This window comes from Blastomonas sp. (genome assembly GCF_030373265.1).
In the GTDB taxonomy this organism is placed as follows: domain Bacteria; phylum Pseudomonadota; class Alphaproteobacteria; order Sphingomonadales; family Sphingomonadaceae; genus Blastomonas.
The window spans coordinates 1-57671 of the sequence record NZ_JAUCZC010000006.1; the positions used below are offsets into that span (position 1 = coordinate 1).

At 64.3% G+C, this 57671-nt stretch carries 47 protein-coding genes and 1 pseudogene (1 of these 48 running past the window's edge); 22 read left to right on the forward strand and 26 right to left on the reverse strand.

Annotation, left to right across the window (positions count from 1 at the left end; translation table 11 throughout):
- The 3 genes and pseudogenes from QUV11_RS04980 to QUV11_RS04990 all read right to left on the reverse strand — a co-directional run.
- Window positions 1–605: pseudogene (locus QUV11_RS04980) on the reverse strand (glycosyltransferase); the annotation flags it as partial.
- A complete protein-coding gene (locus tag QUV11_RS04985; protein WP_300880867.1) occupies window positions 602–1537 on the reverse strand; it encodes a glycosyltransferase in 936 nt (311 codons plus the stop codon). The pseudogene QUV11_RS04980 and the gene QUV11_RS04985, both read right to left, overlap by 4 nt.
- Complete coding sequence (locus tag QUV11_RS04990; RefSeq protein WP_300880868.1) at window positions 1530–2687, reverse strand: glycosyltransferase; 1158 nt, start codon at window positions 2685–2687, stop codon at window positions 1530–1532. Before QUV11_RS04990 ends, QUV11_RS04985 begins: the two co-directional genes overlap by 8 nt.
- A 512-nt stretch (window positions 2688–3199) precedes the next feature.
- Here QUV11_RS04990 and QUV11_RS04995 point away from each other — a divergent pair.
- From QUV11_RS04995 to QUV11_RS05005, 3 genes are read left to right on the forward strand one after another with little or no spacing between them, the layout of a single operon-like run.
- Window positions 3200–3790 carry a hypothetical protein gene (locus QUV11_RS04995; RefSeq protein ID WP_300880869.1) on the forward strand — a complete coding sequence of 197 codons (591 nt, stop codon included), beginning with the start codon at window positions 3200–3202 and terminating at the stop codon, window positions 3788–3790.
- Window positions 3787–4227 carry a phage holin family protein gene (locus QUV11_RS05000; protein WP_300880870.1) on the forward strand — a complete coding sequence of 147 codons (441 nt, stop codon included), beginning with the start codon at window positions 3787–3789 and terminating at the stop codon, window positions 4225–4227. The genes QUV11_RS04995 and QUV11_RS05000 overlap by 4 nt, the downstream gene beginning before the upstream one ends.
- The gene (locus QUV11_RS05005; protein ID WP_300880871.1) at window positions 4224–5048 is read left to right on the forward strand and encodes a DUF3618 domain-containing protein; all 825 of its coding nucleotides are present in this window, start codon (window positions 4224–4226) and stop codon (window positions 5046–5048) included. Before QUV11_RS05000 ends, QUV11_RS05005 begins: the two co-directional genes overlap by 4 nt.
- 361 nt (window positions 5049–5409) lie before the next feature.
- On the opposite strand, the gene QUV11_RS05010 is transcribed toward QUV11_RS05005, so the two are convergent.
- The 3 genes from QUV11_RS05010 to QUV11_RS05020 form a co-directional block, all read right to left on the reverse strand.
- Window positions 5410–5790: a hypothetical protein gene (locus QUV11_RS05010; protein ID WP_300880872.1), complete on the reverse strand. Its 381-nt coding sequence runs from the start codon at window positions 5788–5790 to the stop codon at window positions 5410–5412.
- 132 nt (window positions 5791–5922) lie between these two features.
- Window positions 5923–6645, reverse strand: coding sequence for a Crp/Fnr family transcriptional regulator (locus QUV11_RS05015; RefSeq protein ID WP_300880873.1), 723 nt, complete (start codon window positions 6643–6645; stop codon window positions 5923–5925).
- A gap of 112 nt (window positions 6646–6757) precedes the next feature.
- On the reverse strand, window positions 6758–7930 hold the full coding sequence (locus QUV11_RS05020) for an aminotransferase (RefSeq protein ID WP_300880874.1): 1173 nt from the start codon (window positions 7928–7930) through the stop codon (window positions 6758–6760).
- Between the two features lie 258 nt (window positions 7931–8188).
- Between QUV11_RS05020 and QUV11_RS05025 the strand changes: the two genes are divergently transcribed.
- Window positions 8189–8845, forward strand: a complete 657-nt coding sequence (locus QUV11_RS05025; protein ID WP_300880875.1) for an alpha/beta hydrolase — start codon at window positions 8189–8191, stop codon at window positions 8843–8845.
- A gap of 237 nt (window positions 8846–9082) precedes the next feature.
- Window positions 9083–10147, forward strand: a complete 1065-nt coding sequence (locus QUV11_RS05030; RefSeq protein WP_300880876.1) for a L,D-transpeptidase family protein — start codon at window positions 9083–9085, stop codon at window positions 10145–10147.
- A gap of 33 nt (window positions 10148–10180) precedes the next feature.
- Here QUV11_RS05030 and QUV11_RS05035 read toward each other — a convergent pair whose 3' ends face one another.
- On the reverse strand, window positions 10181–10852 hold the full coding sequence (locus QUV11_RS05035; RefSeq protein WP_300880877.1) for a hypothetical protein: 672 nt from the start codon (window positions 10850–10852) through the stop codon (window positions 10181–10183).
- Window positions 10853–11149: 297 nt separating this feature from the next.
- Here QUV11_RS05035 and QUV11_RS05040 point away from each other — a divergent pair, with 297 nt between their 5' ends.
- From QUV11_RS05040 to QUV11_RS05065, 6 genes are all read left to right on the forward strand, one after another.
- Window positions 11150–12244, forward strand: a complete 1095-nt coding sequence (locus tag QUV11_RS05040; protein ID WP_300880878.1) for a phytanoyl-CoA dioxygenase family protein — start codon at window positions 11150–11152, stop codon at window positions 12242–12244.
- A 157-nt stretch (window positions 12245–12401) separates the two neighbouring features.
- Window positions 12402–12764, forward strand: coding sequence for a helix-turn-helix transcriptional regulator (locus tag QUV11_RS05045; protein ID WP_300880880.1), 363 nt, complete (start codon window positions 12402–12404; stop codon window positions 12762–12764).
- An 8-nt stretch (window positions 12765–12772) separates the two neighbouring features.
- Window positions 12773–13288 carry an arsenate reductase ArsC gene (locus QUV11_RS05050; protein WP_300880881.1) on the forward strand — a complete coding sequence of 172 codons (516 nt, stop codon included), beginning with the start codon at window positions 12773–12775 and terminating at the stop codon, window positions 13286–13288.
- Complete coding sequence (gene arsB, locus QUV11_RS05055; protein WP_300880882.1) at window positions 13285–14370, forward strand: ACR3 family arsenite efflux transporter; 1086 nt, start codon at window positions 13285–13287, stop codon at window positions 14368–14370. The genes QUV11_RS05050 and arsB overlap by 4 nt, the downstream gene beginning before the upstream one ends.
- A complete protein-coding gene (arsH, locus tag QUV11_RS05060) occupies window positions 14367–15128 on the forward strand; it encodes an arsenical resistance protein ArsH (protein WP_300880883.1) in 762 nt (253 codons plus the stop codon). Before arsB ends, arsH begins: the two co-directional genes overlap by 4 nt.
- A gap of 200 nt (window positions 15129–15328) precedes the next feature.
- Entirely contained in the window at window positions 15329–16633 is a 1305-nt protein-coding gene (locus QUV11_RS05065) for an Hsp70 family protein (RefSeq protein ID WP_300880884.1), read from the forward strand.
- A 32-nt stretch (window positions 16634–16665) separates the two neighbouring features.
- Here QUV11_RS05065 and QUV11_RS05070 read toward each other — a convergent pair whose 3' ends face one another.
- The 11 genes from QUV11_RS05070 to QUV11_RS05120 form a co-directional block, all read right to left on the reverse strand.
- Window positions 16666–16929, reverse strand: a complete 264-nt coding sequence (locus tag QUV11_RS05070; protein ID WP_300880885.1) for a DksA/TraR family C4-type zinc finger protein — start codon at window positions 16927–16929, stop codon at window positions 16666–16668.
- A 274-nt stretch (window positions 16930–17203) separates the two neighbouring features.
- Window positions 17204–17794 (reverse strand): carboxymuconolactone decarboxylase family protein, encoded by a 591-nt coding sequence (locus QUV11_RS05075; RefSeq protein ID WP_300880886.1) that lies wholly within the window; start codon window positions 17792–17794, stop codon window positions 17204–17206.
- A gap of 3 nt (window positions 17795–17797) precedes the next feature.
- Window positions 17798–18565 carry an SDR family oxidoreductase gene (locus QUV11_RS05080; protein ID WP_300880887.1) on the reverse strand — a complete coding sequence of 256 codons (768 nt, stop codon included), beginning with the start codon at window positions 18563–18565 and terminating at the stop codon, window positions 17798–17800.
- Entirely contained in the window at window positions 18562–20325 is a 1764-nt protein-coding gene (locus QUV11_RS05085; RefSeq protein ID WP_300880888.1) for a hydantoinase B/oxoprolinase family protein, read from the reverse strand. Before QUV11_RS05085 ends, QUV11_RS05080 begins: the two co-directional genes overlap by 4 nt.
- Window positions 20322–22388, reverse strand: a complete 2067-nt coding sequence (locus QUV11_RS05090; protein WP_300880889.1) for a hydantoinase/oxoprolinase family protein — start codon at window positions 22386–22388, stop codon at window positions 20322–20324. Before QUV11_RS05090 ends, QUV11_RS05085 begins: the two co-directional genes overlap by 4 nt.
- A complete protein-coding gene (locus QUV11_RS05095) occupies window positions 22388–23320 on the reverse strand; it encodes a 3-keto-5-aminohexanoate cleavage protein (protein WP_300880890.1) in 933 nt (310 codons plus the stop codon). The genes QUV11_RS05090 and QUV11_RS05095 overlap by 1 nt, the downstream gene beginning before the upstream one ends.
- Before the next feature lie 56 nt (window positions 23321–23376).
- Window positions 23377–24627, reverse strand: a complete 1251-nt coding sequence (locus tag QUV11_RS05100) for an MFS transporter (protein WP_300880891.1) — start codon at window positions 24625–24627, stop codon at window positions 23377–23379.
- An 83-nt stretch (window positions 24628–24710) separates the two neighbouring features.
- Complete coding sequence (locus QUV11_RS05105) at window positions 24711–25478, reverse strand: SDR family NAD(P)-dependent oxidoreductase (protein WP_300880892.1); 768 nt, start codon at window positions 25476–25478, stop codon at window positions 24711–24713.
- Window positions 25475–26617 (reverse strand): serine hydrolase, encoded by a 1143-nt coding sequence (locus QUV11_RS05110; RefSeq protein WP_300880893.1) that lies wholly within the window; start codon window positions 26615–26617, stop codon window positions 25475–25477. Before QUV11_RS05110 ends, QUV11_RS05105 begins: the two co-directional genes overlap by 4 nt.
- Window positions 26618–26658: 41 nt before the next feature.
- Entirely contained in the window at window positions 26659–28827 is a 2169-nt protein-coding gene (locus QUV11_RS05115) for a TonB-dependent receptor (RefSeq protein WP_300880894.1), read from the reverse strand.
- Between the two features lie 161 nt (window positions 28828–28988).
- Complete coding sequence (locus QUV11_RS05120) at window positions 28989–29774, reverse strand: GntR family transcriptional regulator (protein WP_300880895.1); 786 nt, start codon at window positions 29772–29774, stop codon at window positions 28989–28991.
- Window positions 29775–30038: 264 nt separating this feature from the next.
- Between QUV11_RS05120 and QUV11_RS05125 the strand changes: the two genes are divergently transcribed.
- From QUV11_RS05125 to QUV11_RS05135, 3 genes are read left to right on the forward strand one after another with little or no spacing between them, the layout of a single operon-like run.
- Window positions 30039–31538, forward strand: a complete 1500-nt coding sequence (locus tag QUV11_RS05125) for an AMP-binding protein (protein WP_300880896.1) — start codon at window positions 30039–30041, stop codon at window positions 31536–31538.
- Between the two features lie 29 nt (window positions 31539–31567).
- A complete protein-coding gene (locus QUV11_RS05130) occupies window positions 31568–32818 on the forward strand; it encodes a malonyl-CoA decarboxylase family protein (RefSeq protein ID WP_300880897.1) in 1251 nt (416 codons plus the stop codon).
- On the forward strand, window positions 32809–33222 hold the full coding sequence (locus tag QUV11_RS05135) for a thioesterase family protein (protein ID WP_300880898.1): 414 nt from the start codon (window positions 32809–32811) through the stop codon (window positions 33220–33222). The genes QUV11_RS05130 and QUV11_RS05135 overlap by 10 nt, the downstream gene beginning before the upstream one ends.
- 423 nt (window positions 33223–33645) lie before the next feature.
- Here QUV11_RS05135 and QUV11_RS05140 read toward each other — a convergent pair whose 3' ends face one another.
- The 6 genes from QUV11_RS05140 to QUV11_RS05165 form a co-directional block, all read right to left on the reverse strand.
- On the reverse strand, window positions 33646–34572 hold the full coding sequence (locus QUV11_RS05140) for a TraB/GumN family protein (RefSeq protein ID WP_300880899.1): 927 nt from the start codon (window positions 34570–34572) through the stop codon (window positions 33646–33648).
- A gap of 99 nt (window positions 34573–34671) precedes the next feature.
- A complete protein-coding gene (locus tag QUV11_RS05145) occupies window positions 34672–37152 on the reverse strand; it encodes a TonB-dependent receptor (protein ID WP_300880900.1) in 2481 nt (826 codons plus the stop codon).
- 132 nt (window positions 37153–37284) lie between these two features.
- On the reverse strand, window positions 37285–37398 hold the full coding sequence (locus tag QUV11_RS05150; RefSeq protein WP_300880901.1) for a YezD family protein: 114 nt from the start codon (window positions 37396–37398) through the stop codon (window positions 37285–37287).
- 260 nt (window positions 37399–37658) lie between these two features.
- Window positions 37659–39464, reverse strand: a complete 1806-nt coding sequence (locus tag QUV11_RS05155; protein WP_300880902.1) for an SLC13 family permease — start codon at window positions 39462–39464, stop codon at window positions 37659–37661.
- 329 nt (window positions 39465–39793) lie between these two features.
- Window positions 39794–41098 carry an ankyrin repeat domain-containing protein gene (locus QUV11_RS05160; RefSeq protein WP_300880903.1) on the reverse strand — a complete coding sequence of 435 codons (1305 nt, stop codon included), beginning with the start codon at window positions 41096–41098 and terminating at the stop codon, window positions 39794–39796.
- A 51-nt stretch (window positions 41099–41149) separates the two neighbouring features.
- The gene (locus QUV11_RS05165) at window positions 41150–43426 is read right to left on the reverse strand and encodes a TonB-dependent receptor (RefSeq protein ID WP_300880904.1); all 2277 of its coding nucleotides are present in this window, start codon (window positions 43424–43426) and stop codon (window positions 41150–41152) included.
- Here QUV11_RS05165 and QUV11_RS05170 point away from each other — a divergent pair.
- From QUV11_RS05170 to QUV11_RS05180, 3 genes are read left to right on the forward strand one after another with little or no spacing between them, the layout of a single operon-like run.
- A complete protein-coding gene (locus QUV11_RS05170) occupies window positions 43425–44288 on the forward strand; it encodes a response regulator transcription factor (RefSeq protein ID WP_300880905.1) in 864 nt (287 codons plus the stop codon). The two genes, QUV11_RS05165 and QUV11_RS05170, sit on opposite strands and share 2 nt — an antisense overlap.
- 7 nt (window positions 44289–44295) lie before the next feature.
- Window positions 44296–45672, forward strand: coding sequence for a sensor histidine kinase (locus tag QUV11_RS05175; RefSeq protein WP_300880906.1), 1377 nt, complete (start codon window positions 44296–44298; stop codon window positions 45670–45672).
- Complete coding sequence (locus tag QUV11_RS05180) at window positions 45669–46772, forward strand: ABC transporter substrate-binding protein (RefSeq protein WP_300880907.1); 1104 nt, start codon at window positions 45669–45671, stop codon at window positions 46770–46772. The genes QUV11_RS05175 and QUV11_RS05180 overlap by 4 nt, the downstream gene beginning before the upstream one ends.
- Here the strand turns inward: QUV11_RS05180 and QUV11_RS05185 are convergent.
- Window positions 46723–48105: a CitMHS family transporter gene (locus tag QUV11_RS05185; RefSeq protein WP_300880908.1), complete on the reverse strand. Its 1383-nt coding sequence runs from the start codon at window positions 48103–48105 to the stop codon at window positions 46723–46725. The two genes, QUV11_RS05180 and QUV11_RS05185, sit on opposite strands and share 50 nt — an antisense overlap.
- A gap of 283 nt (window positions 48106–48388) precedes the next feature.
- Between QUV11_RS05185 and QUV11_RS05190 the strand changes: the two genes are divergently transcribed.
- Window positions 48389–50539, forward strand: a complete 2151-nt coding sequence (locus QUV11_RS05190; protein ID WP_300880909.1) for a TonB-dependent siderophore receptor — start codon at window positions 48389–48391, stop codon at window positions 50537–50539.
- Window positions 50540–50628: 89 nt separating this feature from the next.
- On the opposite strand, the gene QUV11_RS05195 is transcribed toward QUV11_RS05190, so the two are convergent.
- Entirely contained in the window at window positions 50629–51285 is a 657-nt protein-coding gene (locus QUV11_RS05195; RefSeq protein WP_300880910.1) for an arylsulfatase, read from the reverse strand.
- Between the two features lie 127 nt (window positions 51286–51412).
- On the opposite strand from QUV11_RS05195, the gene QUV11_RS05200 reads away from it, so the two are divergent.
- The 4 genes in view from QUV11_RS05200 to QUV11_RS05215 are tightly spaced (at most 59 nt apart) and all read left to right on the forward strand, a layout consistent with a single transcriptional unit that may run on beyond the window.
- Window positions 51413–53902, forward strand: coding sequence for a TonB-dependent receptor (locus tag QUV11_RS05200; RefSeq protein WP_300880911.1), 2490 nt, complete (start codon window positions 51413–51415; stop codon window positions 53900–53902).
- Between the two features lie 59 nt (window positions 53903–53961).
- Entirely contained in the window at window positions 53962–54852 is an 891-nt protein-coding gene (locus tag QUV11_RS05205; RefSeq protein ID WP_300880912.1) for a MurR/RpiR family transcriptional regulator, read from the forward strand.
- Window positions 54849–56180 carry an aspartate aminotransferase family protein gene (locus QUV11_RS05210; RefSeq protein ID WP_300880913.1) on the forward strand — a complete coding sequence of 444 codons (1332 nt, stop codon included), beginning with the start codon at window positions 54849–54851 and terminating at the stop codon, window positions 56178–56180. Before QUV11_RS05205 ends, QUV11_RS05210 begins: the two co-directional genes overlap by 4 nt.
- A gap of 5 nt (window positions 56181–56185) precedes the next feature.
- On the forward strand, window positions 56186–57671 hold the 5' portion of the coding sequence (locus tag QUV11_RS05215) for a gamma-glutamyltransferase (protein ID WP_300880914.1). Its footprint extends 92 nt past the window's final position; 1486 of the gene's 1578 nt are visible here — the first part of the coding sequence; its start codon is at window positions 56186–56188; its stop codon lies beyond the right edge, outside the window.

Below are 57671 nucleotides of genomic sequence, written 5' to 3' on the forward strand. Positions count from 1 at the left end.
TCGGCGCAGAGCGACAGCCTACCTCTGACTGCCGCCAATCTTTGCAACAGAGCCATTACCAGCACGCCGTCGCTGGCTGTGCCCAGGGCTGGCGTGGCATCGGCAAGCCCTGGCGCATACCAGGTTTTGGCGCGAACCCATTCGGGGGTGGCGGGATGCTCGAGCTCCCGCGCAAAGGGTGCGATCAGGGCGCGAGCACCGCGAAACGCCTCGAGATGCGCAGGATCGTCGCGCTGGCCGTTCAACCGGATATAGACCACCGGAACCGAGGCCAGCCGCGCCAGCATCGCCACTTCGACCGAGACATCCACAATCATCAGCGCCGGTCGGGCGTGCTCGATCCACGCGGAGATGCGGGCGACGCGGCTGCGGATGCCCTGATGGTCGAGCGGTGCGTAGTGCAGCGACTCGGGGCGGTTGTCGGCGTGATCCCGGCCATCGAAACCGTGGTCCAGCCGGTCGTCGGCCAGGGCGATGCCTTCCGCGCCGATCCGGCTGCCGAGCAGCGTCACCGGCAAGGATGTTGCATCGCGGATGACACGGGCGCGGGCCAGGTGCCCGGCGCCGTGGTGATGGACGTAATAGCCGATCGGACGCGGGGTCATGCCATCACTTCCAGTGGCATGTCGTGCGGCATCGGGGGCAGCAAGGCCTCGGCGCGGACCATGTGCGCGGGGCTGGCGGCCTGCGCGCGCATACTGCGCCGCCACTCGGCGCGGGCGCGCCAGTGATCGAAATCGGGCATCAGGAGAGGCGCGCTGCCAGCGCCCGCCGTCACCAGCCGCGCCATATCTTCGGCCATGCCGCCTTCTGCGCGCCCATCGCAGCGGGGCGAGACGTTGACCCAGACATCGGACGGGTGGGCAAGCCTGGCACCTTGCGCGACCGCCGCCATCACCAGCGCGCGGTCCTCACCGCTGGCGATGCGGGGTACACCGCCGCATGCGCGATAGGCCCGAAGCGTGATCGCCAGGCTTGCGCCGGTATGGTCGCCATGGCGCGGCGGCAGGTCCCAGGCCACCGGGTCGATGGCATCCTCAATCGCGCGCACCCGCTCCCAATATCGGTCCAGCGCGTCGTGCAGAACGGCAGCCCGCACCGGCAGGCTTTCCAGGGGGTCGATCACGATGCGCCCCCCGACCAGATCGGCGCCCCGCGCCATGCCTGCCGCGATCGCGCTCAGCCAGGTCGCGGGAGGCCGGGCATCGGCATCGGTGCTCACCAGGATCGCATCGGCATGGTCCCCGAGCAGTTCGGCACCCCGGTCCATCGCCAGCCCGCGCGCCGATCCGGCATGCGCCTCGCGTGGCGCGAACTGGATGTCGGTCACATCGATGCTGAGCCGTCCCCAATAGTCGGCGCGGCAGCGCTCCAGCACATCGAGGCTGGTGTCGGTGGTGTTGTTGACCGCGATGGCGACCGGAATCACCCCGGGATAGTCCTGTGCCGCGATCGCCTTGAGCAGCACCGGCAGACGGTCAGCCTCGTTGCGCGCAGGCACGCACACGCACAGCGGAGCTGTACCGACGTCACCCATGGGCCATGGCCGCAGAGGCAGGATGGAAGGCCTTGGCCGGATAGGCTTCCGACCGCATCGCGGGTGGCCGCACGCGCGGCGGAAGAACCTGCGCCTGCATGCGCTCGATCATGCGCGCGTAAATCGCCTCATAGCCGTCGATCATCCGCCCGGCATCGCAGATCGCAAAGGCGCGTGCGCGGCACGCCCGCCGGTCGAGCTGCATCGCGGCCAGCGTTGCCAGCGCGAGCGAGCCTGCATCGCCGGGGGTTGCCAGCACGCCCGAGCCTGGATCGATGATCTCTGGGATCGCGCCGCGCGCAAAGGCCGCGACGGGCACGCCGCAGGCCAAAGCCTCGGCCACCACCAGCCCATAAGGCTCGTCCCACATCGGCGAGCACAGAAACGCCCGCGCGCCGCCGATCAGGTTGGCGAGATCGGCATGGGCCAGATGCCCCTCGTGCCGGGCATGGGCGCCCAGCCGCGGCTGGATCTCCTCGCGAAAATAGGTCTCGTCGTGCGCAGGCCCTGCGATCCGCAGCGGCAATCCGACCTGTCGCGCGGCGTCCATGGCCAGGTGCAGGCCCTTTTCGGGGACGATCCGCCCGTACCAGACCAGATAGGGATCGGCATCGGCGACGGGTCGGAATGCGAAATTGTCGAGATCGATGCCGTTGGGAATCACCGCATCGACGCTGCGGACATGCGCCCACTGCCGCTCGATCGATTGCGACACACCCACCAATGCATGATTAGGGGTATCGCTCAACCGGATCCCGCTTTCGAGCCAGCAGAACGGCGGCGTGTGCAGCGTGGTGATCATCGGCATGGGCAGCGAGTCCGCCATCGAAACCGGCAGATAATGCAGCGAATTGTTGTGGATGATGTCGAAATCGCGCGTGCGCAGGCCATTCATCAGCGCAAGATAGGCATGATGCTCGCGAAAGAACGCAACATCGCTGGCTTCGGAAAGCCCCACCCGCGCGATCGCGGTCTCCGAGCAGATCGCCTCCAGCCCCAGACCGGGGTCGGACCGGGCGGTGGCGAACAGAGTGACCTCGTGCCCGCGCAGCCGCAGCATCTTGGCGAGCTGGAACGTGTGCATCTCCAGGCCGCCGGCAAATGGCTCGGCGATCGGGTGCTTGAGATGGGAAATGATGCCAATACGCAACCCAGGAAACTCCGGAAAAAAGGTCACCCGGCCGCAACGCCAGCGCCGCACCCGAATGAGTGATCATCGATTCTGGTGACGCGTCACCGTTCTGATACGAAGGTGGTGGCCGCCGCGGTTGCTGGCCTGTGTAACCTTGATCATACCGGCGAAGGCACGATTGGTTGCTTCAGGACGCCGCGACGGTCGTCGCCTCGATTGTGTCGCCATGGAACGCGCGGACCAACGCGGTGCCCCCTCAGGCTGGCATATGCCCAAGGATACACAGCGCAGCATCGGCCCGTAACTCTCCCACAGTGCAATGCTCCAACCCCCGTTTCGCCTCCAGGCGACACGCTTATGAAGGCGCCAGAAGACACATGAAACAGGTGGAAACTCAAGGTTTTAACCTAGGTTAGCGGATGCACGAGCCATCGTGGCAAAGCCTCATCCTGGCGCGTCCCGCCGTGGCGCGAGGAACGTTCGAAGGCCGCTCCGGTAGCTTGGATATTCACCACCAAGGGAGAGCTTCCATGACGACGGAACCGCACAATGCGTCCCCCGGTGCGCGCGGCGCATCGGGAATAGGCGACGAGCTCAAGGATGACGCCGCGCACCTCAAGCATGCGATCGGGGATCGTGCCAGGCAGGAGGCACAAGCGCGCAAGGGCGAGGCTGCTAACGCGCTGGGATCCGCATCGTCGGCGCTAAACAATGCGGCCGACGAACTTCAGCGCAATGCCGACGCACCCGACTGGCTGGCCAGTGCGGTCAAGCAGGCTGCCACAAAGATCGATGCGATGGCAGGCCAGATTCAAGGCCGCAACATCGACGAGATCGGCCAGAACGTCGCCGATTTTGCGCGCAAGAACCCCGGCGCGTTTCTGGCGGCATCGGCTGCCGCCGGATTTGCCGCAGCCCGCGTGCTGCGCGCCGGCGCGGACAGAAGCCAGGACCACGACACCGGCCCCGAAAATGGCAGCGGCGCGAATCGCAAACCCAACGATACGACAATCCGCACCGGTGGCACCGGCGAGGCCACCGGCTTTCGCAATGACAACGGCGTCGTGAACGGCGGGCTGGCCGACACGATCGAAAGAGACATCGGCGGGGTGGCGCCATGATCGAGCAGCCGCACGATCCGGCCGCGCCCAGGACCGCTGCCGAGCCGAACATCGTCGATCTGGTCGGTCGTCTCACCCAGCAGGGCGCGCATCTCGCCAAGGATCAGGTCAGCCTGATGCAAGCCGAGGTGCGCGAAGCTACGCAGGACATCAAGGCCGCCATCGGCGCCTTTGCCGGGGCTGCCGTCATCGGCGTCGCAGGTCTGGGTGTGCTGTTGATGGGCATCGCCTATTTCGTGGCGCAGGCGCTGGGCAATCTTGCGCTCGGCACCACCATCGTCGGCGTGGCGACGCTGATCCTTGCAGCCATTCTGTACGCCGGTGCCAAAAACAAGGTCGCCGCCGCCAACCTCAAGCCCGAGCGCACCATCGACACCATCGAAGACATCCCCGCCGCAGCGACCGGCACCATGCACACCTCCGGAGGACGCCCATGACCGACTATACCGACCCGCGCAGCCCAGAAGACATCGAGCGCGATATCCGTGCCACCCAGCAAGACATGAGCGACACCGTCGAGCAGCTTCAAAGCGAATTCACCGGGCGAAACCTGTTCAACTCGCTGCTCGACAAGGCCGATGAAAACGGCGTGGACGCCCGCTATCTGATCGATGCCGCCCGCCGCAATCCGCTGGCGCTGGGGATGATCGCGCTGGGCGGGATCTGGCTGGTCAGCGATGCCGATGCCCGCCCGTCCGCGCTGAAGATCTCATCCGGCCGGGCCGGAGGCGACGATTCGGATCACGGCGTTGGCGACTGGCACTCGGAACATCGCACCTATATCGACCACATGGCCCGGTGCGAGCAGAGGCCAGACGAGGACGACGCGAGCTATCGCCGCCGCCGGAACCACAATCGGGCGAGCTATTTCATGCTCGAACGCGGCCATGACGAGGACGAGCACAGCTTTCACCAACGGCTCGACGATGCCACCGAAAAGCTGCGCGAGCGCCGCGACAAAGCCACCGAAAGCGTGCGCAACTTTGCCAGCCAGTCGCGCGACCAGGCTCAGCATGCAGCGGCCAAGGCGCAGGGCCTGTATCATGACAATCCGTTGATCAGCGGCCTTGCCGCCGCCTTTGTCGGTGCCATTGCCAGCTCAGCCCTGCCCTCGACCCGCGTCGAGAACCATTATATCGGCGGCGTCGGCGAGACCGCGCTCGATACAGCCAAGGCGGGCCTGCACCAGGCCAGCGAGGAGGCCCTGCACCAGAAGGACCGGGTTCTCGACCAGGTCGATAACGCGCTGGGCAGCTAGGTCTGCAGGCGGACCGCTGTCGCAGCCCGTCATGCCTATGCGGTTCGTGTCATCCTGCGGATCCTTGGTGATCCAGGGATGCACGAGCCCATCGGCGGGGCGGGCAAAGGCGATCTGCGAGTTCGGTCGGCAGGGTGATCGGCGACGGTATTCGGGGCGCCCCGGACGCGGAGGCGCGTCTGCGCCCTGCCGCCGCTCGGGCCCGAGGTGTAAGGCATAATCACACAAGCACACGCCGCACCAAGCCTGCCTCGCACCCGCGCGGGAGCATACGCGCCGGTGGGGCAGGCCTCCCTGCAGGCCCGGCAGGACCTGCAGGGATGGGTGCAGACGCGAGCCGCCGGTGGGCGGAGCTCAGGCCTTATTGGGGCGGGGTCTGGCGGTCATTCGGGGTGCCGGGGGTGGTTCCAGGAACGCCCGGTTCCATACCGTTCGGCCCGGTCCTGTTGCCGGTGGTCGTTCCGGTGTCGCCGGTCATCGACCCGGGCGCGGTGCCATCGGGGCCCATCGTGCCATCAGGGCCCATCGTGCCGCCGGGGCCCATCGTGCCATCGGGGCCCATGGTGCCGTCGGTGGCCGGGACGCCGTTGCCGTTGGTGGTCGGCATTTCGGTCGGCGCCATCATCGTGCCATCGTCGGTCGCGATCGATTCATTCGAATTGGCAGCGCTGTCGGGTTCACTGGTGCAGGCTGCAACAAGTGCCAGCGCGGGCAGGCACAGCATAATCGGTAGACGTTTCATATTCTTTCTCCTTCATGAACGGTACTTCCTCGACGCGAAGACGATGGGATTGTTCCGATACAATGGCGCGTTGTGGCCCAGACTTGACGCAGGCTAACAAATTCGTTGCACGGTGCATCGTATTCAGGCTGGTTAGGCATAGACCCTTGATGACCCCGTGCGCGGCTCGGCGCTTTCGGTCTTCATGTCGTCCACGATCGGGTAGCCGCACGTTGACGCCAGCAACGCAAGGTCGGGGATCCGCAGCCTGCGGCGGCGCAGCTCGAGCAGTTCGACACCCCGCATCCAGCGCAGGGTCCTGCAGACATGCACCGCGGACATTCCGGTATAATCGGCCAGATGCTGCTGCGAGAGCGGAAACGCGCACTCGCCATCGACGGTCTTGCCCCGCTGCTCGCTGCGCAGGTAGAGCTCGCAGACCAGTTGCGCGAGCCGTTCCGCTGCAGGACGTCGCCCCAATGTCACCATCCAGGCGGTTTGCGCCTCGAGACGCCACAGCGCATCCACCGCGACGCCTTGCGCGAACGCCGGGTCCGAGCCCAGCCGTTGCTCGACAAGGTCGCGGGTGATCGCCACGGCCCTGACCGGGGTCAGCGCGATCACCGCCTGGCTTGCCTGGGCGGCGACCAGCCAGCTCAGATCGCACAGGTCTCCCGGCAGATAGAAATGCGAGATATGCTGGCGCCCGTCGGCCATCCGGCTGTAGCGCGCCGCCCAGCCATCCTGCAGAAGAAAGATCGAATCCGCCCGCCCCCCGCGCCGCACCAGATAGTCATGGCGCTTGAAACGCACCTCATTGCCCGATTCCCGGATGAGGCCGGACATGGCCTGAAGACTGTGATCCTGTGTCAGCATGGGTGGCTCATCGCTCCTTTGCCAACGGCTTAAGGGGCGGTTCCCGTTCGGACCTTAACGCAGATTGGTATTGCGGAACGAGCGCAGCAGGCCTCGGGAAACGGCGATCCCGCTATCCGCGTGACGGCACGCTTGCCAGCCCGGCCAGTGCCTCGGCCAGGCGGTCGAGCGCGGTCGCCAGGGTCGCGCGATCCTTCGCAAAGCAGAACCGCACCAGATGGGTCGGCGGCGCTTCGGCGTAGAATGCCGAAATCGGGATGGCTGCGACCTTGGCCTGGTCGATGATCGCATGGCAGAACGCCGCGTCATCCATGACGATGCCGGAGGCGGTAAGATCAACGGAGACGAAATAGGTCGCGGCCGAAGGCACCGTCGCGAGCCCGATCTCGCGCAGCCCGGCGCAGAAAAAGTCGCGCGAGGCCTGATGATGGTCGCACGCCATCGCGATCCATGCGTCCTGGCTGTCCAGCCCCTCGGCGACGGCCCATTGCAGGTTGGGCGGGGTGGTGAAGGTGAGGAACTGGTGCGCCTTGGCGAGAACGCGCGCGATCGGCGGGGCGGCGCACATCCAGCCCACCTTCCAGCCGGTGAGCCCGAAGATCTTGCCTGCCGAACCGATCTTGACCGTCCGTTCGCGCATGCCCGGATACTGCATCAGCGATCGGTGCCGCGCACCATCATAGACCAGCGCCTCCCAGACCTCGTCGCAGATCGCGATCAGGTCGTTGTCGGTGCACAGGCTCGCGACCATGGCCAGGTCGTCCGGATGCGCGCAGGTCGCCATCGGGTTCATCGGATCGTTGAGCACCACAATGCGGGTGCGCGGCGTGACGGCAGCGGCAAGCGCCTGAGCATCGATGCGCCAGCTCGACGGATCGAGATCCACCAGCCGTGCCATGCCCCCGGCGCGCTGCACCAGCGGCAGATAGGCGTCGTACAGCGGCTGGAACAGCAGCACTTCGTCCCCCGGGGTGATCAGCGCGAACAATGCAGCGGCTATCGCCTCGGTCGCGCCGGAGGTGACGACCACCTCGTCGCTATCGAGGTCCAGCTGCTGATGGCGCCGATACCAATCGCTGACCGCTGTGCGCAGTTCGGGCAGCCCGACCATCGGCGGATACTGGTTCGACCGATGCTGCAGCGCCTCACATGCCGCCTGGATGACAGCGTCGTTGCGCGGTCCATCGGGAAAGCCCTGGCCCAGATTGATCGCCCCGCTCGCACGCGCCCGCATCGACATCGCCTCGAAAATCGTGGTCGGCATATCGCGGTAGATCGGGTTCATCGTGGCTCCTGCGTCCATGCCCTTGTGCAGGCCAACGCGCTGCTGAGCCGCCTGTCTATATCGAGCGCTGCCGATGACGAACAGCGGATGCGTGAGAGCGTGCGGCATCGGTGCGGCGCGCGACGGGGTCGATTCATCACAAACTTCTTGTCTATCGATTTAATAGAGAATAGCTTGCGATGGCTGGGTGATGCTCTTGCAGCTTCAGCCGCACCGGTGCCCAAGCGCCGGTCAAAGCAAACGCAAAGGAGATGTCTGATGTCAGCCTTTCGTACTCGGGATCTGCAGGAACCCACCATCCTGCTCGTGCCCGGCCTGGACAACAGCGGCCCTGCCCATTGGCAGACCCACTGGGAGCTCCAGTGGCCCAACTGCCACCGTGTCGATATGGGCAACTGGTCGCTTCCCAACCGCAATGCCTGGGTCAACCGCCTGAACCTGGCGATCCGCCAGACGCAGGGCCCGATCGTCCTGGTCGCTCACAGCCTTGGCTGCCACGCGGTCGCCTGGTGGGCCGCGCTCGAACGGCCGACGTCGCATGGCCCTGTCGTCGGTGCGCTGCTGGTGGCACCGCCCGAAGTCGACAACGCACCGAGCGACCCCCGGCTCAATGCGTTCGCACCCTCCGCCCGCGGCGTTCTGCCTTTCCCCTCGATCCTGGTGAGCAGCCGCGACGATACGTATATCGCCCCCGATCGCGCCTATCGCCTCGCCAGCTTTTGGGGCAGCGATCATGTCGATGCCGGGCGTCTGGGCCATATCAATGCGGCGTCCGATATCGGCGATTGGCCGGCGGGCAAGTCGCTGCTGATGCGGTTGCTCGATGGCGTTGAAGCGCAGTTTGACAGCTCCGCAAGCGCTGCACCGGCCCTCGCTGGACCATCTGCAGACTGGTCGCGCGACAACAGCCTGTAGGGCGATGGTCATGCACGGCGACGTAGCAAGGCGATGGCACCTGCCCCGCCCGCGCCACGTCGCCGCGTTCGCCCTGCCCAGATCATGACGCTGACTCGCCCCAAGCGTCACGGCGCCCGGGATGCTGACCCCCCGCATCACGAAGACCGTCGATGTTCGCCCCCTGTCGGGCTGGCAGCCATCTGCATCCTTTCCACCGTGCAGACGTAACATGCTGCAACCACGAGGGGATTTTGTTTGAAAGCTGTGACCATATTGGCAGCCCTGATTGTTCTGGGCGCCTGCAATTCTGCCCCCGAAGACGCGCCGGCCCGTGAAGCAAAGTCCCAGGCGGCGCCGACGGGATCGCCAACCGATTTCGTCGAGGCGACAGAGGCTGCGCCCTATGCAGAGACGCCGGTGCTTCGCGCCCAGGTCATTCTGGACCATCTCGGCTTCTCGCCGGGCGTGATCGACGGTGAAGAAGGTCAATCCTATCGTGCGGCGCTACGCGGATTTCAGGCCGCCAACGACCTCGCCGATACCGGACAGCTGGACGAGGCTACGCTCGCCAAGCTCGGCGAAGGACGCGCCACTGCCGCCACCCGCGTCGTGATCATCCCCGAACAGTTCGCTGCCGGACCTTTCATCCCCGATTTTCCCGCCGATGCCGCGGACCAGGCCAAGCTGCCACGGCTGGGCTATCGCAATCTGCTCGAAGCGCTCGCCGAGCGGTTCCACACGACGCCCGAGGCCATCACAGCGATGAACCCGGGCGTGGCGACGCTGGCGGCCGGCACAGCGGTCCGCGTTCCGAACATCCCCAATGCCGACAGCACGATTCCGGGTGACGATCCGCGCGGCTGGAGCGCAACGTTGGCCAGCCTGGGGGTCGCGGCGCAGCAGCCCAAGGCCGACAGAGTGGTGGTCGACGAATCGGAAGGCGTGCTCAAGGTGTTTTCTGCCGACGACAGGCTGATTGCCCAGTTTCCAGCGACCATGGGCAGCAGCAGGGACCCGCTGCCGATCGGCGAGTGGAAGATTCTGGGCGTCAGCCGCAATCCCGATTTCCGCTACAATCCAAAACTGTTCTGGGACGTCAGCAATGACAAGGACGCACAGTTGCTCAATCCCGGCCCGAACAGCCCGGTCGGCGTTGCCTGGATCGATCTCAACAAGCCCCATTACGGCATCCACGGCACGAGCGAGCCGCACACCATTGGCCGGGCCGAAAGCCATGGGTGCATCCGGCTGACCAACTGGGATGCCGCACGGCTGGCGCAGATGGTTCAGACAGGCACCGCGGTGACGCTCCAGAAATAATCGGGGTCGACCAAGGCGCCGGCGGTTGCGCGCTTACGGATAGCTTGCGGCGACGAGCGCAGAAAGGCCGAGCCAGGCGGAGAACATCAGCAGATAGGGCCAGCGGCGTGGCCACAGCCGGGCCACCAGCAGCGTCACGCCCCCGGTCCCGGCCAGAGCGATCAGGGCCGAGCCTGCGGCGCCTGTGTCGGCACCTGTCAGCGCCGCCTGGATCGCAAGACTGGCCCATTGCGCGGGCAGCAGGACAAGCAGCCAATCCGGCAAGGCACCCGGCATAGCCAGCGCTGTCGCCACGATGGCAGCCTCGCCGCCGACCACGAACAGCGCGATCCACCAGCCCTTTTCCGATGCGCTGCGGGCAAAGAGCTTCCCCCGCGCGCCAAAGCTGAAGCTGGCGATGAGGACAGCCAGCCCGGTTGCCAACGGATGGTGCACAGGCGGCGTGCCGAGCCCCCGCGCCAGCACGATCAGTCCGACGGCTGTCAGCAAAGCCAGTAGCACCCCGACCCACAGACGCCCGGCAGCGGCGGCCGAGATCATGCCGGCCCCCATCAGCCCGACGGCCAGCACCGGGCCGCCGACCGGCGCCAGCGGCGCGCGCACCTCCGCCAGCATCAGCATCGCCACGGCGGGTGCCACGATCCCGGCGAGCGCCGCGGCCACCCATGCCCAGATCGGCCGAAACGAAGGTTGCGCGTGCGCCATGGCTTTCATGCAACCGACACTGATCGAAGCGCCCGGCAATGTCGAGCGGGCACCATCAGATCAAGGCAAGACAAGGCTGACCTCTGTTGCTGCAGGACCACGCCCGCCGCGGCTGTGTCGTGCGATCGGCCGGTGTCAGTGTGCCATGTCCCGCTGATGGTCCCCGAGTTAACCCGATGTAGAAATCTTTGCGCCAATACAATGGGCCAATTCCAGGTCCCTCGACCCTGCCACGCATGCATGACGACATACGGCAGGCGGTGCGGGGATCGGGCGAATAGCACTGGGCAGATTGGCATGACTGAACTCAAGGTTTCCAGCGATACGTCGGTGTTTGAAGTGCCTGCCGTCCTGGATGAAAATGGCAAGCTTTCGCCGCAGTGCGCCCGGCAAGCGCTGACGATGATGGATGCGCACGGTCTGGTGATCCTGACCGGCCTCCTGTCCGATCCGGAAACGCGTGTCGGCCTGGACCTGATGCGTCAAACCATCGACGATCCGGAACGCAGCCAGTGCGCCTTCGCCAGCGAGACGGATAATCGCTATCTGCGTCGCGACTTTTGCTCGCTGCCTTCGACCCCGCTTGTCACGAGCTTCGCGGCGACATTGTGCCAGCGCCTCGAGGACGTTTTCCTGGAATATTGCGGTCGGTCCCGTCCGGTTCTCGAAGTTGCGACATTCACCAGCTATCTGGGGTCATCGCATCAATATATCCACCGCGACCCAAGTGGCGTGATCAGCCTTTTTGCGGCTGTGGAAGATGTGTCGGAGCAACAGGGCGGGACGGTGTTCGTGCCCGGCACGCACCTGTATGGCGGTTCCGGAAACAGGCATGGCGGCCAGGCCGATGCGCTGATGGAGCTGTTTCGCACACGATGCAATTATCGCATCTTTTGGCACAACCTGAAAAAGCTGTGGCGCATGCGCAGGAATGAAGCGGCGGCCCTGGCTCCGGGTGAATTTATGGACCGGGTGTTTTCGACCAAATGGGATCAGCACCAGCCGAATTTGCTGCGCTTTGTGCTGGGAAAAAACTCCCAGTTCAGTCTCCGCAAGCTCGGCCCGCGCACGCTGTGGAAGCTCTATCGCCACCGCGATGCCCTCGATAGCCTGTTCAACCTGGTCCAGACGGCGCCGCGCAAGGGGACGGTCATTCTCTATCGCAGCGATCTGCTCCATGCCGGGCCTGACAACCGATCGCCCGATCCGCGGCGGTTCTTCGGCATGAGCATCGCGCGCGACGTCCTCGAAACCAAATTCTGGCACGATGGCTATTCGCCCCACCCGACGTTGATGGCCCATCCCACCAGTCTTGGTGACCTTCTGGAGTCCCCGCCGCTCTGCGCACCGCACAGCGTGCCGAACCCCCAGCAGACCGCGTTGGCGGGTTGATCCGAAGGGTCGGACCCCAAGGCTCCGCGCGGGAAGCATGACGAGCACGGCCGCGCGCATCGGCATCGCGGGACAGCGTCATTTCGAGATGGCTCGAAATATATATTGACCTCGCCTCCCCACAGGCTATTTCGATATTTCTCGAAAGGTGGTGGCAATGAGCGATCTCGACGTACAGGACTGGGCCGTCGATGCCCTGGGCGCTCTGGCGCATGAGACCAGGCTGGCGGTGTTTCGCTTGCTGGTCAAAGCCGGGCCCGAGGGCATGATCGCGGGGGCCATTGCCGAGCATCAGCGCGTTCCGCCGTCCACCATGTCGCACCATCTTTCGACGCTGGAGCGCGCCGGGCTTGTGCAGTCGGAGCGAGAGAGCCGCCTCATCCATTACCGCGCAGATTATCCCGCGATGCGCCGCCTGCTGATGTTCCTGATGCAGGACTGCTGTCAGGGCGCCCCGGAAATGTGCGGCGACCTGCTGTCCGGACTGACCTGCGACCCCACCCCACCCCAGAACGCTTGAGGATCACCATGGCGGATAAAATCTACAACGTGCTGTTTCTGTGCACTGGCAACAGCGCGCGCTCGATCCTGGGCGAGGCCGTGCTCAACAAGATGGGCCAGGGCCGCTTCAAGGCGTTCAGCGCGGGCAGTCACCCCAAGGGCGAGGTCCATCCCATGGCGCTGTCGGTGCTGGGCGGCATGGGCTTCGACACCGATGGCCTGTCCTCCAAGAGCTGGGACGCCTTCTCCGCACCCGGCTCGCCCGCGTTCGATTTCATCTTTACCGTGTGCGACAATGCCGCAGGCGAATCGTGCCCGGTATGGCTGGGCCACCCGATGACGGCGCATTGGGGGATCGAGGACCCCGCAGCGGTTGAGGGCGAAGGCCAGCGCGAAGCCTTCCTCAAGGCGCTGCGCTATCTGTCGAACCGCATCGCGCTGTTCCTGGCGTTGCCGATCGACAGCATCGACCAGATGGCAATGAAGCAGAAGCTCAAGGACATCGGAACCGCAGAAGGCGCCAGCAGCGGGGCGAGCGCGTGACAGAGAGCCGCGGGTCGATCGCGCAGCCATCGCCCGCCACATCACCGCTCGGCGTCTTCGAACGCTGGCTATCCTTGTGGGTGGCGCTGGCGATCGTCGCGGGGATCATCCTGGGCAACATTGCGCCTGGTGCGGTCTCGGCGCTGGCTGCGCTCGAGGTGGCCTCGGTCAACCTCGTCGTGGCGCTGCTCATCTGGGCGATGATCTATCCGATGATGATCGGGGTCGATTTCGCCAGCATCCGCGATATCGGCCGCAAGCCGCGCGGGCTGATCATCACTTTGGTGATCAACTGGCTGATCAAGCCGTTCACAATGGCGGCGATCGCGGTGCTGTTCTTCGACTATCTGTATTCCGGGCTGTTGCCGCAGGATGACGCCCAGCAGTACATCGCCGGGCTCATCCTGCTGGGGGCAGCGCCGTGCACCGCGATGGTGTTCGTCTGGTCGCAGATGACCAAGGGCGACCCTGCCTATACCTTGGTGCAGGTTTCGGTGAACGATCTGGTGATGATCGTCGCGTTCGCTCCGATCGTCGCGCTGCTGCTGGGGGTCACCGATATCGTCGTGCCGTGGGAGACGTTGCTGCTTTCGGTCGTGCTGTATGTGGTGATCCCGCTGGCGCTGGGCGCGATCACCCGCAAGCGCGTGATCGCAGCGCACCATGATGATGGAACCGCGGTCGATGCCTTCACCGCGAAGCTCAAACCCTGGTCGATCATCGGCCTGCTCGCCACCGTGGTGCTGCTGTTCGCCTTCCAGGCCGAGACCATCGTCTCCAACCCGCTGCTGATCGTGCTGATCGCGATCCCGATCATCATCCAGTCCTACGGTATCTTCGCGATCGCCTATGCCTGGGCGTTCGCGTGGAAGGTGCCGCACAACATCGCCGCGCCCTGCGCGATGATCGGCACCTCGAACTTTTTCGAATTGGCAGTGGCGGTGGCGATCGGGCTGTTCGGGCTGTCGAGCGGCGCGGCGCTGGCCACCGTGGTCGGCGTGCTGGTCGAGGTGCCGGTGATGCTCTCGCTGGTCGCCTTCGCCAACGCCACCCGCGGCCGATTTACAGGGAACGCGGTATGACCGAGACGCCAACCTTCCAGCGGCTGCGGCAGCTTGCCGACGTGGACCACCTGCCCGCGCTCAGCCCCGACTACGCGCACCGCAGTCCGGCGCTGGGGCTTGGCGCGATCGACCCCAAGCCGCGCATCCTGCTGCTGTACGGGTCGCTGCGCGAGCGCTCCTATTCGCGCCTGGTGGTCGAGGAAGCGGCGCGGTTGCTGCAGTATTTCGGCTGCGAGACCCGGATCTTCGATCCGCGCGATCTGCCGCTGCCCGATCAGGTCGAGAACGATGATCACCCCGCAGTGGCGGAGCTGCGCGCGCACTCGATGTGGTCGCAAGGGCAGATCTGGTGCAGCCCCGAACGCCACGGCCAGATCACCGGCATCATGAAGACCCAGATCGATCATCTGCCGCTCGCCTATCAGGGCATGCGCCCCACTCAGGGCCGTGCGCTTGCGGTGATGCAGGTCAGTGCCGGGTCGCAATCGTTCAACAGCGTCAACACCTTGCGCATTCTGGGCCGCTGGATGCGGATGTTCACCATCCCCAACCAGTCGAGCGTCGCCAAGGCCTATCAGGAGTTCGACGAGGCCGGACGGATGATGCCGTCGAGCTATTACGACCGCATCGTCGATGTGGTCGAGGAGCTGGTGCGCTTCACCGTCCTGCTGCGCCCGCATGCAGACCAGCTTGTCGATCGCTATTCCGAGCGCAAGGACAGCGATCAACCGGTCGCAACGCCGGTCGAGGCCGCCGGGATTGCCCGCGGACAATGATTGTTCGAACAGATCCAACAGCAGGTGGCTGACCGGGCAAAGCGCCCACCCGTCGTCAACCTGCCTGGCCCTTGCTCTGAGCCGGGTACCGAGCCGTGCGCCTCGCGCCCCGTCAAGCCCGGCTTGCCCCGTCCCGGAAGCTGTGCGAATGCCCCACCCACCCCAAGCGGCCCACATGCGCATGGACATAAGGAACGGTCATGACCGACAGTCTGAAGGCCAGGTCACTCGGTCTTGATTTTGGCACGACGAACACGGTCGTGGCGCGGGGCGACGCGGACGGCGGCACGCAGCTTGTCCGGTTCGGAAGCCCACCGTCGGCAAGTGCCGTGTTCCGATCGGCGTTGTGCTTCTGGGAGGACGAGCGGGCATGGCAGGGCGTCGCCCACGAGGCAGGGCCATGGGCAATCGAGGAATATCTGCAGTCGCCGCTCGATTGCCGGTTCATCCAGTCGTTCAAGAGCGTGGCGGCAAGCCCGTTGTTCGAGCGGACACTGATCTACAACAGGCCCTATGGCTTTGAAGACCTTGGCCGGACCTTTCTGCAGCATCTGGTCCACCATGCTGGCGAAGCGCTGACGGCGCTGCCCGACCGGATCATCATCGGCAGACCTGTGGAATATGCAGGCGCACGCGCCGATGCGCAGCTCGCACGCCAGCGCTACGACCTGATGTTCGAAGCGTTCGGCACCGAGCTCATCTATGTCTACGAGCCGCTGGGCGCAGCGCACAGCTACGCGGCCCGGCTCGACAGGCCGGCAACCATCCTGGTCGCGGATTTTGGCGGCGGCACGACCGATTTTTCGGTGGTCAGGATCGCAGAGCCGAACGCCTCGCGGCGCTGCACGCCGCTGGCGCATGCCGGCATCGCGATCGCCGGAGACCAGTTCGACTATCGCATTATCGACCAATTGGTGCTGCCGCTGCTGGGCAAGGGCGGCCAGTACCGATCGTTCGGAAAGGTGCTCGACATCCCGGGGGGATATTTCGCGGATTTCGGCAACTGGTCGAGACTGGCGCTGATGCGAAGCCGCAAGACGCTCGACGAGCTGCGCAGGCTGCAGCGTGATGCCTTGGACCCCGAACAGATCGGCAGGATGATAAAGCTGATCGAGAACGAGCAAGGCTTTGCGCTTTATGATGCTGTCGGCCAGCTCAAACGCGCGCTTTCCAGCAACGAGGCAGCCAGGTTCGCCTTTAACGGCGGCGGCATTGCAATATCGGCCGATGTCGAGCGCAGCCAATTCGAGCAGTGGATCGCCACCGATCTGCACCACATCGAAGCTACCATGGACCACGCCCTTGCCAAGGCGGGCGTGACAACGAGCGACATCGACAAAATTTTCCTGACCGGAGGCTCATCGCTGATCCCGGCAATCCGCAAGCTGTTCGAGCGACGGTTTGGTCGGGAACACATTGCGACAGGCGATGAGCTGACATCCATTGCCCATGGCCTCGCGCTCATCGGCATGGAAAGCGATCCGGCCCAATGGGCGGCAGGTTGACGCCCACCGTTCAGTTTCACGGTCGGCAGTGATCAGCGCAACTGGCTGTCCTTGCTGCCCCTGCGATTGATCCCTGCGGTGCGCATCTGCTGGTCGCGTTTGGACTGGCACTGGATGCAGGTGCGGATGCCGGGCAGGGCTTTGCGCCGCGCCTGCGGGATATCCTCGCCGCAATCGTCGCAATACTCTGAACCCTCGCCGAGCGGCAAGCGCGCTCGCGCACTGAGCACGGCGTCCTTCACCGTGTCGTCGATCTGATCTTGGATCGCACCATCGCGCGCCCAGCCGTTGGCCATAGAAATTCTCCTGATCATGACCTACGCGCGGACGGCGAACCGGCTCCGCCTTCACGCAGGTCGCCTGTGCGCTTGTGCATGTTGCGCCAGCGACAGCCGAACTAAGCAGTCTTGGATCAGAACTTTGGCCGGGTTGATATCGAGATTGTCAAAATGCGTAGGCGCCAAACGCGGGAAAGCGGCATGCTGGGATACGCAAGGGCAAAGCGCGCGGAGGTCTTTGCGGCAAATTCTATGCGAGCGCGGCACGACGAATACCTGCAGACCTTTGACGTCAGGCCAAGTGGTTGCCCACGCTCCACCCCTGGCCCGCAAGATAGGTTTCGCCAAACTGACGGGGTGTCTCTTCTAGCGTCGTCGCTAGGCTGTCGTTCCAGCGGTTGAAAAAGCCGTAGAGCGCGATAACGGAAAGAAGTTCGACGATCTGTTCCTCGTCGAAATGTTCGGCCAGCTGCGCCATCGTCTGGTCGGTGACACCCGAGGGGGATTGGCCAGCGAGCACCGCAAAGCTGAGCGCAGCGCGCTCGGATGCCGAGAAAAGGTCGCTGCGCTCATAATCCCAGATCGCCGCGATCTTCTCGACAGTTGCACCGCTTGAGGCGGCATTGCTCGCAGTGTGCGCCGAGCAATACTGGCACCCCGCGGCCATGCTGGCGAGGTAGCCTGCCATATATTTGAGGTCAGCAGGAACGCGCCCGGCCCCCATGACGGCAGACCACAATCCAAGCGTAGCCTGCAGGATGTCAGGTCGGTAGCCCAAGGTGGTTATACTGCCTGGCAGCTCGGCAAAATCCGCCAGGAAGGGGCTGGTGTCGATGCCACGTTCGGCGAGTTCTTGGAGCGTCAGTGACCGGATGCGTGCCATGATTCAGCCTTCCCATTCGCAATTGCCATCGACACCGATGATCTGCCCGGTGACATGCCGTGCCGCGTCCGACGCCAGAAACAACGCCATTTCACCGATTTCCGATGGCTGGATCTTGGTTCTCAGCGAGATGAACCCGAGCGCTTCGGCCTCGACCTCGGCAACCGAGGCCCCGCGCGCCTCGGCAGCGCGCCCCATCAGCATCCGCATCCGTTCGGTATCCATGAAGCCGGGACGGATGCCGTTGACCCGAATTCCTGCCGGTCCGAGTTCACGCGCCAGGTTGCGGGTCATTCCCTCCAGCGCCCATTTCGATGCAACATAGGCGGTGCGCCCAGGCAGCCCAGTTACCGCCGAGGCGGTCGAGATGTTGATGATCGCCCCACTGCCCGCGCCTTTCATTCCCGGCACCACTGCGCGCACCATGTGGAACGCGCCCTGGACATTGACCGCAAAGCAGCGTGCCCAGTCTTCGGGGGAATTGGTCTCGACGTCGCCGATCGGCCCTGCAACCCCAGCGTTGTTGATCAGAACGTCGACCGGGCCGCAGTCGGCTGAAAACGCCTCGACCGCAGCGGCGTCGGCCACATCGACCCGGTAACCAGACACCGCAGGGTTTCCGGCGCATGCGGCATCGAGCGCGGTCTGGTCGACATCGCAGATGCTGACCTTCCAGCCCGCATCGGCAAAAACGTGCGCGATGGCGAGGCCGATGTTGGCAGCACCGGCCGTAACCACAGCGTGGCGCGGCTGTGTTGTGGACTTGCTCATGCTGCCTGCTCCCGCAATTTTCTGGTCATTTCACTGTTCAGGCTGCCGTCGCGGTTCGCGACGACGCCGTAGATATCGCGCGCGCGGCCCGCTGAAATCAGCCCTTCAGCCATGTCGCGCAGAACCGTTTCTGCGGGCCGCTCGAACGGCGATCCGTACCCGCCGCCGCCGCACGAGACCGCGAGCACGCGCTCGCCATCCTCGACATGCACCTGCGCGCAGGCGGCGAGCCGCTCGCGCGTTCCGTCGACATGGAGAAGATGCTGGTCCGCGCCGCCGCCCGATCCGCCGCCACGCACGCCGACCGGCGCGTTGACATGGCCATCGGAAAGGTAGCCGATCTCGATCGCACCTCCGACGGGTCCGAACTCGATCTTGGTCGACGGCGCGCCGTTGGTGCGGCCTGCACCCTCGCTGTCGGGCACGAAGGCCCGTCTGTAGACAAGGATGGGCTGGACGATCTCGGCGTGCTCGACACCATCGATGCAACACAAGCCGGCATTGCCGACATGGCCGACGGTCCACCAGGCATCGGCAACCGGGCTTGCTGCTCCGCCGCTCATGCCCAGGAAAACCTGGTTGACGAACGCCTTGCCGGTGCGCGGATCAATGCCCGACACAACGCCCGCCGAAGGCGCGATCACCGCACCGACCTCGGCCATGCCGATGCCGTCATCCAGCGCTGCCAGCGCGGTCTGCACCGAATTGGCGACTCGGTCCGCGATGTTGGTGGTTGCGGCCGAGCACGAGAACGGATGGATCGGAATGCCGGCAATGCACCCTTCGCGCAGTATCACGTCGATCCGCCGGAATGATCCGGCATTCTTTGGCACCTGGTAATCGATGCTGTTGAACACGCCGATCATCGCAGCGGTGCGCGCGCAGGCTTCGGAGAGGTTCATCCCGCAGGGCATGCAATCGGGATTGTCGCCCAGATCGACCGTCACCCGGCCCGCAGCCGGATCGACAGTGATATGCGAGGTGATCTTCACCCCCTCGGCAGGGAGGCCGGGAAACGGATCATGCGTCGAACTGCCGCTGACCGACCCGGCCGGCAGGGCGGCAATGGCTTCTGCCATGCGCGCCTCGGAATAATCGAACCATTGCGAGGCGAAGCTTTCAAGCCGGTCCCAGCCGATGTCATGGGCCAAGGCGGTCAGGTTGCGCTCGCCAACGCGGACTGCGCCGACGGTGGAAAGGTAATCGCCATGCCACTGATGCGGCACGCGGATGCGCACCTTGCACATGCGGATGATGTCATCGATGTCCTGCCAGCCGCGCTGCACCTGCACCGCGGGGAAGATCAGCGCGCCCTCGTTATAGACGTCGGTCGCTTCGCCCATATAGGTCGTGGGCTGCGAATTGCCGATATCGGCCTGGTGCGCCTTGGCAAGCAAGGTGAAGCGGTGCCGCCCCTCGCCGTCGAACACCGGAGCGATCACCGAAAGGTCGGCGGGGTGCGAGCAGCCGTGATAGGGCGAATTGTGCAGAAAGGCATCGCCGGGCCGCTGCACCGGATGGAAGTCCTTTACCGATTTGACCATCAGATCCGGCCCGGAAAGCACGTGGATCGGCAGGCTGTCCGCAGCGGTAATCAGCTCGCCGTCGTGTGTCAGGATGCAGCACGAGAAGTCACGCGCGCGGTTGAGCACGCCCGATCGTCCGGTACGCAGCAAGGTGTTCGACATCGCGCGCACCACACCATCAAGGCGGCTGCGGAGCACCGCCATTTCTGCACCGTTGAAGCCTGGCGTCGTCATACGGAGCGTTCCTCGATCAAGATGGTCCCCGGCACCGAGCGCCAGAAGCACGACGCCGGATCGACGACGATGGTGGTGAAATCGGATTCGATGATTGCCGGGCCGTCGTACACTTGGTCCGCGGGCAGCGCGTCAAGCCGCCACACCGGGGCATCGGCTCGCCCGGTTCCAGCGAAATACACGCTGCGGTGACCCGCTGGCGACGGATCGGTTTGCGCCATCGCCAGTCGGAAATCGGACTCTCCATCGCGCGCCGAGCATTGCACCCGCGCGCGCAGGCCGATCAGCTCGATATCCGATGCCGGGTCAACTATGGTGAACAGCCGGAGGTGCTCGGCCTCAAACCGGGCGCGGAAATCCGCGATGGCCACAGAGGTTGAAAAATCGGGATAGGGCAACGGAACGTCTATTTCCCAAGCCTGCCCCTCATAACGCGCCTCGGCGATGAAATGCGTGTCGCCAGGCCGGCCCGATCGCACGATGAAGTCCTTGGCACGCGCCGCCAGCCCGGCGACCGCAGCGCTCACCGCTTCGACGTCGAAGCGCGCGGTATTGCTGTGCACAGTCGCGGCAAACTCGGCGGTGATGTCGGACATCATTGCGCCTGCCGCGCTCATCGCTGCGCCGGTCTCGGGGATCAGCAGTCGCGGACACCCCAGCCGCCGCGCAATAAAGGTCGAGTTGAGCCCCGCCGCTCCGCCGCCGCCAATCAGTACCGCCTTGGCCGGATCGATGCCCTGGTTGACGACAAGATCCTGGATCGCCTGAACCATTGCCTCGGTGGCAAGGTCGACGATCGACCAGGCGGCCTCTTCAATCGATACCCCCAAAGGCTTGGCGATATACGTCTCGATCGCGCCGCGCGCACCGTCGGCATCGAGCTGCATCTTGCCGCCGAGGAAGAAGTCAGGGTCGAGATAGCCCAGCACCACGCATGCATCGGTTACCGTGGGCAGAGTGCCGCCGCGCTGGTAGCACACCGGGCCCGGCATCGCGCCTGCGCTCTGCGGGCCGACATGCAGCAGGCCCGAGGCGTCGACCCGCGCGATGCTGCCCCCGCCTGCGCCGACGCTCTTCACTTCGACGGACGGATAGCCCGCCAGATGCCCGCGATACGGCTCGCCAATCCACAGGTCGCGGGTCATCGCAACGCGCCCCTCGGCGATGATCGAAATGTCATAGGTGGTGCCACCGGTGTCGGCGATGATCGCATTGTCGAAACCACCCTCGCGCAGGGCATAGTGCCGCCCGGCCACCGGGGCCATCGATGGCCCCGAGTTGATCGCGGAAATCGGCTGCGCGGCGACTTCGCGGGCATCGACCATGCCGCCCGCGCTGGTCAGCACCATCACGCGGCCGGCAAAACCGGCTTTAGCCAGCCGCGCTTCGAGGCTGCCGAGATACGCGCCCATCAGGGGCTTGAGCGAGGCGTCGATCGCAGCCGATGACGCGCGGCGAAACTCGCGCAGCGTCGGGTTAACGCTGTGCGACAGGCTGTAGGGCATTTCGGGAAAGCGCGCCGCGATCATTGCGCCGATGCGGTTTTCATGGTCCGGGTTGACCGTCGACCACAGCAGGGCAACCGCGATCGCTTCGACATCAGCGGCGGCAATCTGATCGAGCACCTGTGCGGTGGCCGCTTCATCAAGCTCGGTCAAAACCTTGCCGCCCGCCATGATCCGTTCGGGAACCTCGAAGGTCAGCGCACGCGGCACGTAAGGTTGCGGATAGGCGTGCGCATGGTTGAACGGCTCGGCGCGGCCACCTTCGCGGAACAGCAGCATGTCACGATGCCCCGCCGTAACAATCAGCGCGGTGCGCGCGGTGCGTCCCTGAATGATCGCGTTGATCGCATGGGTGGTGCCGTGGATGAAGCTGTCGCCGCGCGCGAGCAGGTCGCCGAGCGTCAGGCCGCGCGCGTCGGCGGCGACACGCAGCGCGTCGAGCACGCCCGCCACCGGGTCGGACGGCGTGGTTGCAGCCTTGTGCAGCGTGATCGTGCCGTCATCTTCCTCGACGACAAGGTCGGTGAAGGTACCCCCGGTATCGGTTGCAAAGCGCATCAGAAAGTGACCCTGTCCCCGCCCTTGGTGCCCAGCATTTCGCGCGCCTCTTCGGGTGTGGCGATGGGAATATCCAGCGCATCGAGAATCTGGCGGACCTTGCGCACCTGCTGCGCGTTGCTGACCGCGAGCTCGCCCTTGCCGATGTACAGGCTGTCTTCCAGACCGACGCGGACGCTGCCACCCACAAGGGCACATTGCGCAAGGAACTTCATCTGTGGCCGTCCGACGGCGAAGCACGACATGATGTAATCGTCGCCAAACAGACGGTCGGCGGTCTGCTTCATCAGGAAAAAGTTTTCCAGATCCGCGCCCAGTCCACCCAGAATCCCGAAGATGCCCTGGATGAGGAACGGCGGCTTGATCAGGCCAAGGTCTGCAAAGTGCTTCACGCTGTAGAGATGGCCGATATCGTAGCATTCATATTCGAAGCGGGTGCCATGGCCCTCACCCAGTTCGGTCATGATCCTTTCGATCAGCGCGAAGTTGTGGTTGGCGGGAAACCGCTTGGAGCCCAGCATGAGCTCGCGTTCCCACTCGTGCTTCCAGTCGAACTTGTCGGCAAGCGGCCAGAAGCCGAAGTTCATCGAGCCCATGTTGAGCGAGGTCATCTCGGGGCTGGCGGCGAGCGGCCCGGCCATGCGGTCTTCTTCGCTGAACCCCGGAGCGCCGCCGGTGGTGATGTTGATGATCGCGTCGGTCTGCTGCTTGATTCGCGGCAGGAACTGCATGTAGAGCGCAGGATCGGGCGAAGGCCGTCCGTCGATCGGGTCCCGTGCATGCAGGTGGAGCACCGCAGCCCCCGCCTCGACTGCCTCGATCGCCTGCTCGGCAATCTCGTCAGGCGTCACCGGCAGATAGGGCGACATGCTGGGCGTGTGGATCGATCCTGTGACTGCGCAGGTGATGATCGCCTTACCGGTATGTTTCATCGATTGGCTCCAATTGTATCTAGAAAGGCATGGGCGGCGGCAGATGCCGCGCGGGACTATTCGAGCGTGCGCATCGTTCGGCCAAAGGCCGTGCGGCTGGCCATGGCCATGGCCGCGCCGAAGCTGGCGACGACGAGGACCATCGCAAGCAACGACAGGTTGAGCTTGTCGGGGTCGCCGAACACGAAATCGGTGATCGCCCCGACCAGAGGCGGGCCGACGCCGATCCCCACCATCGTCACGATCGCGAGGAACACCGAGGTCACCACGCCGCGCATGGCAGGCGGGGTGAGCATCTGCACCCCGGCGAGCGATGCCGGCGCGCCCAAGGTCAGCGAGAAATTGAGCAGGCCATAAGCAACAACCGAGGTCACGACATCGCGGCTGAACGCGAACACCAGCATGGCAGGGATCGCTCCGAGCAGGCCGATTGTCATCACGGGAGCGGCCGGAGACGGCGCACCGTTGCGCGCAAACCGATCGGTCAGCCAGCCCCCGCTGAGATGGCCCAAAGGCCCTGCGACGAGAATGACGCTTCCCACCAGCAACCCGGCCTGCGACGGCGTCATGTCGAACAGCCGAACGTAGAAGGTCGCGCTCCATGCAGCGATGGTCTGGACCAGCAGCACCACGGTGATCGAGGCGGCCACGTGCGGGATATAGGCGCTGCGGTGCGCCCTGGCATGCGCGACCGCGGGACCGAAGCCTGGCTTGGCGAGCGGATCGGCAACAGGCGCCCGCTTGGGCTCGCGTAACGTCAGCGCGATCACCAGTGCGAGGGCAAAACCGGGCAGCGCCATGATCACGAACGTGCCCTGCCATGGCGCAAGCTGCCCGATCACCGGCAGCGCAAGGCCCCCCTTGGCCACCAGCAAAGCCAGCACCGCGCCACCGCCGATCATCGCCGCGCTCTTGCCTAGGGATGCTCCGGTGGTGAACAGCGAGACCGCACGCCCGAGTTTTTCCTTGGGGAAATAGGTGGCGAGCAGGGACATCGCCGCAGGCACCAGCGCGGCCTCGCCAAAGCCGACGCCCAGCCGCGCGAGGAAGAGCGATCCGAAGCTGTCGGCCAGACCGCACAGAGCCGTCGCGATGCTCCACAGCACGATGCCGATAACGATAAGGTTGCGGCGATTGACCTGATCGGCCATCCGCCCGAGTGGGATCGCAACAACGACATAGAGAATGACGAAGCCGGTGCCCTGGAGCAGCCCGAGTTCGGTGTCGGAGATGCCCAGGTCGAGTTTCAATGGCTCCATCACCAGGCTGAGCACGAACCGGTCGACGAACGAGACAAGGTGCGCCACCGCCAGCAGCCCCGCAACATACCACGGGTACCATCCCCGGATGAGCGAGGAGGGCGGAACCAAGCGGGACGAAACCGGTTGCATCAGCCGATAGCCGCCGAAATGCCTTCGTCGGCAAGCCAGGTCGCGCCGTGAACGGCACGCGCCTCGTTCGAGAGCAGGAACAGGATCACGCCGGCGATCGCATCGGCATCGCTGAAGGCCACACCGCTGGGTGTCATGGCCTGCATCGCGGCAATCGCCTCGGCGTTGTTGCGGACATCCTCGTTCATCGGAGTGGCAGTGTTGCCCGGCGCGACCGCGTTGACCGCGATGTTCATCGGCGCGAGCTCTGCGGTAAGGGCGCGAGTCATCATCACCACCGCGGCTTTGCTGGCGCAGTAGAGGGCATGGCTGTTGATCCCGATCAACGCCGCGGTCGAGGCGCAGTTGACGATCCGCCCGCCGCCCCTGCGCTTCATCAGCGGTGTTGCCGCCACAATGCTGTTCCACAGACCTGTGACATTGATGTCGATCATCCGCGCCGCATCGCCGCCATCGGTGGCGCCAACGGGGGTTGCGTAGAACACGCCTGCGGCGTTTACGAGCAGGTCAAGCCCGCCCAGATCAGCCTCGACACTGGCCATCAGTGCCGTCATCGCATCCGCGTCGCGGACGTCGGCTTTGTATGGCCGCGCGTTACCGCCTGCAGCAACGATCGAACTTGCGACCGCATGCGCCTTGTCGAGCGAGGCACTGGCGAGGATGGCGACATCGGCGCCCTCGGCGGCCAGCGCGCGGGCAACGCATTCTCCGATGCCCGAGCTGCCGCCGGTGACCAGCGCCACCTTGTCTTTGAAACGACCGGTCATGCGTACACCGCCGCGCTCAGCGCCGCGCAGCGCTCGCCAAGCCCGCCGCCGGCGCACATGAACGAGGGGCTGTAGCCGAACGAGATCCGGTTTTCCGGATCGGCAAAGCCAAGGGCACCGCCGGCGCCGGGGTGTCCGAAGCTGCCCGGATTGCTGCCCATCGGCGACATGTTCGGCTCGTTGAGGAAGAACCCGTGGCCATAGCGGAACACACGGTCGGTCATCGCGCAGGTGCCGAACCAAGCCTCCGAGCGCATCGCATCGATGATCGCAGGCGATGCCAGCCTGATGCCGTCGAGCGTACCGCCACACGCAAGCGCCGCATAGACCCTGGCGACGGACCGGGCGTTGCCGTGGCCGTTGCTCGAAGGCATCACGCCCTGGCGATAGGCGGTATCGTTGTAGGGGTCGTCCGAAGGCGGACGCTGCCGCCACGCGCGGCCCAGTTTGGTGCTGTGATCGCGGGTCTGGACGAAGGTGTGGCTGTCGGGGTTGGGGATGACATCGGCGACCCGCTCGTCATGAGCACCGCGCGTGCCATAGCCGTAATCGGCGCCAAGCGGCTGCGCGACTTCCTCGTCGAAGAAGCGCTCGAGCCTGCGACCGTCGATCCGGCGCACGAGTTCGCCAAGCAGGTATCCGGCACTGAAGCTGTGATAGCCATGATCGGTGCCGGGCTCCCATTCGGGGACCTGCGCCTCATAGGCGCGGATCATCGCCTCCCAGTCAAGCCCCGCACCGTCGGGCGCGGCATCGGCGAACAAGAGCCCAGCTTTGCCGGTGATCAGCGTGCGAACGGTGATCTCAGCCTTGCCGCTGCCAGCGAACTCGGGCCAGTAACGTGCCACTGGCGCGTCCATATCGAGCGCGCCGCGATCGGCGAGCATCCACAAGCACAAAGCCGCCATACCCTTGCCCACCGACATCATGCAGATGATGGTGTCCTGCGCCCATGGACGGGTCTGAGCCCTGTCGGACCAGCCGCCCCAAAGGTCGACGCATTTGACGCCATCGCGATAGACCGCAACGGCGGCCCCGCGCTCGCCGCGCTCGCGAAAATTGGCTTCGAACGCTTCGCGTACCGCTGCGAATTCTGGGTCGCAATGGCCCGTGACGGGGGCTTTGATCCGTGAAGTCATCGTTGGGTGGTCACTCTGGCTGGGCAAGGATAGATACACCATCAGTAGGCGGCGCTGAGGCGGATGCCATAGGTCCGCGGCTCGCCGACCCGTCCAACTATGCCCGAAGCAAAGCTGGCGGTGCTGGTGACATATTCCTTGTCGGCCAGATTGCGCCCAAACAACATCACGCGAAAACCGCTGTCGCCAAAATCATAGCCAAGGCTGGCGTTGACCAGGCCGTAAGGCGACTGCTGGTCGAGACCGACATTGCCCGCGGTGAAGAACTGGCGGCCGCGGTGGCTGTATTCCGCACGCCCGATGATCGAGCCGTTGCCGACCGGCAGATCGAGATCGACAAAGGCTGCATAGGCCCATTTCGGCGCAAGGTTGAGCCGGTTGCCGGACGCATCGAACACGACGTTGCCCGGTGCGAGCGCGGTGGTGTAATTCTTGTAGACCGCATCGAGATACGCCAGGTTTGCACCAATCTGAATTCCCTGAACGGGACGCAGCAAGGATTCGATCTCCACCCCATCGACGGTCGCATCGGAAGCGTTGGTGATGTCGATCACGCCCGGTGACAGGAACGACTGCACCTGCAGATTGGTGTAATCATAATGGAAATAGGTGCCGTTGAGGCGCCACAGCCGATCGAACAGCTCGAGCTTGACACCGGCTTCATAGCTCCACAGCGTTTCGGGATCAAAGCCCTGGCTGGCGTTGCGGCTGGCGAAGTTGAAGCCACCCGACTTGAACCCCTTGGTCGCCGAGGCGTAGACCAGCACGTCATCTGCGGGCCGGAACTCAATGCCGATCTTGGGGGTCCACGCCGAGTAGACGTCGCGCAACTGATAGGTTTCAGGGAAGCCGGGCCGGAAGCCGCCGGTAGTCGCGAAGAACTGGCTGGCGGTCTGGTCGAAACGCTTGCGCTCGCGGGTGTAGCGCGCGCCGGCAGTCAGGCTGAGACGGTCGGTCAGCGCGTAATTGGCCTGGACGAAACCCGCGATCGCCGCGGTTTCTATGACCGGCGCAAAATTGGCGCGGACGTTGGCGGCAAAGGTCGTGACCGAAGAGTCCACCTGGATGTTCTCATCGAAATAATAGACGCCCAGAATGTACGACAGGTCCCCGAGCGTGCCCGAGAGGTTGAGCTCCTGCGAAAACTGGCGCTGGCCCTCGAATTGATCGGTACGACGGATATTGAGCGCAGTACCGTCGGTATCGCCGACCTGCTGCAGCTTGTTGGTGCGATAGCCGGTAAGCGAGTGCAAGGTTGCGCCACCCAGATCGTAGCTCAGATCAGCTGACGTACCCCATTGCGTACGCTCCGATGCCGAGCGGATATTGAGCGCCACGGTGCGAAAATCGCCCAGCACGCTGTTGGCGACCGGATCGGTCGTGGGCTGCAGCATCTTTACATAGCCGCCGAGCGCATCGTCGGAGTGGAGGTAGTCGGCGCGCAACACCAGATCGATCCTGCTGTTGGGGGTGAAGCGCAGCTGTGCGCGGCCGCCGATGGTGTCCTCGTCGTCGATATCGCCGACACCGGGAACGGCGTTGGCAAGAAACCCGTCGCGCCTGGAACGCAGCACCGAGAACGAGGCGGCGATCTTGCCGGGGACGACGGGTCCGCTGACATAGCCTTCGGCGCGCATGAAATCGTAATTGCCATAAGTGAGCTGCGCACGGGCGCGCATCACATCGTCGGGCTTGCGGCTAATGACATTAATCGTTCCCCCGACCGAGTTGCGACCATAAAGCGTGCCTTGGGGGCCGCGCAGCACCTCGATACGTTCCACGTCGAGAAAGTTGCTCAGATAGCTTCCGGGACGCGCCATATAGATGCCATCGACGTGCATCGTCGACGATGGGTCCGATCCGCCGAAGACGTTGTTGGAGCCGATCCCGCGGATATAGACCTGCGAGAATGTGGCATTCTGTGTGACCTGAAGCCCGGGAGCGAGCGACACGAGATCGCGAATGTCCTTGATTCCGGCGCGGTCGAGCGTTTCGGCACTCACAGCGGTCACTGCGAGCGGTGTATCCTGCAATCGGGTCTCACCGGTACGGGTCGCCGTGACGATGATCTCGTCGTCATAGCCCGAAGCCGAGCGGCCAGGTTCGCGATCAGCAGGGGCGGCTTCCTGGGCGAATGCAGCAGGAGATGCGATGGTGACCGCGATTGCGATTGCAGATGCTCCCCGCATCGATGCGAATTGGCTGACCATGATCGTCCCCTTTTGCTGTCCCCGGCCGTCGGCACGCTTGCCTAGCCGTGACACAGTGTAGACACAGGCCAATTCGATAATCAAGTCAATCGTCGACGATTTGTCTTATTAGGGTCAAATCTCTGTCAAAACTGCCATTTATTGTCGACGATCTTTTCAGCTTATGGGTCTTGCGATGGCGTGAGCAACCGGATGCACCAATCGCAATGATGCAGGATAACGGCTTCGGCGCTCCGCGAGTCGCACTCGAGCAGTGCATCGGTAAGTCTCTGATAGTTGATGACATATTGCGGAGCGTGCGCGCCAAGATCGATCGCGGCGACAAGCAGCCGGTTCCAGTATTCGATCTGCATCATGCGCATCACGAAATCGATATAGGGCTTTTGCGCGATGCCGTTTGCGACATAATGGAAATTGTTCAGCGCCTGGAAGAAGGCCACTCCCTCGGCAGGGTTGGAAGCCGCGGCGCGGATCGCCGACATTGCTGCGCGGATCAGCGCCGGGTTGTCACCTTGCTGCGCACGGGCGGCGGCGGCTTTGAGGCCTAGCGCGGCGATAGGCGCGAGAACCTCATACATGTCAGCAAGGTCATGCTGCTCCATCGGACGCAGCACCGCGCCGCGATCCGGAAGCAGTTCGACCAGCCCCTGACCGGCAAGCACCGCTAACGCCTCGCGCACCGGCGCGCGGCTGAGGTCGAGCTGCTGTGCCACCTCGGCCGCGATGATCCGGCTGCCGGGTGCGAGCTCGCCCCGGTCCATGGCAGCCATCAGCGTCTGATAAACCCGCTCGACCAGCGACATCTTGAGTTCACCGCCTGCGGTGATCTTCTGGGCTCCGAAAGGCCTCACCGGAACCTTGGGCTTTGCCGGGCCGGATTTCTTCGACGCGGCCCGCTGTTTTGCGGCGAGCTTGCCCTTGGGTTCGCCTGTTGTCGTCTTGCTCACTGGATGTCCTCGTAGATTGTCGACGATCCGTCCTCGTAACTCACTCATGATGTAATCACCAGTGGCAGAGACGTTTGGAAGCAGAGGGGACTATCGTCGACGATTATTGCGGTATGGAAGTTTCAAATAGATTGAAATTGGCATATCGTCGACGATATTGCACTCTCGGGTTGACAGGGGCGCATGGTGAAGCCTAGTCAGTGTCCACCAGCGGCCCGCCGGTACCCGGACAATGCCGTGATGTTGACAGGAGCCAGCGGGCGCATGACCGATACAAGCCTTACCGCAGCGCTGGTGGCGTCGTTCGACCATGTCGCTGACCGGATTCTGATCGCGCAGGGGGATCGAACGCTCAGCGGCAGGCAGCTGCGCCTGGCTATGGACGATGTCGCTGCGCGGCTGATGAAACTGGGCGTCGCGCCGGGCGACCGGGTCGCGGTACAGGCGCCCAAGTCGATTGACCTTGTTCTGCTGTATCTCGGTTGCCTGCGGCTGGGCGCGGTCTATCTTCCCCTCAATGACGCCTATCGTCCTGACGAGATCGGCTATTTTCTGGGTGATGCCGAGCCCGCCTTGTTCATCTGCGCACCCGATGCCGCAGCCGGGCTGCAACAGTCGGGATGCCTGCCCAATGCGCTGTGCCTCCACACGCTCGGCCTGGATGGCGAAGGCTCCTGGCACGCGGTTGAACCCTCGCTTGCCGGCTTGCCCCCCGGTCCCACGTCGCCCGACACGCTCGCTGCAATCGTCTACACCTCGGGAACCACCGGACGTTCGAAGGGCGCGATGATCAGCCAGGGAAATCTGCTCGCAAACGCCCGCGATCTCGCCGCAGTCTGGCGAATCAGCGCGGAGGACACATTGTTGCACGCTTTGCCGCTATACCATATCCACGGGCTGTTCGTCGCGCTGCACCCACTGCTGCTGGCGGGCGCACGGATCGACCTGATGCCCAGTTTCGATCCTAGGCTGGTCCTCGAACAGCTTGGCGGCGCCACCATCTTCATGGGTGTACCAACCTATTATACCCGGTTGCTCTCCATGCCGGAACTCAACCGCGATACGACCCAGCACGTCCGCCTGTTTGTCAGTGGTTCGGCACCGCTGACCCCAGTCACTTTCGCTGCTTTTGGCGAGCGGACAGGGCGCAGCATTCTCGAGCGCTATGGCATGACCGAATGCGGCATTATCTGCTCCAACCCGCTCGATGGTCAAAGGCTGCCCGGCGCAGTGGGGCAACCGCTGCCGGGGTATAGCGTTCGCCTCGCCGACAAGGCCGAGACCGGTGTGCTCGAAGTCAAAGGACCCAGCCTGTTTTCAGGCTATTGGCGGATGCCCGAAAAGACGCGCGAGGAGTTTCGTGACGACGGTTACTTCATCACCGGGGACATCGCCACGATTGATGCCGACGGGGTGGTCCGAATCGTTGGTCGCGACAAGGACATGATCATTTCAGGAGGGCTGAACATCTATCCGGTCGAGATCGAAGCGCTGATCGAGGCGATGGACGAAGTCGGCGATGTCGCGGTGGTCGGGGTGCCGCACGCCGATTTCGGTGAGGCGGTGCTGGCGGTGGTGTGCCTCAAACCGGGCCGTGTGCTCGAGGCAACCGGGATAGTCGATCGCCTCCGCGGACAGCTGGCCAGTTACAAGCTGCCCAAGGCCGTCGCGTTTGCACCTTCCCTGCCCCGCAATGCGATGGGCAAGGTGCAGAAAGCCGAGCTGCGGCGTGTGCATGCCGAACGTTTCGTCCCATGCGTCTGAGCCTGCCGTTCCTCACTAAGGCGCAAGCAGTGCCCGACCTTCTTGCCAGGGTCCAGCAGCTATCACTCGGCCTGCTGGAGAGCTGCGGCGAGACGCAGGGAACCCTGACTGCGACCCGGCTGGCAGAAGCGCTGGCAACGCTCGATGAGGCCGCCGAAATTGCCTATAGCCACTGGCTGGTTGAGCAGCTTGGTCCCGACCCTGCAACGCTCGGCGCCAGCGTGGATCAATGGTTGAAACGGCCTGATGCCGAGGGGGCAGCACAGCTGACGCGCAGCGCCGAGCCGCGTCGCCAAGAGCTGCTGCGGCGGTTGAATGCCGCGCCCTGCGGAACGAGACATCTGGTGACCTGGAGAGCGCGTCTTCTGCAACAGCTATCCCAAACCCCTGCACTGGCGCCGCTGGAGGCTGATCTCAAACACCTGCTTGCATCCTGGTTCAACCGCGGCTTCCTGGAGCTGAGGCCGATCACCTGGGATAGCCCGGCGCGGCTGCTCGAGCGACTGATCGAGCATGAAGCGGTCCATAATATCGCGGGCTGGTCGGATCTGCGCGGACGGCTGGAGGGTGACCGGCGCTGCTACGGTTTTTTCCACCCCGCGCTACCCGACACTCCTCTGATTTTTGTCGAGGTGGCTTTGACCGACCATGTCAGCTGCGCGATTGCGCCTTTGCTGGATCACCCGGCGCACCGTAGCCCGCCCGATCAGCCCAGCACCGCGATCTTTTATTCGATCAGCAACTGCGAACCCGGGCTGCGCGGACTGCAATTCGGCAACTTTCTGATCAAGCAGATCGTTGCCGATCTGAAAGTCGAATACCCCTCGCTGACGACGTTTGCAACGCTATCTCCCATTCCTGGACTGACCCGCTGGCTCAAGGCTGGCGGGCGAGATCTGGGGCGCGATGGCGACGATCCCCGCAGGCTGTGTGCGCTGTACCTTACCGGAGCAAAGCCTGATGGAAGCCCCGGAAAGGCTTCCGATCCGGTTGCTGCATTCCATCTGGGCAACGGGGCAGAGCTGTGGCGGATCAACAGCCATGCCGATCCATCAGCCAAGGGGTTGGCACAAAGCGAAGGCATGATGGTCAACTATGTGTACCGCGAGCAGGATCTTATCAACAACCACGAACAGTTTGCACAGCATGGACGCGTGACGCGTTCGCGCGAAGTCAGCGCCTTGATCGCCGGACCGGCTACGCCGGCATGGCGCTGGACGTGGCCTTGGGGCCATACGCACCCGTTCCCACACTCGCAGGAGAAGTCGCTATGCCGATGATCGAAACCTATCGCGGAGTCGCCTTCCCCTGGCTGTGCGACCAGATGGGGCACCTAACAACCTTTCGCTATGTCGAGATGTTCGATGTCGCATCTTATCATCTGATGCACGCGCTGGGCGACCGGCCAGCAGCGCAGGCTGGCGAGCTGGGCTGGGCGGACGTGAACCACTCGATCGACTATAAGTCTGAGGTGGCCATTGGTGCTCTGCTTCTTATCCGCAGCGGCGTCGTCCGTACCGGGCGCAGTTCGATCGTCACCCGGCACATCATGACCGACCCCGATGCTGGGGTTGAGCACGCCGTTCTGACAGCCACCACAGTCCGGTTCGACCTTGTTGCGCGGAAATCAGCGCCGTTACCCGATCTTATTCGCGCAGGGTGCGAGGCGTTGCATATCGCGTGAATCAGCCTTGTCTGGACCCTTTGATCGACGTTCTGACAATTACACTTGTGGCCAAGAGAATGGCCGTGGTCAGGGCTCCGATTGCAAGGATCCCCGGTGGCGTCAGGCTTACCGCGAAGAAAAACTGGGGACGCGCGATCTCGATGACCAATGTCTGATTTCCGATGGCTTCAGGCATGCAATTCCAACGGACGAAACGAACGGCAGTTCCGGCCCTCAAGCTGCGGTTGCCAACGACCGTCTCACCCATCTTCCCAAGCGCGTGCCACGTCGGCCAGAAACCTGGCGCAGGCCGAGATCGAATCTCGACTGGCAGCAGCGCTCAGGGCAGGAAAGCCACCAGAGCTTTGACCCGAGATACGGGCTGACTGACCAGCGCAAGAAAGCGCCGAAGTCTCAGGTTGCGCCTCAGGACGACACGGTTCACCGCCATGGCGGTCCGGCAACATCAAAGCCGCGGGCTTCAAGCTGGTCGAGCACGCCTTGCTTCTCGGCAAGCACCCCCAAGGGCACGACCGCCAGCGTCACACCTTCCGTGCTGGACGCCTCGCTGATCAATCGGGTCCATTGATCGCGGATTTCGCCGCCCAGGTCCTCATCGGCCCACGGCCAGCACGTGTTGAGGGCAATTTCGAGCGGATTGGTCATCACTGCCGGAATATCGAATTCGCGCCAGTCGTTCCCGCGCGCCTCGATGATCGACTGCCCTGCTTCGGTCGCGCGCATCGCGGCTTCCAGACAGGGGATGTGGCTGGCGGGCGCAGCCGCCGCCAGATTGTCCAGCAGATCTTCACCGCGAAACCGCTCGGGCCGGACGATCGGTATATCGGCCCGCCTGGCGGCCTTTTGCACGATGTCGGTGGCGTCGTCGGTCGTGTCGCGGTCGAAATCCAGCCGACGTGCCAGCAGGTCGAACGAAGACATCAGAAAACTGCCGCGATCATAGTCGGCCTTGTACTGCGTCTCGAGCGCAGCCAGGCGGCTGCGCTGCTCCACGGTCAGATAGTCCGCCGCTACCCGCCCGTCGGGCAGTTTGGTGAAGCGTCCACCGCGAAAGATCAGGCGCAGGACATCGCCGGGCGAGAACTTGGGAGCGGCCCGCAGGATCACCCGGCTGGCTTCCAGCGCGGCGTCGCGCAACCGCTCGGGCTCCCATGGCGTGGACTTGGGAACCGCGCGGATTTCACCTACCAGCAGAACCGTTCCGGTGGGCGTATCGATCGTCCACATCGGCGCACCCGAGCGCTTCGCGCTGACGACGATCTCGGCCTCGGTCTGGGGTGCCTGGGCGAGCGCGGGCGCCGCGCACAGCAGCATCGGTGCAACGAGGGACAGGAACCTTGTCTTCATGGCCACGGCCTTATCGATCAGCGAATAGACGACACATGAACCGGATGACGCAAGATCGCCATCTGCAAATCGCATGAAAAAGGGCCAGAAGCTGGAGGATCAGAAGCTGGAGGCAAGCGTCAGGCCGAAAGTGCGCGGGTCGCCGGGCTGTCCGGCGATCAGGCCGGTGTTGCCGCCGGTGTTGGCCGCGAGTTGCTCGAAATAGTTCACGTCAAAGGCGTTGCGCACCCAGGCGAAGACGTTGAGCCCGTCATCGGTGCGATAGCCCAGCCGGAAGTTGGTGAGCGCATAGCCATTGATGTCGGTGTAGATCGAGCGCGAGGGGTTCGACGAGAATTTCGAGCGGTAGTTGCCGTCGAACCCGATATAGGCAAAGCCGTCGAGCCCGAAAATCGAGGCCGGCGCATTGGCCTCTGCACCATAAGAGAACGCCCAGTTCGAGATACCGGGCAGCCATTGGCCCGAGATATCGCAGTTGGCCGGGCTCAGCGCACCGGGCACCCCGGGGGCACCGGGCACCTGTGTCCCGGTGACGGTGGTGCCGCCGGCCAGTTCGGGCGGGCATGGGGCGTCGACGAAGCGGACATATTCGTGGTCGGTATAGGCGCCGCTGACATAGGCGTTGAACCGCTCCGAGGGCCGCACGCTGAAGTCCGCCTCGATCCCGCGCACCCGAACCTTGCCCGCATTGGCGAGGTAGCCGCGCAGCACGCCCAGCTGGCCGTTGTTGACCGTCGCCTGATAGTCTCCGATCTCGGTCCAGAAGCCGGCAAGGTTGAGCGTCGCGCGGCGGTCCCAGAATTGCGTCTTCAATCCCACCTCAAAATGATCGACCTTCTCGGGCGCGACCGCGCCTGCCGCGAGCAGCGGGTTGCCCGCCGCGTCATTGGGCACGCCCGACAGGTTGATGCCGCCGGTCTTGAACGTCTTGGCATAGGTTGCATACGCGCGGACATCGTCGGAGACGCGATAGGCCAGGGTCAGGTCATAAGACAGGTTCCAGTCGCTGAATTCGGGTTCGAAGAACTGCGGCGCGAGCACCCCGCGCTGCGCGACAATCCAGGGATCGTTGGCGAACGGCCCGTTGAAGGTGACCAACTGGCGGGTGCCGTTCGAGGCGGTTCCCGTCACCACCGAGTTGTACGATCCGGTCTTCTTGTCGTAATTGATGCGGATGCCCGGCTGGATGGTCAGGGCATCGGTGACCTTCCAGCTGAGCTGGCCGAAGGCGGCGACGCTGGTGTTCTTGAAGCCGATATCGTTGTTGGCAACCAACCCGTTGAGCACCGCCGGGTTGTTGGCGAGCGCGCTGGTCGGGTTGAGCAGCCAGCGGCTCGCGGCCGGCCCCTGCTCCTGGATGCCCTGGGTGTCGATGGTCTGATAGAAGCCGAACACGCCTGCGACGAAATCGATGCGCTCGCCCAGTGATCCGGCATAGCGCACTTCCTGCGTGAACTGCTCCTGCTGCGAGGGGTTGTTGACCTTGAGCGTGATCGGCAGGCCGGTGAAGTCGCGGTCGTTCGAAGGGGTCCAGTCCCAGAAGCGCCAGGCGCTGACTGAAGTCAGCGTGCCGGGGCCGACATCCCATTCGAGCTTGAGCGATGCACCACCCAGGATGCTCTTGGCGCTGAGCTCTGCATCGACATCGGTCACCCGGTCGAACGCGTCGAGGCTGGGCGGGGCATAGCCGAACGCCGCCGACAGCGCGGGGAACTGGCGGTTGGCCGGGCGCTGGGTGCTGCCGTAGCGCGCATAGATCTGCGCGCAGCATTCGGGGTTCTGGCGGTTGTAGTCGCCCGCCAGCGTCACCTTGAGGGAATCGCTCGGCTTCCACAGCAGCGTGCCGCGAATCCCCAGATTGTTCAATTCGTTCACGTTGGTGCCGGTGGCGACGTTGAAGATCGTGCCCCGCCGATCGGTGGTCGCAACCCCGAAACGCACAGCGACAGTGTCAGACAGCGGCCCGGACACCGATGCCTTGGCCTGGCGGAACTCGAGATTGCCTGCGGTGACCTCGGCGCGGCCCTCGAAATCGAAGCTCGGTTCCTTCGAGGTGATGTTGATCGCGCCCGCAGTCGTATTCTTGCCGTAGAGCGTGCCCTGCGGCCCGCGCAGCGTCTCGACCTGCGCGATATCGAGGAAATCGAGCGTCGCCACCGCCACCCGGCCGACGAAGACATCGTCGATATAGATGCCGACACCCTGTTCGATGCCGTCATTAGTGAGGCCGAACGGCGCGCCGAGCCCGCGGATGTTGATCGCCGAATTGCGCGGGTTGGAGGAGTAGAACTGCAATGTCGGCTGCAATTGCGTCAACCGGCTGACGTTGAAGCTGCCGGTGTTGTCGAGCGTGGTCACATCGACCACCGAGAGCGCAATCGGCACGTCCTGCGAGGATTCGTCGCGGCGGCGGGCGGAGACGATGATCACGTTGCCGGGCTGTTGCTGGACCTCTTCGCCCGCATCCGGCTGGGCGTTGGCTGCGGTGGCCTCCGTATCGGCCGCGAGCGCCGGCACCTGCGATGCAAGAGCGATGGCCAGCGCAGCAAAGGACGAACGGGCGGCAAAAGACATGGACATTTGGAAGGACCCCCAGGGATGGAAGTGCTTCCGGCTGTCCGGTCGGCACGCTGTAACAGTGGTTGCGTCAGAAAAGGCCTCGAAAAAACGCCGGCCCGGTCTCCCGGTCCCGGCAGTCGAGGGATGGGGCTATCAGGAAAAGCGCTGGCGTTCGGTGACGTCCATCTGGACCAGCCTGCCATCGTGCACGGTCAGCGTGACCGCTCCGAAGCGCAGTTTGGCAATCGCTTCGGCGATCGCAGACATTGGCACGGACGCGGCAGCAGCAGGTGGGGCATCAGCGGATTTTGAAGGAGGCATGAGGCGAAACTCCCTGTGAAAACTGGTGCGGACCGGCTGCATGCAGCATGGCCCGCAGACACAGAGCTATTCTCTACCGTTTCAGTTGGCAAGATAGTTTTTCTACCGGGGGTGGGTATCTGCGGCAGATCGTGCGGCGCCAGCGGCTGGCCGCATGCGCCCGAGCCTGCGCTGGATCGAGCGTATGCGTGCAATCCGGCACGCTGCTAGAAGATCAGATAGATCGATGCGGAAGCCGCCAGACCGACCACGACGTTCATCGGAATGCCGATCTTAAGAAAGTCGGAGAAGCGATAGTCCGCCGCCGCATAGACCATGGTGTTGGTCTGATACCCGATGGGCGTGGCAAAGCTTGCCGACGCGGCCAGCATCACGGCGACCAGCAACGGCCTGGGATCGATCCCCATATTGGCTGCGATGCCGATGACGATCGGGGTGAGCAGGACCGCCACCGCGTTGTTGGTCACAGCCTCGGTCAGCAGCGAGGTCAGCGCATAGACCGCGAGGATCAGCAGAAACAGCGGCGCGGTGGTCAGCATCGGTGCGACCGCCCCAACGATCAGATCGACGCTACCGGCATTCTGGAACCCGGTGCCGATCGCCAGCATCGCGAAGATGAGAACGAGCAGGCTTCCGTCGATCGCGGCCCACGCTTCGGCGGGGTCGATGGTGCGGGTGATCAGCACCACCGCCACCCCGATGATCGCGAGGCCCTCGATCGGCATCACCCCGAGTGCGGCTGCCAGCACCGTTGCCAACAGCGTCAGCACCGCAATCGGCGCCTTGGCGCGCCGATAGGGCGTCGCCTTGGCAGCGGCGATGCCAGCAAGGTGGATGTTGTCCTGAAGCTGGGCGAGTTCGGGCGGTCGCGCCGCGATCAGCAGGGTGTCGGCAGCGCGCAGCCGCGCGGTGGGCATATCCGGGCCGGGCAGATGCCGCGCGCGGGAAATCCCCAGAATGCGCACCCGCAGCCGCGACAACATCGGAATTTCGGCGAGATGCCGCCCGATGCTGGGATGGGTGGGCGCGATCGTCGCTTCGTACAGGGTCACGTCCTCGGGACGCTTGTCGCCGTGTAGCGCCAGTCCCCCACCCAGCCCGGCCAGCCCGGTTTCGAACCCCTCGCCCGAGGCAAACGCCGCCAGCTCGTGCGGCGAGGCTGCAATCACCAGCCGGTCGCCCGCCTCGAGCACGGCGGTCTCGAAGCCCTTGCGCCGAACGTCGCCCTGCCGCTTGAGCCCCAGAATGCGTGCCCGTTCGGGCTTGAGCGCCGAGATGTCCTCGATCGCCTTGCCGATCATCTCCGAATCCGGCCCCACCAGCAATTCGGACAGGCACTCGTGCGCGTCGCTGTCGGCGGCAGCGCTTTCGGGACGGTCGGGCAGCAGCCGGGGGCCGAGCAACAGCAGCAGCAGCGCGCCGGTGAGCGCCGTGATCAGCCCCACCCCGGTGATTTCGAACACCCCGAAGGCAGGCTGGCCAAGCCCGCGCGCGACACCATCGACCAGCAGGTTGGTCGATGTTCCGACCAGCGTCAGCGTTCCGCCGAGGATCGCCAGATAGGACAAGGGGATCAGCAGCCGCGTCGCCGAAATGCCCAGCGCCTTGCCCAGCTTCTTGACGATCGGGATCATGATGATGACCACAGGCGTGTTGTTGACGAACGCCGCAGCCCCCAGCGTTCCGCCGAAGACCTCGGCCATGACGCGCCTGGGGTTGCTTTCGGCACGGCGGATCAGCAGTCCCATCACCGCCTCGATCGCGCCGGTGCGCACCAGCGCCCCCGACAGCACGAACAGCGCACCGATCGCCAGCGGGGCGGAGTTCGAGAACACGCCGCGCACATCGGCGACCGACACATAGCCCAGCACCATCACCACCGCCGCCCCGGTCACCCCGACGACCACCGGCGGAAACCGCTCGGTCATGAACGCCGCGAAAATGGCAATCAGCAGCACCAGACCGATCTGGGCGCTGTAGATGTCGATCAATTGAACAAGCGTGTCGAGCATGAGTGGGGATAGCCTTGGGATCGCCGGGCACCGGTGCGCGGCCAACCCCTTTGGCACGCGGCCCCGCCTGCACACCAGCGCAAAACTCCCCCCGTGTCCGCCGCAGCCGCCTCAGTTGCCGTGTGGCATCGGCATCCGGAGCGGCAGGGTGGCGGCCAGGGGCCCGCGGCGGGCGCCGGTGCGCGGCGTCTGGTCCAGGCGGGCGGACCGGGATCCACCGGATCGAGCCGGGGGCCAGCCGGCGACAAAAGCACGGCCGCGTCCCCCCTTTGCCCGGTCTGGCGCGGCCTCAGCAGGTCACCACGTGCACCGCGCCTTCGCCCGATCGGTCACTTGAGCGAGCGAAGATAATCGATCGCGCCCCTATTGATGTTCGCGCTCTCGTACATTTCGAGCGCCGTGCGGCCGTCGGGTCCGGTTGCATCCTTGTCCGCCCCTGCGGTGACGAGCAGGCGCAGTACCGATGCGGGCTGGTTGGCTTTGGCTGCAATCGTCAGCGCTGTGTCGCCATTGGCGAGCTTCGGAACCGGCTTGAGGCCATAGTCCTCGATCAGCAGACGAATGGTCTGCGGCCCGCTCTTGTAGGCATCTGCACTTTCCAGGGCCACCATGAGGGCGTTCGCTCCATCCCGGTTGACGGCGTGGACGTCGGCGCCTGCACCGGCAAGCAGCCGGATCAGCGCGGGCGCATGCGTCTGCGCCTTGCCGGTCACGATGAAGGCGGTATTGCCCAGATTGTCGGTCGCGTTGACGTCCTGCCCCATATCCAGCAGCAGCTTTGCAACCTCCGCGCTGTTCCGGCCCGCCCTGACGAGCGCGGTCGCGCCGTTCTGGTCGCGGCCATCGACCTTCAACCTTTGGTCCAGCAGAAAGCGCAGGACCTTGGCGTTGGGGTTGTTCTCGGCGGCCAGCATGGCGGCGTTCAGGCCATCCTTGCCGACCTTGTTGATGTCGCTGTGCTTGGCCAGATGCACCACGACGTCATAGGTGGGGTTGCGCCAGGCTGCATTGAGAAACGGATCCCAGCCATTCTTGTCGTCGGTGTCGTAACGCAGGCCGAGCGAATGAAAGAACTCGAACAGATGCACATACTGCGCGCGCATCGCGGCTTCATGCATGGCCGTCCGGCCGTTGACGTCGCGGTTGTTGACGTCGACGCCGGCCTTGATCAGTTCCCGGTAGACCTGCAGATCGGGTTGCAGCCGGGTGGCGTGGGCAAAGGCGTTGCGCCCGGTTCCATCGAGCGCGTTCACATTGACGCCCGCGTGCGCCAGCACCAAGCGCACCGCCTCGGGCGTGCCCCCCTTGGTGACCCAGAAGATCGCCTCGCGCCCCTCAAGCTGCGCTTCGGTCAGCTTGGCACCGTTGTCGATGAGGAACTTCCAGACATCCTCTTTGGCCATAGAATTCCCGGCGCGAACGAGCACCGAGGAGCCGTGATGGTTGAGTTCGTTCAGATTGATGCCGCGGTCCAGCTGGGTCTGGATTTCCGCCACGGTCAGCGGGACGAACCAGTTCTCCGGAATGTTGAGCGGTGTGTCGCTGTTGGCGCTGGCGGGCATCGCTGCCATGGTCAGCCAAAGCGCTGCCACGGTGCGCGCAACTGATAAGGTGAAGGCTTGGGGCTTCATCATGGTCTTTGTAACTCCGGGTAGCCGATAGGGAATGATCGTGGGAATCCGAACTCAAAGGAACAGGTAGCGCAGTTCGACAAAGGCTGAGCGGGGGCGGCCTGGATAATGCCCGCTGCGGACCAGAAAGCCCGAGGCGGCATAGGTCTTGTCGAGGATGTTCTCGACCCGGAACATCGCTCGGATCGGACCTTTTTCGTAGATCAGAGATCCATCGAAGATCATGTAGGGCCGGACGGTCTGGCCATCGACGCTCAGCCGCCGCGAGACATAATCCCCCCCTATCGCCGCCGCGAGACCCAGTTTTGGCAACTGGTACCGGGTCCAGAACCCCAAGGTGTGCTTGGGCGCATTGGCGAAGCGGTCGCCCACGCTGTCGCCGATGTCCCCGGCACCGCTGACGAAGCCCTCGGTGATCCGCGTGTCGTTATAGGCGTAGTTGGCGGTCACCACCCAATTGGGGGTAATATCGGTGGCAAGGTCGAATTCGAACCCCTTGCTGACCACTTCGCCGGCAGCGATCAGATCATCCACCCCGTCGCCACCGACATCGCCGCGCGGATCGTTCTGCAGCACATTGGTGCGCCGGATCCGGTAGACCGCACCAGCGGTCTGCACGCGACCATTGAACAACGCGGTCTTGAAGCCGCCTTCAAAGATATCGCCCGAGGTCGGATCGAACGGCCCTCCGGTCAGCGGCGTCTGGGATCCGGGGCTTTGCGGCTCGAAGGTGGTCGCATACTGACCGAAAACGCTGATCTCTTCGTTCAGGCGATAGACCGCTCCGAACCGGTAGCTCCAGTTGTCGCCGGAAAAGACCTCGCCGTTGACATCGTCGCGATAGGAATCGTAGCGGATGCCGGCGGTCAGGATGACAGGGCCCAGAGACAGTTCATCCAGCGCATAGAAACCCTCGCGTTTGCTTTCGATGGCGTTGGACGTCTGCGGGCCGTCGATATAGGTTGCGCTCACGCCGGGTTGATACACCGGATCGAACAGGCTGATCGGCGAAGGCAGGCCCGGCGTTGGGCGGGTGTTGCCGCGCAGCCGGCTGGCAACCCGCGATTCGGTTATCGTGTAGCGGTCAAATCCCAGCAGCACCCGGTTCTTGACGGTCCCGCTGATCTCGGCCGACCAGACCGCATTCGCGCCATAGGACCAGCTTTCCTGCTCGCGCTGCTGTACGCGGAATTCGCGGCGCACGGCATCGATGGCCCCGTCATTGTTGGTATCGAGCAGGGCGTTGAGCTCGTGATAGCGCTGCTCTTCCTCGCCGTCGTTGTACCGCACAGTGGCGTCCAGCACCACGTTGGCGAACGGCTTTGCTTCTATCCGGCCTTGCAGCACGTCGGACTTCATCTTCAGGAAATCATCGGGTTCGTTCGCGTTCCAGCGCCGGCTGGTCAGGAAACGGCCCTCGTCATCCACCGGCACCCCGCGCAGGCGGGCGGCGTTCTGCTTCTGGTCATAGCGGGTGGCCTGAAAGATGATCCTGGTATCGCCGGTGTTGTAGGCAAGCCCGCCATCGGCAATCAGGGTTTCCTGCGAGGCATTGAACCGCAGCAGCCCGCGGTCCTCGTAGAAGAGACCCCCGCGAGCGGAAAACCCGCCTCCCAAGCTGCCATTGGCTTCGGCCAGACCGCCATATCTGCCAGCGGTGCCGCCGATGATTCGCACCTCGGCCTCGGACTGCTCGGTGGGCTTTTTCGTGACATAGTTGAACAGGCCCCCCGGCGCGCCTGGACCATACAGCATGCCGGCCGGCCCCTTGAGGAACTCGACCCGTTCCACATTGAACAGCTGGGGAACCGCAAAGCCGGCGTTGGGGTCGCCGCGCAGGCCGTCGTAGAAGATTTCTTCCTGGCGAAACCCGCGCGCTGCGACGCCTGCAAAGCTGTATAAGCTGACGCCGGAAATATTGCGGTACAGGTCCTGCGCATCTCGCGCGCCCTGATCCTCGATGAGCTGGTTTGTGATCGTCGTGACCATCTGGCTCGATTCGAGCGGCGTGGTCGACAACTTTCCGACCAGCACTTCCTGCACGCGATAAAGCTGCTGTGCGCGCCCGGTGACGATGATGGTGCCTTCGGGCTGATCGTCATCCGTAGCCGGTGCCGGCTGCTGTTGCGGGTCGGAGCTTTGTGCCGCAGCGCCGGGAAGGGTGCCAACCGCCACAGCGGTGATCACGCACCCCCCTTTCAACGATGCCAGCATGCGCCCGAGCAATGGTGACATCTTGCCCCGATTGGGCGTCACCGACAGGCCCGTCGGGGGCATCGGCAAAGCGTTGCGATGCAGGCGGGCGGTCGAAATCTCGTGATGATGTCGCATGTCAGATCCCCTCATGTCCTGCGCTTTGGCGGCAGGTATCATGGCATTCCTAGCGTCCTTTGCTGTCACGAACCTATCGCGTCATCAAATTGCCACGGGCCGCCAATCGCCTTGCCAGCCCGCAAATAGCGGCGCTAGTATCGCCGCAAATGGCTGCGCGCCAAAGCACGGCCGGAACGGAGAGCGGATGCGCATTCTCGTCGTTGAGGACGACGCCGATCTGGCCGATGCCGTCACCCGGCATCTGCGGCGCGACGGTCATGCCGTCGACTGGGAGCATGACGGCGAAAGCGCGGACGACATACTGGGGTATCAGCAATACGATCTGGTGCTGCTCGACATCGGGCTGCCCAACATGAGCGGGTTCGATATCCTGCGCCGGTTGCGGTCACGCGGACACGCGACGCCTGTCATGATGCTCACCGCCCGCTCGGAAGTCGAAGACCGGGTCGATGCGCTGGACGTGGGGGCGGACGACTATCTGCCAAAGCCGTTCGACTTCAGGGAGTTCGATGCGCGCTGCCGGGCTCTCTTGCGCCGGGCGCAGGGCTTGGCCTCCAATGTGACGACGGTGGGCCGGCTGGTGTTCGATCGGGCCGCGCGCAGCGCCCGGATCGGCGATGAGGAGTTGCACCTGCCCAACCGGGAATTCCGTCTGCTGGAGATCCTGATCGGCAGGCTTGGCAAGGCCATCAGCAAGGAGCAGATTTCTGCGCAGCTGTTCGATTTCGACGACGAAGCCGGCATGAACGCCATCGAACTCTATGTCGGACGCCTGCGGCGAAAGCTGGGCAGCGCCATCACCATCCGGACGATCCGCGGGTTCGGGTATATGGCCGAGGCTGGCGACGGCAGTGCTTGAAAGGGCGATGTCCCTTCGCCTGCGGCTCGCCCTGATGACCGCAGCGCTGTTTGCCTTGGGGATGGTTGCACTTTATCTGGCGGCGCGATCCTATGCGCTGGTGGCGGCGGACAGATCCTATGACCGGCTGCTGGCAGGCTCGGCCCTGTCGATTGCAGAAACCATCTCGGTGTCCAGAGGCCAGGTGTCGGTCGATATCCCCTACGCCGCATTGGACATGCTCTCGGCGGCGCCCGATGACCGCGTATTCTATTCGGTGACCCGGCCCGACGGAAGGGTGATCACGGGATATCAGGACATCCCGGGCCTCTCGCCCGCGCCTGGACCGCGCGCGCGCATGAATGCCGCAGGACCCAGCTTTTTCGATGCCCAGTATCGCGGCGAGAACGTGCGCTTTGCGGTCCTGGGCCGGCAGATTGCCTCGGCAGGAGGCCCGGGCTGGGTCTGGGTCCAGGTTGGGCAAACCCGGCTGGCACGCGAAAGCCTGCAGCAGGAGCTGGTTTTGCGCGCGGTGGCGCCGATCATCCTGATGACGGTGCTGGCGCTGGCGCTGGTGTGGTTCGGCATCAGTGGAGCCCTGCGCCCGCTCCGCCAGATCGGGCACGAGCTGGAGCGGCGCGAGCCCCGCGATCTCAGGCCCCTGACCGCGCCTGTGCCGTCGGAAATCGCGCCGATGATCCGATCGATGAACGGTTTCATGCACCGGCTGCAAGGAAACATCGATCGCCTGCAGACCTTCATCGCCGACGCAGCGCACCAGATGCGCACGCCGCTTGCCGCATTGCTCGCACAGGCCCAGGTGGGCCGCGACGGCAACGCCGAAGAGCTGAGGGACACGCTCGAGCGGATCGAGCGCAATGCCTCCAGGCTGACGCGCCTCGTCAACCAGCTGCTGAGCGACGCTGCGGTCCAGTATCGCGCCAATTCCGGACGGTCGGAACGGTTCGACCTGCTGGAGACGCTCCAGGGCATCGTTCGCGGCGCCGTTCCGCAGGTGGGGGACAGCGATCTCAGGTTGAAATCGAGCATCCAGGCAGCGCCTTTCACGGGCGACCCGGTCCTGATCGGGGAAGCGGTGAAGAACCTGATCGACAATGCCCTGCGCCATGGTCCCGGTGCGGACGGAGAGGTCCTGATCCGTCTCGACGCGATCGACGCGGGATATCTTCTGGCGGTCGAAGACCGCGGCCCGGGGATTTCGGATGCTCTCAAGCCGGAGGTGTTTGCGCGCTTTGCCCGCGGCCCGTCCGGGGCGACAGGCGCGGGGCTGGGGTTGTCGATCGCCAAGGAAGCGATCGAATGCCATGGCGGAAGCATTGCCTTGCTCGACCGGCCGGGCGGAGGATTGCGGGTGGAGATGCAGCTTCCGGCGGTCTGGACATGAGACCTGTTGCGCTCATCCTTGCGGTCCTGATCGGCGGCTGCGCCGAACCCGACCACCGGGCGCCGGCCGCCTCGGACCAATCCGTGCTGACGATCTACAGTTCGACCGACACCGATGTGTTCGAACCTGTCCTGTCCGAATTCGAGAGGCTTCACCCCGACATCGATGTGCAGTTTTTCGAGCAAGGCGCCAAGGCGCTGTATCTGGGCGCGGTCAATACGCCATCGGGCCAGCCCGGGCGGGCGGATATCCTGATCAGCAGTTCGATGGATCTCCAGACCAAGCTCGTCAACGACGGATATGCGATGCCGCATGTATCGGCCGATACGCTTCGCCTCCCGGACTGGGCAAGATGGCGCGACGAGGCGTTCGGCTTCACCATCGAGCCGGCCGTGATGGTCTACAGCCGGCGCCTGATGAAGGGGCGCGCGCTGCCGCGCTCGAGGCCCGAGCTGATCAGGGCACTGGGGGACGATCCGGATTTCTGGCGCATGCGCATCGGCACCTACGATCCCGTGCGCAGCAGTGTCGGCTATCTTCTGATGTCCCAGGATTTCCGCAACAGTTCGGACACCGCCTCGCTGGTCACGCTGATGCAGCAGGCGCAGATCCAGACCGCCGACACCACGCTGGAACTTCTCGAACGGATCGAACGTGGCGAGCTTGTTCTGGGCTATAACGTGCTCGAATCCTATGCTCGGTCCCGCCAGGCCGCAGGCGCCGCCCTGATCATCGTGTATCCGGAAGACTATGCGCTGGCTTTGGCACGAACCGCCGTCATCCCCAAAACCGCGTCCAACCCGGCGGCCGCGCGCAAGTTTCTGGACTATCTTGTGTCCCCGCAAGGCCAGGCAACCCTGACCCGGCGCTCGCGGCTGAACGGTGTCCTGTCGCAAACCGAACCTGCAGGGCGCGAGCCGCCGCCGGGCGGGCCGATCCGGCCGATCTCGCTCGGGCCCGGGCTGCTGGTCTATCTCGACCAGCAGAAACGCGAACGCCTGCTTTCGATCTGGCTCGGTCGCGACCTGAAGCCGGGTGAAGCCGCCTTGCTCAGCCGGTTACCCAAGGGAACAGGCCTAGCAAAAGCCCGGCAGCCATGAGGATCATGCAGATCATGACGGCCCATTTCAGACAAAACCGCTGATGATCGGCAAAGTCCACGCCCGCAAGGCCGGCCAGCAGATAGGTTGATGGCACCAGCGGGCTGAGCAGGTGCACCGGCTGACCGATCAGCGATGCCCGTGCCATTTCGGCGTGCGATATGCCGTATTCCGCCCCCGCTTCGGCGATGATCGGCATGATCCCGAAATAGAAGGCATCGTTGGAGATGAAGAAGGTGAACGGCAGGCTGGCCAGCGCCGTGATCGGTGCAAGATAGGGGCCGTATTCGTCCGGGATCGCCGCAAGGAAGCTTCTCGACATGGCATCGACCATGCCGGTTCCGCTGAGAATGCCGGTAAAGATGCCCGCTGCAAAGATAAGCGACACCACCGCGATGACGTTCTGGGCGTGCTCGGCAACACGCCGCCGCTGTTCCTCGACACGCGGATAGTTGATGACCAGCGCAACCGCAAAGCCGATCATGAAGAGCACCGGGAGCGGCAGGATGTTGGCGATCAGTCCGGTCATCAGCGCCGTTGTCAGCGCGGCATTGACCCACAACAGCCGGGGCCTGCGCAGGTCTTCCTGCGGATCTGCCGGGACGCCAGCCGCATCGCCGGAGCCAACCACATCCCGGATCGACCCATCTGGGCCCAGGCCGACTTTTTGCGCGCGCGGGGACGGGTCTGCGAACGCATGCGGGCCAAGCTGGAGATGGGGAAGTCTTCGGCGCTCGCGAATGCCCAGATAATAAGCCAGGCCGAACACGCCGATGATACCGGCGATCATGGCGGGGATCATCGGGACGAAAACCTCCGACGGGTCGACCTGCAGCGCGCTGGCCACCCGCGCCAGCGGTCCGCCCCAGGGGGTAAGGTTCATCACCCCGCTGGCCAGCATCGTGACGCAGGTCAGGCTGAGCGCACTCATCCCCAATCTGCGGTACAACGGCAGCATCGATGCCACGGTGATCATGTAGGTGGTCGATCCATCACCATCCAGCGAGACGGCGGCAGCGAGCACGGCAGTACCGACGACGACTTTCATCGGGTCGCCGCCAACCAGAGCCAGGATGTACCGCACGATCGGATCGAACAGCCCGGCATCGATCATCACGCCGAAATAGAGGATGGCAAACATCAGCATGACACCGGTCGGCGCGAGCGTCCGGATGCCCTCGAGCATCATCGGGCCAAGCCTTTCATCGCCGAAGCCGCCAACAATGGCAAAGATCAGCGGGACGACAATGAGCGCTACCATGGGGGAAAGGCGCTTGGTCATGATCAGGACCATGAAAGTCACGACCATGCCGAAGCCAAGAAGCGTCAACATCCTATCATCCTCTGCACCGTACGTTTCCTCCGCCAAGGGCGGGCAAACGGTCATTTGGAGGCCGCGTTGCCGCCGCCTCCCGGCTTGTCTGGCAGGTTATCCTGTCGTGGGTCTGTCAATGCGGACCAGGATGGTCTTTTCGTGAATCCCCCGAAATCCGCCCGCCGCAGATTCTGGAAATGATATAAAATTACATTGACATATCCGGCAGCGACCTGCGAAGGGGCGCTGCGTCCCGGTGGGGAATTCCTTGCGGAGCCGGGCACGAATGGGGAGTTTTGACATGCTGCGGTACGCATCTGGCGTTGGATTGGTCACGGGGCTGACGGTCGTTGCCCTGGGGGCATCCCCGGTGTTTGCAGCCGACACCACGGAAGACGCTCAGGCCTCCGAACAGGCCATCACCGTCACCGGCGTGCGCCAGGCGTATCGCGGTGACTTTGCGCTGTCGGAGATTCCGCAGGCGATCGCGCAGATCGACGAAGCCGCGGTCAAGGCCAACAACTTTCTCCGGCTCGCCGACGCGCTCGATCTCAATGCCTCGGTGTCCCGCCAGAATTCGCTCGGCGGCCTGTTTGACAGCTTTGCGGTGCGCGGCTTCACCGGCGACGAGAACATCCCGACCGGCTATCTGGTCAACGGCTTCAATGGCGGACGCGGTTTCGGCGGCCCGCGCGATGTTGCCGGTCTGGAGCGGATCGAAGTGCTCAAGGGCCCCGCTGCGGCATTGCTCGGGCGCGGAGAGCCCGGCGGCACGGTCAACCTGGTGACCAAGCAGGCCGAGATCGGGCGCACCTTCGGCAGCGCATCGATCCAGTACGGCAGCTTCGACCGCGTGCGCACCGAAGCCGACTTCAACCTGGCGCTGTCGGGCGGACTGACGGCGCGGCTGATCGGCTATGCCGAAGACGGAGACACGTTCCGCGACACGGTGCACCAGCGCCGCTGGGGCTTCCTGCCCTCGATCGGACTGGCGATCGGGCCCAACACCCGCGTGACCTATGATTTCGAATGGACGCGGGCCGAGACGCCCTTCGATCGTGGCATCGTGGTGCTCGATGGGGATTTCAGGACGGTGCCGCGCTCGCGCTATCTGGGAGAGCCGGGCGACGGCGACCACGTCGCGCGCGCCACGGGGCATCAGCTTCGCGTTCAGCACGACCTCAACGATCGCTGGAGCGTGCAGGTGGGTGCAAGCCTGCGCGATACGCTGCTGACGGGCTTCTCGTCCGATGCAGAGCTCGCCACCGCGCGCCAGAAGCTGTTCGTCGACGGCCGCTCGCTGTCCCGCCAGCGCCGCTCGCGCCGGTACGATTCGCGCCAATGGGTGGTGCGGGCCGAACTGTCGGGCGCATTCGAGACCGGATCACTGCGCCACCGCGTCCTGATCGGGGCCGACCGCGACCAGTTCGACAACGACCAGCAATTCGGCCGTGTGCGCCCTCCGGTGGTGAACGCGGCGACAACCGACCGCGCCGGCTATGTCCTCGATATCCTGAACCCCGTCTACGGGCGCTTCCCGCTGCCGACCCCGGGCCCGCAGAACGACCGCCTCGACGTGCAGCGATCGACCGGCATCTTCCTCCAGGATCAGATCGAACTGACCGACCGGTTGCAGGTGCGGATCGGCGGCCGCTATGACGATGTCAACCTCCGCACGCTCAACCGCCTGTCCGGCGTCGACAGTCGTCGCAGCAAGGCGCGGTTCAGTCCGCAAGCGGGACTCGTCTATCGCCTGAGCACGCCGATCACGCTGTATGCCGCGTATGGCGAGGGCTTCCGCGCCAATATCGGCACCGATGTCGCAGGCGGCATCTTCGATCCCGAAACCAGCCGGTCGAAGGAGATCGGGATCAAGGTCACCGCGCTCGACGGCAGGTTGAATGGCACGCTGGCGGTGTTCCAGCTCGACAAGAACAACGTCCTTGCCAGCGACACCGGAAATCCCGGTTTCTCGGTGGCCATCGGCAAGGCGCGCAGCCGCGGCATCGAATTCGATCTGGCGGGCCAGCTGCCGGGCGACATCGATGTCATCCTCAGCTACGCTTATATCGACGCCGAGGCGCGTTCGACGCTGCTCGAACCCAATTTCAACTTCCAGATCCGTCCGGGCGATCCGCTGATCAACATTCCCGACCACAATCTCAACGTCCAGGCGAGCAAGCGCTTCACCATCGCGGGCGCAGAGGCGCAGTTGGGCGCGGGGGTGCAATATGTCGGCGAACGATCGGGCGAGACCGGCACGGCCTTTGCCTTGCCCGCGCACACGCTGGCGCGCGTGTTCGGCGAGATCGAGCCGATCGAGGGCGTGACTGTGTTCGCGGCGGTTCAGAACCTGTTCGATGCGCGCTGGTACGCCAACAGCTACTCGCCGCTCTGGGTCCAGCCCGGCACCCCGCGCACCGCGTCGATCGGCCTTCGGACAAGCTTCTGACGCGCCAGCGCCTGGCCGGCGCACCAGGCACCGCGATGACCCAGGCGCGCAGGTCCCGTCCTAGCGCCGGTCGGGACCAGGGGTAACGCCTATCGTGCGCCTGGGTCCGTCCCGCCCGCCATTGCTGTGAACAGGTCCCGCGCCGCCATAGCAGGCGTCGTCAACACAGGCCTTGCGTAGCGTAGCTCCAGCAGCGGCGCAGCGCGCGCGATGCTGAATTGGGCCAGCGCGAAGCAATCGACCTGCTCGGCGTGCTCGCTTGCGGCCTGGCACACAAGCGCATCGTGCTGGGCTCCATCGCCTCGGCGCAGGGCATCGAGCGCGCCTTTGGCGAGGATCAGGCGCAACCGTTCGGGGTGCTCAAATTCCTGCGCCATTGAGTGCAGAGTCGGCTCGAAGCTGGCGACAAGTCCGATTCTGGCATACCGATTGGCCGACCGGATCATGGCCTCGTTGGGCTTGCGCACGATCAGCCCGGGATGGGTGGAGCCGACAAGGTCGATCTGGCGCCCGAATGCCGAGCAGGTGAACAACACTGCGCCCGCCTGCAAGGCGATCGCGTAATCGGTCAGCGCCAGGAATCGCCGATCAAGCTCGGCCTCGATCTCTGGTCCCCCCGCTGCTCGATCCACGGCCAAAGCGCTGTCAAGCAGGTCAAACGGCTGCGCCTGGGGAAACTCCCGCGCCAGCGCCAGACGGATGGGCTCGATCGATTCCTGCATGGCATGTATGAGTGCAACCCTCATCGCGCCCCTCCGTGATTAGATTGTTTCAATAAACTGCTTGATGATACGTCTATTGCATATTCATTATTTTGTGGCAATATTCCTTGCGACTCGGCTGATCGCGTGATCGAAAGAGGGGGGAGATACAATGACTGCAAACACGAGCCTTTTCATCGCCGCATCGATGATCGCGCTGGCCGCCACACCGGCTTTCGCGCAAAGCGAACGCCCGAATGTCGCCAATGAAACAGATGTTGTAGAACAGCCTACCGACGGCGACCTCGTCGTCACCGGGTCGCGCGTGGCCCGCAGCCGTCTTGATACTCTCGCACCGGTCGATGTCATCGACTCGCCCGATCTCGTCAAACAGGGCACACCTGAACTGGGCCAGGCCCTGGCCAACATGGCGCCATCGATCAACTTCCCGCGCCCTGCGATTGCAGATGGCACCGATCACATTCGGCCTGCCGTGTTGCGCGGCCTGTCGCCGGATCAGACGCTCGTGCTGCTCAATGGCACGCGTCGGCACGCCTCGGCGCTGGTCAACGTCAACGGTACCGTGGGCCGAGGCTCTTCGGCGGTTGATCTGAACGCCATTCCCGTCATTGCCGTCGACCGGATCGAAATCCTGCGCGACGGCGCATCGGCGCAATACGGTTCCGACGCGATTGCCGGCGTCATCAATCTGCGGCTGCGCGAAGCCCGCGAGGGCGGCGGCTTTCAGGTGAATTCGGGGATATTCCATACCCATGTTCGCGAGGCGCGTGATCCCGACGGGCGCAATGTGACGGACGGTCACAATATGTCCATTGCAGGCTGGCAGGGTTTCGCAATCGGAGCAGAGGGCTTTTTGACCCTGTCAGCCGAGTACATCAAGCGCAACCCCACCAACCGCAGCGGCCTCGATCCACGCGTCACGCCAACCCGCGTCACGGCGCGTTTCGGCGACCCCGAACTGGAAACCAAGACCGTGTTTGCCAATTTTGGCATGCCTGTCGGCGACATGTGGGAGATCTATGCGACGGGCGGCTATCAGCATCGGGACGGCGAATCGGCCGGTTTTCGGCGGATAGAGCGCGATATCAACAACATCGATCTGCGCACCGGCCGCCCGATCATCCCGGACGGCTTTCTGCCGAGGATCGGCATGAAGGTCAGCGATCTTAGCCTGGGCGGTGGGCTGCGAGGGGACGTCGGAGGCTTTAAGGCCGATTTCAATGTCACCTATGGGCGCAATGCGATCGACATATCGACGCTGAACACGCTCAATGGCTCGCTGGGCCCGGCATCTCCGCGTGATTTTTATGCCGGCAAGCTCACCTACGACCAGCTGACCGCAGGTGTCGATGCGGTCCGCAGCTGGGATGTGGGGCTGGCGCGCCCTCTGGCACTCGCATTGGGCGCAGAATACCGGCGCGAAGGCTATGCGATCGGCGCAGGCGAGCCGGCGTCCTACGAATATGGGCCCGATCGTGCAGGTGGCCGCGCGGCGGGAGCCCAACTGTTTCCAGGCTTTCGCCCCGACAACGAAATTGACGCCAATCGGGACAGCTATGCGGTCTACGCGGAACTGGATGCGGGTGTGACCCCGTGGTTCGATCTGGCGATCGCCGGGCGCTATGAGGATTATTCGGATTTCGGGTCAACCGCCAATGGCAAGGTGTCGGGGCGGATCGAATTCATGCCGGGTCTGGCCTTGCGCGCGACGGCATCCACCGGGTTTCGCGCGCCCAGCCTGCAGCAGCAGAACTATCGATCGACCGTCCCGGTCTTCCGCGTGATCAACGGGGTCAGTACTCCGGTCGAAACCCAGACCTTTCCCGTAACGGACCCGGTTGCCATCGCGCTCGGCGCGCGGCCCCTCGAACCGGAAAAATCCACCAATTTTTCTGTCGGAGGGGTCTTTGCAAGCGGCGGGTTCGAGCTGACCATCGATGCCTATCAGATCAAGATCCGTGACAGGATCGTGCTGTCGGAGAATATCCTGGGGCAGGCACCCGGAGCGCCCGGCGCGACGCCGACCCAGATTGCGATCTACAATCTGGTCAACACCACTGGCGCGACGACCATCTATGCCGGCGGGCGCTTCTTCATCAACGGTGTGGATACCACCACCCGCGGGATCGATATCGTGGCCCGTTACCGGATCGCAACCGGCAGCGCCGGGCGGTTCGACCTGTCGGCGGCTGCGAATTTCAACGAAACGACAGTTGATCGCGTGCCGACGACCGCCCCCCTGGCTGCGTTGCCCGTACCCCCCGATCTCTTTTCCAGAACCAACCTGCTGGCGTTCGAAGAAGGCACGCCCGGGCACAAATATGTGTTGAGCGCGGACTGGGAATCGGCGTCGGGTTTTGGCCTGCTCGCGCGGCTGAACATCTACGGCAGCGTGCTCCATGCTCTGAATGACCCGGCGCTTGATGCTGAAACCGGTCGACGCGCGCTGCTCGACATGGAGGCGCGGGTGCAGGTGGGCGATCAGCTCACGTTCGCGCTGGGCGGATCCAACATCACCGACACTTACGCAAGGGCATTGCCGGCCGCGCGCAACGTGCAGGGCGCGATCCCGTTTTCAAGCTACTCGCCCTTTGGCAACAATGGCCGCTATCTGTACGCTCGCGTTGCCGTCAACTGGTAGAAACACCCACAAGAAAGTCGGTGCGCAGAACCCGACGGTCCTGCAGGAAGGGGATTAGCATGAAAGATGCGCCGCTCAGTCAACGGCTCATTGGCGCCTATGACGATCTGTCGCCGCAAATGAAGCTTGCTGCGCGGTTCATCCTCGATCGCCCGAGGGATGTCGCGTTGCTCTCGATGCGCGAACAGGCCCGGTTGGCGGGTGTTCGCCCGGCAACCATGACCCGGCTGGCGCAGCAGCTCGATCTGGAGGGCTATGACGCAATCCGCGCGCTGTATGCCGATGCCGTGCGCGATGGCGCGTTTGACTTTGCCCGCCAGGCCGACCGCAAGCTCGGCGACCAGAAAATGAAGGGCGACCAGGGTTTGGCCGCCGAAATGGCTGTGGTGCTTGCCAGCCAGGTCGCCCATCTTGCTCAACCCGACGGCCGCGAGGCGATCGCTGCGGCCGCCGAATGCGTTGCTTCCGGTCGCCGGATCTATTGCCTCGGCATGCGCTCGAGCTTCGCAGCCGCATGGCACTTCCATTATGTGCTGTCGCTGGTGCGCGAGGGTGTCATCCTGCTCGACGGAATGGCGGGCACCGGCATCGACAGCCTGCGCAACGCCGCCTCGGACGACGTGCTGCTGGCCGTCAGCATCAGCCCTTATACCCGCGCCACGGTGGAGGCTGTGGATTACGCATCATCGAGGGGCGTGCGCGTGATCGCGATTACCGACAGCGCCGTGTCGCCGATTGCCGATGCGGCGGAGCACTGCATTCACATCTCCACCGAAAGCCCCTCGTTCTTCCACGCCATGGCGCCGGCCTTTGCCGCAGCCGAAATCCTGGCATCGGTCGTCGCCGGGCGTGGCGGCACCAATGCGCTGGCCACGCTCGAGCAGGCCGAAGCGCAGCTCAACACCCTCGAAGTCCATTTCGACCCGCGAAAGCGCAGAAAGAACATATGACCCACATCCTTCACCGCTCCATTGCAGCCAGACTGCCTGTGGCCGTGGGCGGGACCGGCATCGAGGTAATCGATGCCGAAGGCCGTCGCTATATCGATGCCTCGGGGGGCGCAGCGGTGTCTTGTCTCGGCCACGGGCATGCTCGCGTCACGGAGGCGATGCACGATCAGATCGATCGGCTGGCATATGCCCACACCAGCTTTTTCACGACCGAAACAGCCGAGCGTCTCGCCCAGCGGCTGGCAGCGGATGCGCCGGGCAATCTCGACTACGTCTATCTGGTGTCCGGCGGTTCGGAAGCGGTCGAGGCAGCGCTCAAGATGGCGCGGCAGTATTTCGTCGAAAAGGGCGAGCCGCAGCGCCGCCACATCATCGCCCGGCATCAAAGCTATCACGGCAACACCTTGGGGGCGCTTGCCTCTGGCGGGAATGAATGGCGCCGGGAACAATTTGAACCGTTGCTCATCGACACCCATCACATCGACCCGTGTTATGCTTATCGGCACCAGGCGACGGGAGAATCCGACGCCGACTATGCCCTGCGCGCCGCCAGCGCGCTGGAAGAGCGGATCCTTGCTTTGGGCGCCGAAAGCGTCATCGCCTTTGTCGCCGAAACGGTCGTCGGGGCAACCGCAGGGGCCGTGCCTCCGGTCGGTGATTACCTCAAGCATATCCGGTCGATCTGTGACCGCTATGGCGTGCTGCTGATCCTCGATGAGGTGATGTGCGGCATGGGGCGTACCGGCACGCTGCACGCCTTTGAGCAGGAAGGCGTGGTCCCCGACATCCTGACCGTCGCCAAGGGGCTGGGCGGTGGATACCAGCCGGTGGGCGCGGTCCTGCTGGGAGGCCATATCTACGACGCGTTTCGCGACGGATCGGGCTTCTTCCAGCATGGACACACCTATATCGGGCATCCTGTCGCTGCAGCGGCTGCGCTGGCGGTGCAGGATACGATCGTCCAGGACGACTTGCTGGCCAATGTCGTCGCCATGGGTGACCGGCTCGCGGCAGGTCTGGTCCAGCGCTTTGGTCAGCACCAGCACGTTGGCGACATCCGCGGTCGGGGCTTGTTCCGCGCGATCGAACTGGTGGCCGATCGCGATTCGAAGGCGCCGTTTGCACCTGACAGAAAGCTGCATGCCGCGATCAAGCAAGCCGCGATGGCCCGCGGGCTGATGGTCTATCCCATGGGCGGGACCATCGATGGCCGACGCGGCGACCATGTGTTGCTGGCCCCCCCCTTCATCGTCACACCCGATCAGATCGACACGATCGTCGAACGACTGGGAGAGTCCGTCGACGCCGCGATCGCAGGCGCCTTGTGATTGTAATGACTCGCCGCGCGATGGTCGCGGGGAGTGGCGCGCTTGTCGCGGCCTGCGCACCGGCAAGACGGCCTTCGCTCAAGACCGGCACGGGGTTCGCAGTGTCGACCAACCACCCGCTGGCCACGCGCGCGGCCGAGGAAATGAAACTGGCCGGTGGCGGTGCCTATGACATGATGATCGCGGCGCTGGCGATGTCCTGGGTGGTTGATCCTGCCAATTCGAGCCCGTTCGGACGCATCCAGGGCGTGAATGCCGCGAGCAGCCGGATCGATACCATCCATGCAGCGACGATGCTGCGCGACGTGCCAGCTTCCACGGTGCCGGTTCCAGGATGCATCGCCGCGATCGATCTGTGCCACAGCCAGCAACGGTTGAGCCTGCCCCTGGCCCAGGTGCTGGCCCCAGCTGTCGCCACCGCCCGGCAGGGCCACCGGGTTGGCGACACGCTCAAAGCCATATTGGCAACCACCGCCGATGCATTGGATGCCGGGCTGCGCAGCATTTATCTCGACGACCGCGGCCGTCCGCTCGATATCGTGCGCAACCCGCAAATGGCCGATCTCATTGAAATGTTCGGCGACTCACCAGACGCCTCTGCGTTCTGGACGCGCCTGAACGCGGCGCATTCCATCCCCTGGTCACACACGGAGCTGATCGCCAACCAAGCGCGATTTGGTCAGCCTCTGACCCATCTGGTGGCCGGGCTTGGCCAGCTGCATAGCACCGCGATCATCGAGACATGGGGGCCATGGACGATGCTTGGCGTCGCCATTCTGGCCCGGCTCAACGAGGCCGGCCTGCTCAGGCACCCGGCTCAGGCCGCCGAAGCCTATGCGGTTTCAACCATCCTGCTGCTCGAACGCGTGCCGTTTCATGTCGGCACGCTGGAACCCAAGGCGGACGCCCCGAACGCTGACATCGATCTGGATCGCGAGGCACAGGCCATTGCCCGCCAAACGATCGCGCTGGTCGAGGGGACGCGTGCCGATCTGTGGAGGACGCTCGATGCGACCTATTTCGGTACCGAGGCGAGCCATACGGATGATCGCAACACGACGCATTTCTCGGTTGCGGAGGGTGCCGGCATGCTCGCCTGGACAACGTCTGTCGGCCCGTGGTTCGGATCACGGCGAAGCGTTGCTGGCGCCGCTCTGGGCTATAGCTATGCGATGCGATCGGGACGGCGCTATCGCGGCCAGACGCACGATGGGACTGAACTTGCGCCGATAATCATCACCCGGGCGGAGACGCCTTCGCTGGCGATCGGCGCGGCAGGCAGCGAGCGGATATTGGGCGCGTTGACCTGGGTTCTTGCGCAGGCGATCCGTTCCGGCGGCCATGCGGACTACGAGACGCTGATGCGGCTGCCGCGGCTCTTCCCCAAGGACGGCGCGCTGCGGATGCATCTGGACATGCCGGCAGACGTCCGGGACCACCTTGCTGCGCGCGGTTTTGCGATACAGCTGACCGATTATGACGTGAAGCAGC

Coding starts and splice junctions, on each gene's coding strand:
- QUV11_RS05170 (WP_300880905.1), top strand. CDS start 43,425: ATGTCAGATCCCCTCATGTCCTGCGCTTTGGCGGCAGGTATCATGGCA.
- QUV11_RS05180 (WP_300880907.1), top strand. CDS start 45,669: ATGAGACCTGTTGCGCTCATCCTTGCGGTCCTGATCGGCGGCTGCGCC.
- QUV11_RS05035 (WP_300880877.1), bottom strand. CDS start 10,852: ATGGCGCACGCGCAACCTTCGTTTCGGCCGATCTGGGCATGGGTGGCC.
- QUV11_RS05115 (WP_300880894.1), bottom strand. CDS start 28,827: ATGGTCAGCCAATTCGCATCGATGCGGGGAGCATCTGCAATCGCAATC.
- QUV11_RS05200 (WP_300880911.1), top strand. CDS start 51,413: ATGACTGCAAACACGAGCCTTTTCATCGCCGCATCGATGATCGCGCTG.
- QUV11_RS05070 (WP_300880885.1), bottom strand. CDS start 16,929: ATGGCCAACGGCTGGGCGCGCGATGGTGCGATCCAAGATCAGATCGAC.
- QUV11_RS05025 (WP_300880875.1), top strand. CDS start 8,189: ATGTCAGCCTTTCGTACTCGGGATCTGCAGGAACCCACCATCCTGCTC.
- QUV11_RS05160 (WP_300880903.1), bottom strand. CDS start 41,098: ATGATGAAGCCCCAAGCCTTCACCTTATCAGTTGCGCGCACCGTGGCA.
- QUV11_RS05085 (WP_300880888.1), bottom strand. CDS start 20,325: ATGACGACGCCAGGCTTCAACGGTGCAGAAATGGCGGTGCTCCGCAGC.
- QUV11_RS05155 (WP_300880902.1), bottom strand. CDS start 39,464: ATGCTCGACACGCTTGTTCAATTGATCGACATCTACAGCGCCCAGATC.
- QUV11_RS05015 (WP_300880873.1), bottom strand. CDS start 6,645: ATGCTGACACAGGATCACAGTCTTCAGGCCATGTCCGGCCTCATCCGG.
- QUV11_RS05140 (WP_300880899.1), bottom strand. CDS start 34,572: ATGAAGACAAGGTTCCTGTCCCTCGTTGCACCGATGCTGCTGTGCGCG.
- QUV11_RS05005 (WP_300880871.1), top strand. CDS start 4,224: ATGACCGACTATACCGACCCGCGCAGCCCAGAAGACATCGAGCGCGAT.
- QUV11_RS05110 (WP_300880893.1), bottom strand. CDS start 26,617: ATGACTTCACGGATCAAAGCCCCCGTCACGGGCCATTGCGACCCAGAA.
- QUV11_RS05050 (WP_300880881.1), top strand. CDS start 12,773: ATGGCGGATAAAATCTACAACGTGCTGTTTCTGTGCACTGGCAACAGC.
- QUV11_RS05165 (WP_300880904.1), bottom strand. CDS start 43,426: ATGCGACATCATCACGAGATTTCGACCGCCCGCCTGCATCGCAACGCT.
- QUV11_RS04985 (WP_300880867.1), bottom strand. CDS start 1,537: ATGGGTGACGTCGGTACAGCTCCGCTGTGCGTGTGCGTGCCTGCGCGC.
- QUV11_RS05195 (WP_300880910.1), bottom strand. CDS start 51,285: ATGAGGGTTGCACTCATACATGCCATGCAGGAATCGATCGAGCCCATC.
- QUV11_RS05090 (WP_300880889.1), bottom strand. CDS start 22,388: ATGCGCTTTGCAACCGATACCGGGGGTACCTTCACCGACCTTGTCGTC.
- QUV11_RS04995 (WP_300880869.1), top strand. CDS start 3,200: ATGACGACGGAACCGCACAATGCGTCCCCCGGTGCGCGCGGCGCATCG.
- QUV11_RS05040 (WP_300880878.1), top strand. CDS start 11,150: ATGACTGAACTCAAGGTTTCCAGCGATACGTCGGTGTTTGAAGTGCCT.
- QUV11_RS05000 (WP_300880870.1), top strand. CDS start 3,787: ATGATCGAGCAGCCGCACGATCCGGCCGCGCCCAGGACCGCTGCCGAG.
- QUV11_RS05135 (WP_300880898.1), top strand. CDS start 32,809: ATGCCGATGATCGAAACCTATCGCGGAGTCGCCTTCCCCTGGCTGTGC.
- QUV11_RS05080 (WP_300880887.1), bottom strand. CDS start 18,565: ATGAGCAAGTCCACAACACAGCCGCGCCACGCTGTGGTTACGGCCGGT.
- QUV11_RS05210 (WP_300880913.1), top strand. CDS start 54,849: ATGACCCACATCCTTCACCGCTCCATTGCAGCCAGACTGCCTGTGGCC.
- QUV11_RS05145 (WP_300880900.1), bottom strand. CDS start 37,152: ATGTCCATGTCTTTTGCCGCCCGTTCGTCCTTTGCTGCGCTGGCCATC.
- QUV11_RS05095 (WP_300880890.1), bottom strand. CDS start 23,320: ATGAAACATACCGGTAAGGCGATCATCACCTGCGCAGTCACAGGATCG.
- QUV11_RS05010 (WP_300880872.1), bottom strand. CDS start 5,790: ATGAAACGTCTACCGATTATGCTGTGCCTGCCCGCGCTGGCACTTGTT.
- QUV11_RS05150 (WP_300880901.1), bottom strand. CDS start 37,398: ATGTCTGCGATCGCCGAAGCGATTGCCAAACTGCGCTTCGGAGCGGTC.
- QUV11_RS05075 (WP_300880886.1), bottom strand. CDS start 17,794: ATGGCACGCATCCGGTCACTGACGCTCCAAGAACTCGCCGAACGTGGC.
- QUV11_RS05205 (WP_300880912.1), top strand. CDS start 53,962: ATGAAAGATGCGCCGCTCAGTCAACGGCTCATTGGCGCCTATGACGAT.
- QUV11_RS05185 (WP_300880908.1), bottom strand. CDS start 48,105: ATGTTGACGCTTCTTGGCTTCGGCATGGTCGTGACTTTCATGGTCCTG.
- QUV11_RS05045 (WP_300880880.1), top strand. CDS start 12,402: ATGAGCGATCTCGACGTACAGGACTGGGCCGTCGATGCCCTGGGCGCT.
- arsH (WP_300880883.1), top strand. CDS start 14,367: ATGACCGAGACGCCAACCTTCCAGCGGCTGCGGCAGCTTGCCGACGTG.
- QUV11_RS05125 (WP_300880896.1), top strand. CDS start 30,039: ATGACCGATACAAGCCTTACCGCAGCGCTGGTGGCGTCGTTCGACCAT.
- QUV11_RS05190 (WP_300880909.1), top strand. CDS start 48,389: ATGCTGCGGTACGCATCTGGCGTTGGATTGGTCACGGGGCTGACGGTC.
- QUV11_RS05175 (WP_300880906.1), top strand. CDS start 44,296: ATGTCCCTTCGCCTGCGGCTCGCCCTGATGACCGCAGCGCTGTTTGCC.
- QUV11_RS05105 (WP_300880892.1), bottom strand. CDS start 25,478: ATGACCGGTCGTTTCAAAGACAAGGTGGCGCTGGTCACCGGCGGCAGC.
- QUV11_RS05020 (WP_300880874.1), bottom strand. CDS start 7,930: ATGAACCCGATCTACCGCGATATGCCGACCACGATTTTCGAGGCGATG.
- QUV11_RS05065 (WP_300880884.1), top strand. CDS start 15,329: ATGACCGACAGTCTGAAGGCCAGGTCACTCGGTCTTGATTTTGGCACG.